The organism is Janthinobacterium fluminis, assembly GCF_028595325.1.
Lineage (GTDB): Bacteria > Pseudomonadota > Gammaproteobacteria > Burkholderiales > Burkholderiaceae_D > Janthinobacterium > Janthinobacterium fluminis.
The window spans coordinates 57,672-114,131 of the sequence record NZ_JAQQXR010000008.1 but is presented as its reverse complement, the minus strand read 5'-3'; the positions used below and the strand labels follow the sequence as shown (position 1 = coordinate 114,131).

50 protein-coding genes and 1 riboswitch (2 of these 51 running past the window's edge) are annotated in these 56,460 nt (G+C 66.6%); of the genes, 20 read left to right on the top strand and 30 right to left on the bottom strand.

Annotation, left to right across the window (positions count from 1 at the left end):
- Together OIK44_RS19495 and ubiA are read left to right on the top strand one after the other, a co-directional pair.
- Positions 1-650: the 3' portion of a hydrogen peroxide-inducible genes activator gene (locus OIK44_RS19495; protein ID WP_273673297.1), read on the top strand. 289 nt of this gene lie to the left of the window's left edge; the window shows 650 of its 939 coding nt (coding positions 290-939); its start codon lies beyond the left edge, outside the window; it ends in the stop codon at positions 648-650.
- A 64-nt stretch (positions 651-714) separates the two neighbouring features.
- A complete protein-coding gene (gene ubiA / locus OIK44_RS19490) occupies positions 715-1,572 on the top strand; it encodes a 4-hydroxybenzoate octaprenyltransferase (RefSeq protein ID WP_273673146.1) in 858 nt (285 codons plus the stop codon).
- A gap of 85 nt (positions 1,573-1,657) precedes the next feature.
- Here ubiA and OIK44_RS19485 read toward each other — a convergent pair whose 3' ends face one another.
- Complete coding sequence (locus OIK44_RS19485; protein WP_273673144.1) at positions 1,658-1,834, bottom strand: hypothetical protein; 177 nt, start codon at positions 1,832-1,834, stop codon at positions 1,658-1,660.
- Between the two features lie 369 nt (positions 1,835-2,203).
- Between OIK44_RS19485 and OIK44_RS19480 the strand changes: the two genes are divergently transcribed.
- Positions 2,204-2,566 (top strand): ElaB/YgaM/YqjD family protein, encoded by a 363-nt coding sequence (locus tag OIK44_RS19480; RefSeq protein ID WP_273673142.1) that lies wholly within the window; start codon positions 2,204-2,206, stop codon positions 2,564-2,566.
- Positions 2,567-2,581: 15 nt separating this feature from the next.
- On the opposite strand, the gene proC is transcribed toward OIK44_RS19480, so the two are convergent.
- The gene (gene proC / locus OIK44_RS19475; protein ID WP_273673140.1) at positions 2,582-3,427 is read right to left on the bottom strand and encodes a pyrroline-5-carboxylate reductase; all 846 of its coding nucleotides are present in this window, start codon (positions 3,425-3,427) and stop codon (positions 2,582-2,584) included.
- Positions 3,428-3,446: 19 nt separating this feature from the next.
- A complete protein-coding gene (locus OIK44_RS19470) occupies positions 3,447-4,148 on the bottom strand; it encodes a YggS family pyridoxal phosphate-dependent enzyme (RefSeq protein ID WP_273673139.1) in 702 nt (233 codons plus the stop codon).
- 84 nt (positions 4,149-4,232) lie between these two features.
- Between OIK44_RS19470 and OIK44_RS19465 the strand changes: the two genes are divergently transcribed.
- From OIK44_RS19465 to OIK44_RS19450, 4 genes are all read left to right on the top strand, one after another.
- Positions 4,233-5,276: a type IV pilus twitching motility protein PilT gene (locus OIK44_RS19465; RefSeq protein ID WP_273673137.1), complete on the top strand. Its 1,044-nt coding sequence runs from the start codon at positions 4,233-4,235 to the stop codon at positions 5,274-5,276.
- A 37-nt stretch (positions 5,277-5,313) separates the two neighbouring features.
- A complete protein-coding gene (locus OIK44_RS19460) occupies positions 5,314-6,450 on the top strand; it encodes a PilT/PilU family type 4a pilus ATPase (protein WP_273673136.1) in 1,137 nt (378 codons plus the stop codon).
- 1 nt (position 6,451) lies between these two features.
- Positions 6,452-6,946 (top strand): glutathione peroxidase, encoded by a 495-nt coding sequence (locus OIK44_RS19455; protein ID WP_273673134.1) that lies wholly within the window; start codon positions 6,452-6,454, stop codon positions 6,944-6,946.
- 183 nt (positions 6,947-7,129) lie between these two features.
- A complete protein-coding gene (locus tag OIK44_RS19450; RefSeq protein ID WP_273673131.1) occupies positions 7,130-9,196 on the top strand; it encodes a putative bifunctional diguanylate cyclase/phosphodiesterase in 2,067 nt (688 codons plus the stop codon).
- Here the strand turns inward: OIK44_RS19450 and glcF are convergent.
- From glcF to OIK44_RS19430, 4 genes are all read right to left on the bottom strand, one after another.
- Positions 9,193-10,440, bottom strand: coding sequence for a glycolate oxidase subunit GlcF (glcF, locus tag OIK44_RS19445; RefSeq protein WP_273673129.1), 1,248 nt, complete (start codon positions 10,438-10,440; stop codon positions 9,193-9,195). The genes OIK44_RS19450 and glcF overlap by 4 nt on opposite strands.
- Before the next feature lie 7 nt (positions 10,441-10,447).
- Positions 10,448-11,521: a glycolate oxidase subunit GlcE gene (glcE, locus tag OIK44_RS19440; RefSeq protein ID WP_273673127.1), complete on the bottom strand. Its 1,074-nt coding sequence runs from the start codon at positions 11,519-11,521 to the stop codon at positions 10,448-10,450.
- Positions 11,522-11,533: 12 nt separating this feature from the next.
- On the bottom strand, positions 11,534-13,024 hold the full coding sequence (locus OIK44_RS19435) for an FAD-linked oxidase C-terminal domain-containing protein (protein ID WP_273673126.1): 1,491 nt from the start codon (positions 13,022-13,024) through the stop codon (positions 11,534-11,536).
- Between the two features lie 161 nt (positions 13,025-13,185).
- Entirely contained in the window at positions 13,186-13,362 is a 177-nt protein-coding gene (locus tag OIK44_RS19430) for a hypothetical protein (RefSeq protein ID WP_273673125.1), read from the bottom strand.
- 259 nt (positions 13,363-13,621) lie between these two features.
- On the opposite strand from OIK44_RS19430, the gene OIK44_RS19425 reads away from it, so the two are divergent.
- Genes OIK44_RS19425 through OIK44_RS19415 form a run of 3 tightly spaced genes read left to right on the top strand, consistent with a single transcriptional unit; the run spans position 13,622 to position 16,336 of the window.
- Positions 13,622-14,176, top strand: coding sequence for a cob(I)yrinic acid a,c-diamide adenosyltransferase (locus OIK44_RS19425; protein WP_273673123.1), 555 nt, complete (start codon positions 13,622-13,624; stop codon positions 14,174-14,176).
- 3 nt (positions 14,177-14,179) lie between these two features.
- On the top strand, positions 14,180-14,743 hold the full coding sequence (gene mepK / locus OIK44_RS19420; protein ID WP_273673121.1) for a peptidoglycan L,D-endopeptidase MepK: 564 nt from the start codon (positions 14,180-14,182) through the stop codon (positions 14,741-14,743).
- Between the two features lie 42 nt (positions 14,744-14,785).
- The gene (locus OIK44_RS19415; RefSeq protein WP_273673119.1) at positions 14,786-16,336 is read left to right on the top strand and encodes a L,D-transpeptidase family protein; all 1,551 of its coding nucleotides are present in this window, start codon (positions 14,786-14,788) and stop codon (positions 16,334-16,336) included.
- A gap of 9 nt (positions 16,337-16,345) precedes the next feature.
- Here OIK44_RS19415 and OIK44_RS19410 read toward each other — a convergent pair whose 3' ends face one another.
- The 5 genes from OIK44_RS19410 to OIK44_RS19390 form a co-directional block, all read right to left on the bottom strand.
- A complete protein-coding gene (locus OIK44_RS19410; protein ID WP_273673117.1) occupies positions 16,346-16,732 on the bottom strand; it encodes a glutaredoxin family protein in 387 nt (128 codons plus the stop codon).
- A 219-nt stretch (positions 16,733-16,951) separates the two neighbouring features.
- On the bottom strand, positions 16,952-17,179 hold the full coding sequence (locus OIK44_RS19405) for an MbtH family protein (RefSeq protein ID WP_273673116.1): 228 nt from the start codon (positions 17,177-17,179) through the stop codon (positions 16,952-16,954).
- A 334-nt stretch (positions 17,180-17,513) separates the two neighbouring features.
- Positions 17,514-19,382, bottom strand: a complete 1,869-nt coding sequence (gene dxs / locus OIK44_RS19400; RefSeq protein WP_273673114.1) for a 1-deoxy-D-xylulose-5-phosphate synthase — start codon at positions 19,380-19,382, stop codon at positions 17,514-17,516.
- Positions 19,383-20,279, bottom strand: coding sequence for a polyprenyl synthetase family protein (locus OIK44_RS19395; RefSeq protein WP_273673112.1), 897 nt, complete (start codon positions 20,277-20,279; stop codon positions 19,383-19,385). It lies immediately after the preceding gene.
- The gene (locus OIK44_RS19390) at positions 20,276-20,533 is read right to left on the bottom strand and encodes an exodeoxyribonuclease VII small subunit (protein ID WP_273673110.1); all 258 of its coding nucleotides are present in this window, start codon (positions 20,531-20,533) and stop codon (positions 20,276-20,278) included. Before OIK44_RS19390 ends, OIK44_RS19395 begins: the two co-directional genes overlap by 4 nt.
- Before the next feature lie 356 nt (positions 20,534-20,889).
- On the opposite strand from OIK44_RS19390, the gene OIK44_RS19385 reads away from it, so the two are divergent.
- The 3 genes from OIK44_RS19385 (at position 20,890) to OIK44_RS19375 (ending at position 23,846) form a co-directional block, all read left to right on the top strand.
- Positions 20,890-21,990 carry an aromatic ring-hydroxylating oxygenase subunit alpha gene (locus OIK44_RS19385; RefSeq protein ID WP_273673109.1) on the top strand — a complete coding sequence of 367 codons (1,101 nt, stop codon included), beginning with the start codon at positions 20,890-20,892 and terminating at the stop codon, positions 21,988-21,990.
- Positions 21,991-22,060: 70 nt separating this feature from the next.
- On the top strand, positions 22,061-22,984 hold the full coding sequence (locus tag OIK44_RS19380) for a DMT family transporter (protein WP_273673108.1): 924 nt from the start codon (positions 22,061-22,063) through the stop codon (positions 22,982-22,984).
- Between the two features lie 10 nt (positions 22,985-22,994).
- Complete coding sequence (locus tag OIK44_RS19375) at positions 22,995-23,846, top strand: sulfurtransferase (protein ID WP_273673107.1); 852 nt, start codon at positions 22,995-22,997, stop codon at positions 23,844-23,846.
- Positions 23,847-23,894: 48 nt separating this feature from the next.
- On the opposite strand, the gene OIK44_RS19370 is transcribed toward OIK44_RS19375, so the two are convergent.
- From OIK44_RS19370 to OIK44_RS19355, 4 genes are all read right to left on the bottom strand, one after another.
- Entirely contained in the window at positions 23,895-25,640 is a 1,746-nt protein-coding gene (locus tag OIK44_RS19370; RefSeq protein ID WP_273673106.1) for an ABC-F family ATP-binding cassette domain-containing protein, read from the bottom strand.
- A gap of 350 nt (positions 25,641-25,990) precedes the next feature.
- Positions 25,991-27,451 (bottom strand): efflux transporter outer membrane subunit, encoded by a 1,461-nt coding sequence (locus OIK44_RS19365; RefSeq protein ID WP_273673105.1) that lies wholly within the window; start codon positions 27,449-27,451, stop codon positions 25,991-25,993.
- On the bottom strand, positions 27,451-30,630 hold the full coding sequence (locus OIK44_RS19360; protein ID WP_273673104.1) for an efflux RND transporter permease subunit: 3,180 nt from the start codon (positions 30,628-30,630) through the stop codon (positions 27,451-27,453). Before OIK44_RS19360 ends, OIK44_RS19365 begins: the two co-directional genes overlap by 1 nt.
- A 3-nt stretch (positions 30,631-30,633) precedes the next feature.
- Positions 30,634-31,845: an efflux RND transporter periplasmic adaptor subunit gene (locus OIK44_RS19355; protein WP_273673102.1), complete on the bottom strand. Its 1,212-nt coding sequence runs from the start codon at positions 31,843-31,845 to the stop codon at positions 30,634-30,636.
- 100 nt (positions 31,846-31,945) lie between these two features.
- Here OIK44_RS19355 and OIK44_RS19350 point away from each other — a divergent pair, with 100 nt between their 5' ends.
- Complete coding sequence (locus tag OIK44_RS19350; RefSeq protein WP_273673101.1) at positions 31,946-32,632, top strand: helix-turn-helix transcriptional regulator; 687 nt, start codon at positions 31,946-31,948, stop codon at positions 32,630-32,632.
- 24 nt (positions 32,633-32,656) lie between these two features.
- Here OIK44_RS19350 and OIK44_RS19345 read toward each other — a convergent pair whose 3' ends face one another.
- Both OIK44_RS19345 and polA read right to left on the bottom strand, forming a co-directional pair.
- A complete protein-coding gene (locus OIK44_RS19345; RefSeq protein ID WP_420213870.1) occupies positions 32,657-33,388 on the bottom strand; it encodes a ZIP family metal transporter in 732 nt (243 codons plus the stop codon).
- A gap of 266 nt (positions 33,389-33,654) precedes the next feature.
- Positions 33,655-36,393 carry a DNA polymerase I gene (gene polA, locus OIK44_RS19340; protein ID WP_273673100.1) on the bottom strand — a complete coding sequence of 913 codons (2,739 nt, stop codon included), beginning with the start codon at positions 36,391-36,393 and terminating at the stop codon, positions 33,655-33,657.
- 288 nt (positions 36,394-36,681) lie between these two features.
- Between polA and OIK44_RS19335 the strand changes: the two genes are divergently transcribed.
- The 3 genes from OIK44_RS19335 (at position 36,682) to OIK44_RS19325 (ending at position 38,885) form a co-directional block, all read left to right on the top strand.
- Positions 36,682-37,089, top strand: a complete 408-nt coding sequence (locus tag OIK44_RS19335; RefSeq protein ID WP_273673099.1) for a hypothetical protein — start codon at positions 36,682-36,684, stop codon at positions 37,087-37,089.
- A gap of 66 nt (positions 37,090-37,155) precedes the next feature.
- Positions 37,156-38,112 carry a homoserine kinase gene (locus OIK44_RS19330; RefSeq protein WP_273673098.1) on the top strand — a complete coding sequence of 319 codons (957 nt, stop codon included), beginning with the start codon at positions 37,156-37,158 and terminating at the stop codon, positions 38,110-38,112.
- The gene (locus tag OIK44_RS19325) at positions 38,112-38,885 is read left to right on the top strand and encodes a BPSS1780 family membrane protein (RefSeq protein WP_273673096.1); all 774 of its coding nucleotides are present in this window, start codon (positions 38,112-38,114) and stop codon (positions 38,883-38,885) included. Before OIK44_RS19330 ends, OIK44_RS19325 begins: the two co-directional genes overlap by 1 nt.
- 9 nt (positions 38,886-38,894) lie before the next feature.
- On the opposite strand, the gene OIK44_RS19320 is transcribed toward OIK44_RS19325, so the two are convergent.
- The 10 genes from OIK44_RS19320 to thiC all read right to left on the bottom strand — a co-directional run bounded on the left by OIK44_RS19320 (position 38,895) and on the right by thiC (position 49,114).
- Positions 38,895-41,198 (bottom strand): UvrD-helicase domain-containing protein, encoded by a 2,304-nt coding sequence (locus OIK44_RS19320; RefSeq protein ID WP_273673094.1) that lies wholly within the window; start codon positions 41,196-41,198, stop codon positions 38,895-38,897.
- 97 nt (positions 41,199-41,295) lie between these two features.
- Positions 41,296-41,994 carry a choice-of-anchor E domain-containing protein gene (locus OIK44_RS19315; RefSeq protein ID WP_273673093.1) on the bottom strand — a complete coding sequence of 233 codons (699 nt, stop codon included), beginning with the start codon at positions 41,992-41,994 and terminating at the stop codon, positions 41,296-41,298.
- Between the two features lie 245 nt (positions 41,995-42,239).
- Entirely contained in the window at positions 42,240-43,346 is a 1,107-nt protein-coding gene (locus OIK44_RS19310) for an S-(hydroxymethyl)glutathione dehydrogenase/class III alcohol dehydrogenase (protein WP_273673091.1), read from the bottom strand.
- Between the two features lie 61 nt (positions 43,347-43,407).
- Positions 43,408-43,827, bottom strand: coding sequence for a DNA-binding transcriptional response regulator (locus tag OIK44_RS19305; RefSeq protein WP_273673089.1), 420 nt, complete (start codon positions 43,825-43,827; stop codon positions 43,408-43,410).
- 256 nt (positions 43,828-44,083) lie between these two features.
- A complete protein-coding gene (locus tag OIK44_RS19300; RefSeq protein ID WP_273673087.1) occupies positions 44,084-44,716 on the bottom strand; it encodes an ANTAR domain-containing response regulator in 633 nt (210 codons plus the stop codon).
- A 62-nt stretch (positions 44,717-44,778) separates the two neighbouring features.
- Entirely contained in the window at positions 44,779-45,402 is a 624-nt protein-coding gene (thiE, locus tag OIK44_RS19295) for a thiamine phosphate synthase (RefSeq protein WP_273673293.1), read from the bottom strand.
- Between the two features lie 11 nt (positions 45,403-45,413).
- Positions 45,414-46,190, bottom strand: a complete 777-nt coding sequence (gene thiD / locus OIK44_RS19290; RefSeq protein WP_273673085.1) for a bifunctional hydroxymethylpyrimidine kinase/phosphomethylpyrimidine kinase — start codon at positions 46,188-46,190, stop codon at positions 45,414-45,416.
- Positions 46,187-46,975 (bottom strand): thiazole synthase, encoded by a 789-nt coding sequence (locus OIK44_RS19285; protein WP_273673084.1) that lies wholly within the window; start codon positions 46,973-46,975, stop codon positions 46,187-46,189. The genes thiD and OIK44_RS19285 overlap by 4 nt, the downstream gene beginning before the upstream one ends.
- 16 nt (positions 46,976-46,991) lie before the next feature.
- Positions 46,992-47,195 (bottom strand): sulfur carrier protein ThiS, encoded by a 204-nt coding sequence (gene thiS, locus OIK44_RS19280; RefSeq protein ID WP_273673082.1) that lies wholly within the window; start codon positions 47,193-47,195, stop codon positions 46,992-46,994.
- Positions 47,196-47,200: 5 nt separating this feature from the next.
- Complete coding sequence (thiC, locus tag OIK44_RS19275) at positions 47,201-49,114, bottom strand: phosphomethylpyrimidine synthase ThiC (RefSeq protein ID WP_273673081.1); 1,914 nt, start codon at positions 49,112-49,114, stop codon at positions 47,201-47,203.
- Between the two features lie 66 nt (positions 49,115-49,180).
- A riboswitch (TPP riboswitch) is annotated at positions 49,181-49,286 on the bottom strand.
- 251 nt (positions 49,287-49,537) lie between these two features.
- Here thiC and OIK44_RS19270 point away from each other — a divergent pair.
- Positions 49,538-50,938, top strand: coding sequence for an MFS transporter (locus OIK44_RS19270; RefSeq protein ID WP_273673080.1), 1,401 nt, complete (start codon positions 49,538-49,540; stop codon positions 50,936-50,938).
- Between the two features lie 239 nt (positions 50,939-51,177).
- Positions 51,178-52,116, top strand: coding sequence for a LysR family transcriptional regulator (locus tag OIK44_RS19265; protein WP_273673078.1), 939 nt, complete (start codon positions 51,178-51,180; stop codon positions 52,114-52,116).
- 4 nt (positions 52,117-52,120) lie between these two features.
- On the opposite strand, the gene OIK44_RS19260 is transcribed toward OIK44_RS19265, so the two are convergent.
- The gene (locus OIK44_RS19260; protein ID WP_273673076.1) at positions 52,121-53,149 is read right to left on the bottom strand and encodes an aldo/keto reductase; all 1,029 of its coding nucleotides are present in this window, start codon (positions 53,147-53,149) and stop codon (positions 52,121-52,123) included.
- A gap of 77 nt (positions 53,150-53,226) precedes the next feature.
- On the bottom strand, positions 53,227-54,444 hold the full coding sequence (locus OIK44_RS19255; protein WP_273673075.1) for an MFS transporter: 1,218 nt from the start codon (positions 54,442-54,444) through the stop codon (positions 53,227-53,229).
- A 262-nt stretch (positions 54,445-54,706) separates the two neighbouring features.
- Here OIK44_RS19255 and OIK44_RS19250 point away from each other — a divergent pair, with 262 nt between their 5' ends.
- Positions 54,707-56,460, top strand: the 5' portion of a protein-coding gene (locus OIK44_RS19250; protein WP_273673074.1) for a valine--tRNA ligase. The gene runs 1,054 nt beyond the window's last position; only the first 1,754 of its 2,808 coding nucleotides appear in the window; its start codon is at positions 54,707-54,709; the stop codon falls past the right edge of the window.

Here is a 56,460-nt window from a genome sequence, read left to right as displayed (position 1 = left end):
TGATCTACACCATCGGCCCCTACCTGCTGCCGCCGCTGGTCACGGCGATGATAGACAAAGTGCCGCAAATGCCGCTGGTCTTGCAGGAAAACTTCACCGTGCGGCTCCTGGAACTGCTGCGCCAAGGCGAACTGGACGTGGCCATCATGGCCCTGCCGCTGCCCGAGCACGGCATGTCCATGCAAGCGCTGTACGACGAGCCCTTCGTCGTGGCGATGCCGAAAAACCACCCGTGGACGGCGCGCAAGACCATCCCGGCCGACGACTTGAAATCGGAAAACATGCTCTTGCTGGGCAACGGCCACTGCTTCCGCGACCAGGTGCTGGAAGTGTGCCCCGAAATGGCCCGCTTCGCCGCGCCCGGCAACGGCATGCAGCGCACCTTCGAAGGTTCCTCGCTGGAAACCATCCGCCACATGGTCGCCAGCGGCATCGGCCTGACCGTGCTGCCGCGCGCCTCGGTGCCGGACATGCAGGTGCGCGAGGGCTTGCTGCAATTTCGCCCCTTCGACCAGCCGGCGCCGTCGCGCCGCGTCGTCATCGTCTGGCGCAAGAGCTTCACACGCAAGGCCGCCATCGACGCCCTCTGCGAAGCCGTCGCCGCCTGCCCCCTGCCGGGCGTCAACCACCTGCACGCCGCGGATAAATAGCCCCCACGGGCAGCCTGGCGAGAATTTGCGATAATCCCCGTTTGCCTTCCGACGCGATAGACCCATGACGAATAAACTGGCGCTGTATTTCCGCCTGATCCGGCTCGACAAGCCGATCGGCACCGTGCTGCTGCTGTGGCCCACCCTGTGCGCGCTGTGGCTGGCGGGGCAAGGCGCGCCGGACTGGCGCCTGCTGCTGATCTTCAGCATCGGCACCTTCCTGACGCGCTCGGCCGGCTGCGCCGTCAACGACTACGCCGACCGCGACATCGACAAACACGTCAAGCGCACGGCCGAGCGCCCCGTCACCAGCGGACGCATCAGCGGCAAGGAGGCGCTGGCCGTGGCCGCCGTGCTGATGCTGCTGGCCTTCGCCCTGATCCAGCCCTTGAACAGCTTGACCAAGCAACTGTCGGTGGTGGCCGTCGCCATCGCCGCCAGCTACCCCTACTTCAAGCGCTTCTTCGCCATCCCCCAAGCCTACCTCGGCGTCGCCTACGGCTTCGGCATTCCGATGGCCTTCGCCGCCGTGCAGGGCACGGTGCCGCCGCTGGCCTGGCTGCTGTTACTGGGCAACGTGTTCTGGGCCGTGGCCTACGACACCGAGTATGCGATGGTCGACCGCGACGACGACTTGAAGATCGGCATCAAGACCTCGGCCATCACCTTCGGCCGCCACGACGTCGCCGCCGTGATGGCTTGCTACCTCGCCGCCGGACTGATCTGGCTGGTCTGCGGCTGGCAACTGGGCTTGCGCGGCTGGTATCTCGCCGGCCTGGCGGTGGCGGCCGGCTGCGCGCTCTACCACTACACCCTGATCCGTGGCCGCGAGCGGATGCCCTGCTTCGCCGCCTTCCGCCACAATAACTGGCTGGGCGCGGCCGTGTTCGCCGGCGTCGCCCTCGACTACGGGCTGCGCTAGCGAAAAGCGGCGCCGGGCATGGCCACGGCGTTTACTCTGCGCCCGGCACGCGGGCGCTTGGAAGCAAGGGCAAGCGCCGCTGTCCTCAGCGGCGGCAGACCTGGTTCCAGCGCTGGCAGGCGTACTGGTTGCCGTCGAGGCAATCGCTGATCAGCTCGCTGCAATAGGCGTCATCCGGCCGCGCCACCGCCGTAGTGCTGAAGGCGCCGGAGAAGCCAAGGGCGGCAAAAAACACGAACATTGCTTTTTTTACGGTCATCATTATGTGTCCTTTTATGGCGGTGAATGAAATGACAAAGCTGCGGCCCGGTCCGCTCCGCCATGTCCGCGGACGGGATGGAAAAGTCTAGCACCGCCCATCCTGGAAAAGAGCAAAATAGTAATAAAGATATAATATTAAAAGGCGGCGCCGGCTCGGCGCAGAAAATTCAGCACGAACGGCCGCGGCCCGGTTTTCCACGGAATTGAAACAATCGACGTATTTCCTGGACGGCGGGGCTGGACGGCGGGGCCGAACGGCGGGGCCGGACGCGCGGCGGGGGCGCACGCCGGTTGAGGTGCCGCAAGCCACCGGAGCGGCCGCTGCCTACACTGAAACTTCCCGGTGTTTTATTCCACAATGAGGAACTACATGAATTCGACCCACCCCAGCGGCAACGGCGGCGACAGCGGCGCCGAACTGAACGCGCACAGCGGCAGCGACGCCCGCGAGAAACTCATGAACGACATGAAGCACATCATCCATGAGGCGGAAGACTGGCTCAGCAGCGGCGCCGCGCACAGCGGCGAGGAACTGCAAGCCGTCAAGGAGCGCTTCGAGGACACGCTGCGCACCGCGAAAACCGACTTGCTGCGCGTCGAGGCGAACATGCTGGCCAAGACCAAGCTGGCGGCCCAGGCCACCGACACCTACGTCAAGGACAATCCGTGGAAATCGGTTGGCCTGGGCGCCGCCGTCGGCATCGTCTTCGGCCTGCTGATTTCGCGCCGCTGAGTCCAGGCTGCGCCCTCAGGCGGCGGCGCCCAGTTCGTCGCCCATTTCCTTGCCGCGCCGCGCGGCCGCCTTCACGGCCGCCTTGATCGCGTCCTTGACGCCGCTGCTTTCCATGCTGCTCAGGGCCGCGTAGGTGGTGCCGCCCTTCGACGTAACGCGCTCGCGCAGCAGCGCCACCGGCTCGTCCGACTGCGCCGCCAATTGCGCGGCGCCGACGAAGGTCGCCAGCGCCAGCTGCTTGCCCTGCGCCGGTGTCAAGCCCAACTCGGCCGCCGCCTCCTGCAGCGCCTCGATGAAGTAAAACACATAGGCCGGGCCGCTGCCGGACACGGCCGTCACGGGGTCGATCAAGGTTTCCTCGTCCAGCCAGACGGTGGTGCCGACGGCCCGCATGATGGCGTCGGCAGCGTCCTTTTGCGCGGCCGCCACGCCGGCGCTGGCGACCATGCCGGTGATGCCCAGGCCGATCAGGGCCGGCGTGTTCGGCATGCAGCGCACCACGGCGCCATAGCCGCCCAGCCAGCGCGACAGGTCGGCGCCGCGGATGCCGGCGGCGATAGACAGCACCAGCGGCCGCGCCGCGCCGCCCAGGAACGGCAGCAGTTGCGCCGCCACGTCGCGCATGCTCTGCGGCTTGACCGCCAGCACCACGACGTCGCAGGCGGCCAGCGCCGCGTCGGCCGCCGGCGCCGTGGTGACGCCGAATTGCGCCGCCAGCCTGGCCAGCGCGTCGGCGTTCGGGTCGACGACGTGGATGTTGGCGCCGGCCGTCAACTTGCCGGTCAGGCCGGCGATCAGCGCCGCCGCCATATTGCCGCCGCCGACGAAGGCGATCTTCAATTCCTTGTTGCTTGCGTTCATAGTCCGTCTCCGCTGTGCTTTATGAGTAATTCCGTGAACCAAAAATGGCGCTGCCGACGCGCACGATGGTGGCGCCCTCGACGACGGCCGCGCGCATGTCGGCCGACATGCCCATCGACAAGGTATCCAGGGCCAGCCCGTCGCCGCGCAATTGCTCGTACAGTGCGCGCAACTGGGCGAAGGCGGCGCGCTGCCGCTCGAACTCGACGGCCGGCTCGGGGATCGCCATCAAGCCGCGCAGGCGCAGATGCGGCAGCGCCGCGACCTGCAGCGCCAGCGCGCGCAATTGCTGCGGCGCCACGCCGCTCTTGCTGGTCTCGCCGCTGATGTTGACCTGCAGGCAAATATTCAGCGGCGCCAGCCCGGCCGGGCGCTGCTCCGACAGGCGCTGGGCGATCTTTTCGCGCTCGACCGTGTGCACCCAGTCGAAATGCTCGGCGATCGGGCGCGTCTTGTTGCTCTGGATGGGGCCGATAAAATGCCATTCGAGGCCGGCCCGGGGCAGCAGCGCCGCGACGGCGGCGATCTTGTCCAGCGCTTCCTGCAGATAATTTTCGCCGAAGGCCCGCTGGCCCGCCTGGGCGGCGGCCAGCACGGCGTCCGCGCCGAAGGTCTTCGACACGGCCAGCAGCGCGACGTCGCCTGCCGGGCGGCCCGCCTCTTGAATGGCGGCAACGATACCTTGATGGACTGCTTGCAAGTTCTGCTCGATTGTGGACATAATCATTTTGCGGGGTAATGTAAAGCAATTCCGGTGTACAGGCCCGGGCCTTGCGCCCCTTTATTGCAGGCACAGGGATTATAAATGGACATCTCCGAACTACTCGCATTCTCCGTCAAGAACAAGGCTTCCGATTTGCATCTGTCGGCCGGCCTGCCGCCGATGATACGGGTGCACGGCGACGTGCGCCGCATCAACCTGCCGCCGCTGGAGCACAAGGACGTCCACGGCATGATCTATGACATCATGAACGACGGCCAGCGCAAGGCTTACGAGGAAATGCTCGAATGCGATTTTTCCTTCGCCATTCCCGGCCTGGCGCGCTTCCGCGTCAACGCCTACAACCAGGAACGGGGCGCCTCGGCCGTGCTGCGCACGATTCCATCGAAGATCATGAGCCTGGAGGAACTGAACTGCCCGCGCATCTTCGCCGAGCTGGCGCTCAAGCCGCGCGGCCTGGTGCTGGTGACGGGGCCGACCGGCTCGGGCAAGTCGACGACGCTGGCGGCGATGGTGAACCACGTCAACGAATCCGAGTACGGCCACATCCTGACCATCGAAGACCCGATCGAATTCGTCCATGAATCGAAGAAATGCCTGATCAACCAGCGCGAGGTGGGGCCGCACACGCTGTCGTTCAACAACGCGCTGCGCTCGGCGCTGCGGGAAGACCCGGACGTGATCCTGGTGGGCGAGTTGCGCGACCTGGAAACGATACGCCTGGCCCTGTCGGCGGCCGAAACGGGCCACCTCGTGTTCGGCACCCTGCACACCTCGTCCGCCGCCAAGACCATCGACCGCATCGTCGACGTCTTCCCGGCCGATGAAAAGGAAATGGTGCGGGCCATGCTGTCGGAGTCGCTGCAAGCCGTCATCTCGCAGACGCTGCTGAAAACCAAGGACGGCACGGGCCGCGTGGCCGCCCACGAAATCATGATCGCCACGCCGGCCATCCGCAACCTGATCCGCGAGGCGAAGATCGCCCAGATGTACTCGGCCATCCAGACCGGCAGCAACGTCGGCATGCAGACCCTGGACCAGACGCTGACGGACCTGGTGCGGCGCAACGTCATCTCGGCCGCGGCCGCCCGCTCGGCGGCGAAAACGCCGGACAACTTCCCCGGCTAAGCCCGGTTGACAGGCCGGCTCTACAAGGACCCGCACCATGGAACGCGACCAGGCTTCAAAATTCATGTTCGACCTGCTGCGCCTGATGGTCGGCAAGCACGGCTCGGACCTGTTCATCACGGCCGGCTTCCCGCCCGCCATCAAGATCGACGGCAAGCTCACGCCCGTCTCGACCCAGGTGCTGACGGCGGCCCACACCAGCGACCTGGCGCGCGCCATCATGAACGACAAGCAAACCGCCTCCTTCGAGCTGAGCAAGGAGGCCAACTTCGCCATCAGCCCCGGCGACCTGGGGCGCTTCCGCGTCTCCGCCTTCGTGCAGATGAGCTGCGTGGGGATGGTCTTGCGCACCATCACGACGGCGATCCCCAAGTTGGAGGAACTCGGCCTGCCGCCCGTGCTGCAGGAAGTCGTCATGAGCAAGCGCGGCCTCGTCATCATGGTCGGCGCCACCGGCTCGGGCAAGTCGACGACGCTGGCGGCGATGGTCGGCTACCGCAACGAGAACAGCTACGGCCACATCATCACCATCGAAGACCCGGTCGAATACGTCCACCCGCACAAGAATTGCATCGTGACCCAGCGCGAGGTCGGCGTCGACACCAACGACTGGGAAACGGCGCTGAAAAACACCCTGCGCCAGGCGCCGGACGTGATACAGATCGGCGAAATCCGCGACCGCGAAACCATGGACCACGCCATCGCCTTCGCCGAGACGGGCCACCTGTGCCTGGCCACGCTGCACGCCAACAGCGCCAACCAGGCGCTCGACCGCATCATCAACTTCTTCCCAGAGGAAAGGCGCCAGCAATTGCTGATGGATTTGTCGCTGAACCTGAAGGGCATGATTTCGCAGCGCCTGATCCCGCTCAAGGAAAGCAAGGGCCGCTGCGTGGCCATCGAAATCCTCCTCAACTCGCCGCTGATCTCGGACCTGATCTTCAAGGGCCAGGTGCACGAGATCAAGGAGTTGATGAAAAAATCGCGCGAGCTGGGCATGCAAACCTTCGACCAGTCGCTGTTCGACCTGTTCGAGGACGACAAGATCACCTATGAAGACGCCTTGCGCAACGCCGACTCCGTCAACGACTTGCGCCTATCCATCAAACTGCAGGGCAAGGCCGCGAAAACCCGCGACCTGTCCGCCGGCACCGAACACCTGGGGATCATCTGATATGACTGCTGCCAACACCATTTACGATTTCAGCGCCGACAGCCTGGCCGGCCCCCCCGTCGACCTGGCCGCATACCGGGGCAAGGTTGTGCTGATCGTCAACACCGCCAGCCAATGCGGCTTCACCCCCCAGTACCAGGGGCTGGAGCAAGTCTACCAACAGTTCAAGGACCGCGGCGCCGTCGTGCTGGGTTTCCCCTGCAACCAGTTCGGCGCCCAGGAACCGGGCACGGCCGAGGAAATCGCCAGCTTTTGCGAAAAAAAATTCGGCGTCACCTTCCCCCTGTTCGCCAAGATCGACGTCAACGGCGGCGCCACCCATCCCCTGTTCGCCAGCCTGAAAAAGCAGGCGCGCGGCGTGCTCGGCACCGAGGCCATCAAATGGAACTTCACGAAGTTTCTTGTGCGCAAGGACGGCACCGTCTACCAGCGCTACGCGCCGACGACGGCGCCGGCCGAGCTCGTGGCCGACATCGAGGCGCTGCTGGCCGAATAGGCCGGCGGCGGCGCCGCATCGCGCCGCCAGGCTTTTTTGACGGCGTTTTCGTTTCCACGCTCCCGCTTGCCAGCCTTTTCGGTGATAATGCTTGCAGATTTATTATGCCGATTTGGGTCAGAAACGATGCAAGTGTTGAGGAAAATCATAGCGTCATGGATGAGTATGGGGATGTATTCCCGCTTGTTTACACCTATCTTCTTCCTCATCCTCGCCGTTTCCGGCATCCGCTACAAACTGCTGATCGACGCCGAAACGGCCAACGCCAGCGCGCGCTACCATGCCGAGGCCCAGGAACTGGGCAAATACCTGGCCTCGACGCTGCTGCCTATCGCCGGTGAGCGCGACCACGCGGCCGTCCAGGCCATCCTGTCGAGCGCGCTGCCGCTGAACCAGGACCTCGCCCTGATCCGCTGGGACTGCCCCAACAAGCACATGGAAATCGCCAACCCGGCCGCCGGCCGGCAGCGCTACCCGGACTGGTTCGGCGGCCTCACCGGCATAGGCGCGCTGCGCCAATCCTTTCCCGTGGCGCTGAAACCGGGCGGCAGCGGCATGCTGTCGCTGACCTTCGCGCCGACGCTGCCGACCAACCGCATCTGGGACGCCATGCTCAAGCAGGCCAGCATCAGCGGCGTCAGCATCCTGCTGATCTACCTGCTGCTGGGCCTGATCCTGAGCGCCAACCGGCAAATGCTGCGCCACCTGGCGCAGGCGACCGACCGCTTCCAGCACGGCGACTACGACGCGCGCATGCGCGTGCGCGGCACGCCCGAGTCGCGCGCGCTGGCGACCACCTTCAACAACATGGCCGGCGAGGTGCAGACCCTGCTGACGTCGCTGCGGGCCAGCGAGAAAAGCCTGGGCGACCAACTGGCGCAGACGGTGCAGATGCAAAGCGCGCTGCAGCAGATGTCGTGGCAGAACTACCACGACGTGCTGACCGGCCTGCCGAACCGCACGGCGCTGGCGGCCCGCTTCGAGCAAGACCTGTTCCTCGCGCGCGAGCGCCAGCGCATGCTGGCCGTCTGCCTGATCGACGTCGACCATTTTCAGGGCGTCAACGACCGCTTCGGCGCCGAATCCGGCGACGACATCCTCAAGCAGGTGGCGGCGCGGCTGCACGCCTTCGCCAACCAGACCCACTACTCGGCGCGCCTGGGCGGCGACGAATTCGTCATGCTGCTGTCCGGCCCCGGCGACACGGCCGCCATCGAGCGCATCGTCGCGCAACTGCTGGAGGAGCTGTCGCAAGCCTATCTGTGCGACGGGCAGAAGCTGGCGCTGTCGGTCAGCGTCGGCGTCGCCGTCTACGCCGGCAAGGAAACCAGCACCGAGACGCTGCTGCGCCACGCCGACCACGCCGTCTACCAGGCCAAACTGACCGGCCGCAACAAATACCACTTCTTCGACGCGGGCCTGGACGAGGAGGTGCGCACCCACCACAACCAGCGCACGGAAATCCGCCAGGCGCTGCTGGCCGGCGAGTTCCGCCTCTACTACCAGCCGAAGGTGAACATGCGCGCCGGCGACGTCGTCGGCATGGAGGCGCTGCTGCGCTGGCAGCACCCGCGCCGCGGCGTGCTGGGGCCGCTGCAATTTTTGCCGATGGTCGAGCAGACCGACCTGATCATCGACATCGGCGAATGGGTGCTGCGCCAGGCCCTGTGGCAGATGCAGCGCTGGACGGCGGCGGGACGCCACTGGATCGTCAGCGTCAACATCGCCGCGCGCCACTTCCAGCAAGCGGACTTCGTCTCGCGCCTGAAAGCCATCCTGGCCGAATTTCCCGGCGTGCGCGCCAGCATGCTGGAGCTGGAAATCCTGGAATCGTCGGCGCTGGACGACATCGAACACGTGCGCCGCGTGATGCGGGCTTGCCAGCAACTGGGCATCACCTTCGCGCTGGACGACTTCGGCACCGGCTACTCGTCGATGTCCTACCTGAAGCGGCTGCCGGCCAACATCCTGAAGATCGACCAAAGCTTCGTGCGCAATATGCTCAACGACCGCGACGACCTGCACCTGGTCGGCGCCGTCATCGGCCTGGCCAAATCGTTCAAGCTGACCGTCATCGCCGAGGGCGTCGAAACGGTGGCCCACGGCAGCCGCCTGATGCAGATGGGCTGCGACCTGGCCCAGGGCTACGGCATCGCCCGGCCGATGCCGGCCGACGCCGTGCTGAAGTGGGCCGCCGCATTCGCCCCGGCGCCCGAATGGCGCGCCGCCGCGACGCTCAGCGCCGCCTAGCCGGACGCGGGCGGCGCCGCCAGCGCGCTGTCGATCAGCTCGATCCAATGCCGCACCGGCGTCTCGGTGCCCGACTGCAGGTGCACCTGGCAGCCGACATTGGCCGACACGATCAGCGCCGCCTCCGTGTCGGCCAGGCTGGCCAGCTTGCGGTCGCGCAGCTGCAGCGCCAGCTCCGGCTGCAAGATCGAATACGTGCCGGCCGAGCCGCAGCACAAGTGGCTGTCGGCGCACAGGGCCACGTCGACCCCGGCCGCGCGCAGCAAGCCCTCGACCTTGCTGCGGATTTGCTGGCCGTGCTGCAGGGTGCAGGGCGGATGGTAGGCGACGCGCTCCTTGACCTTGCCGCGCAGCCTGGCCGCCAGCTCCGCCTCGAACTCCGGCAATATCTCGCTCAGGTCGCGCGTCAGCTCGGCGATGCGGCGCGCCTTGGCCGCATACGCGTCGTCGTGCGCCAGCAGATGGCCGTACTCCTTCACCGTGACGCCGCAGCCGGAGGCCGTCATCACAATCGCCTCGACGGCATCGTCGCCAACGACATGCGGCCACCACGCGTCGATATTGCGGCGCATATCGTCGAGCGCCGCCTCCTGCGCGTTCAAGTGGTGGCGCAGCGCGCCGCAACAGCCGGCCTTCGGCGCGACGATCAACTGCACGCCGACGGCGTCGAGCACGCGCGCGGCGGCGGCGTTGATGTTCGGCGCCAGCGCCGGCTGCGCGCAGCCCTGCAGCACCAGCATCTTGCGCGCGTGTCTGCGCGCCGGCCAGCGCCCCGCGCCGCCGATGCGCGGCAGCTTATCCTGCATCGGCAGCGACAGCAGCGGCCGCAGCAACTGCCCGGCCCGCAGCGCCGGCGTGAACAGCCAGCGGCGCGGCAGGCCCTGCCTGAGCACGAAGCGCAGCGCGCGCTCGCCCAGCGGCCGGCGCACGCGCTGCTCGACGACCTTACGGCCGATGTCGAGCAAACGCCCGTAGCGCACGCCGGACGGACAGGTGGTTTCGCAGTTGCGGCAGGTCAGGCAGCGGTCCAGGTGGGTCTGCGTCTTCGCCGTCACCGGCGCGCCCTCCAGCACCTGCTTGATCAGGTAGATGCGGCCGCGCGGGCCGTCCAGCTCATCGCCCAGCAACTGGTAGGTCGGGCAGGTCGCGGTGCAGAAACCGCAATGGACGCAGGCGCGCAAAATGGCCTCGGCCTCGTCGCCTTCGCGGCTGTGTTTGATGAAATCGGCGAGATTCGTTTGCATGGCGGGCTCAGTACATGCGGCCGGGATTGAACACCCCGGCCGGGTCGAAGGCCAGCTTCAGGCGCTGGTGGATGGCGGCGACGGCCGGCGCCAGCGGATGGAACACGCCGACGTCTTTGTCGCCGCCGCGGAACAGGCTGGCGTGGCCGCCGGCCGCCGCCACGCTGCGGCGTATGCCCTGCGCCGTGGCCGGGTCGGCGTCCGCCTTCAGCCAGCGCTGCGCGCCGCCCCACTCGATCAAGTGCTCGCCCTTGAGGATCAGCGCGCTGGCGGCCGGCGGCAGCGACAGCCGCCACAGCGGCCCCGCGCCGGCGAAAAAGCCGTGCGTCTGTTCGCGCAGGCTGGCCCAGAAGGCGTCGGCGCCGTCCAGCGCGGCGCCGCCCAGCGCGGCGCCGCCCAGCTCGCGCTGCGCCGCCGCCACGGCCGCGCGCGCGCCGGACAGGCGCACGCTGAGCGCGCCGTCGTGCCAGCAACTGGCGGAAATCGGCAGCGGCCGGCCGGCCCATTCATTGAGCATGCGCAGCGCGTCGATTTCGCTGGCGGCGAAGCGCAGGCTGGCCTCGCACACGGGCAGCGGCAGCACCTTCAGCGACACCTGCAAGATCAAGCCCAGCGTGCCGAGCGAACCGGCCAGCAGGCGCGAGACATCGTAGCCGGCGACGTTCTTCATCACCTGGCCGCCGAAGGTCAGGACGTCGCCCTTGCCGTCCATCAGCACCGCGCCCAGCACGAAGTCGCGCACGGCGCCGGCGCTGGCGCGGCGCGGCCCGGCCAAGGCGCAGGCGACGACGCCGCCTATGGTGGCGCCCGGCCCGAAATGGGGCGGCTCGAACGCCAGCATCTGCCGGCGCGCCGCCAGCGCCGCCTCGACCTCGGCCAGCGGCGTGCCGCAGCGCGCCGTGATCACCAGCTCGGTCGGCTCGTAGGCGACGATGCCGCTGTAGGCGCGCGTGTCGAGCGGCTCGCCGGCCGGCTGCTGGCCGTACCAGTCCTTGCTGCCGCCGCCGCGCAGACGCAGCGGCGTGCCGGCCGCCGCCGCGGCCAGGATGCGCGCCCGGAATTGTTCGACTATCTGTTCCACTTCGTTCCCACCCTAAAAACGCGGCAAATGCGCGAACTTCAACTGGCCGCCGGCCACATGCATCTTGCCGAATTCGGCGCAACGGTTCAGCGTCGGAATGGCCTTGTCCGGATTCAGCAGGCCGGCCGGGTCGAAGGCGCGCTTGAGCGCCATGAACGCGCCCAGCTCCTGGGCCGTGAACTGCAGGCACATCGAGTTGATCTTTTCCATGCCGACGCCATGCTCGCCCGTGATGGTGCCGCCGACCTCGACGCACAGCGCGAGAATCTCGGCGCCGAACGCCTCGGCCCGCTCGAATTCCTCCAGCTTGTTGGCGTCGAACAGGATCAGCGGATGCAGGTTGCCGTCGCCGGCGTGGAACACATTGGCGCAGCGCAAGCCATATTTGCCCTCCATCCGCGCGATGCCGCTCAGCACCTCGGCGAGGCGCTTGCGCGGAATCGTGCCGTCCATGCAATAGTAATCGGGCGAGATGCGGCCCGCCGCCGGAAACGCGTTCTTGCGCCCCGACCAGAACTTCAGGCGTTCGGCCTCCGAGCCCGACACGGCGATGGCGCCGGCGCCGGCCGCCTGCAGCACCGCCGTCATGCGCGCGACCTCCTCGTCGACCTCCTCGGCCGTGCCGTCGGCCTCGCACAGCAGGATGGCGGCGGCGTCCAGGTCGTAGCCGGCCTTGACGAAGGGCTCGACCATGCGCGACGAGGTTTGGTCCATCATCTCCAGCCCGGCCGGAATGATGCCGGCGGCGATCACCTCGGCCACCGCGTTGCCGCCGCTGACGATGTCGCCGAACGAGGCCATGATGACGCGCGCCGCCGCCGGCTTCGGTATCAGCCTGACGGTGACCTCGGTGACGATGCCGAGCATGCCTTCGGAGCCGATGAACACGGCCAGCAGGTCGAGGCCGGGGGCGTCCAGCGACTCGCCGCCCAGCTCGACGATGTCGCCGTCCAGGGTCGCCACGCGCACGCGCAGCACATTGTGCACGGTCAAGCCGTACTTGAGGCAGTGCACGCCGCCCGAGTTTTCCGCCACGTTGCCGCCTATCGTGCAGGCGATCTGCGAGGACGGGTCGGGCGCGTAATACAGGCCGTGCGGCGCGGCCGCGTCGGAAATGGCCAGGTTGCGCACGCCCGGCTGCACCACGGCCGTGCGCGCATACGCATCCAGCCGCACGATGCCGTTCAGGCGCGCCGTCGACAGCACGACGCCGTCGGCGATCGGCAGCGCGCCGCCGGACAGGCCGGTGCCGGCGCCGCGCGGCACGATGGGCACGGCCAGCTCGCGGCACACCTTGAGCACGGCCAGCACCTGCTCCTCCGTGTCGGGCAGCGCGACCACCATCGGCAGGCGCCGGTAGGCGGCCAGGCCGTCGCACTCATACGGACGGGTGTCCTCGGCGTCGGCCAGCACGCAGCGCGCCGGCAGCACCGCCAGCAAGGCGGCGACGACGGCCTGTTGGCGCGCGGCCGTAAACGCCGGCCCTGAGCTGGCGGTCAACATGAAATATGGGAGGCGGAACGTTTGGGCATACAGCGATTGTAAGCACAAACGCCACGCGCGGGAAAAATCTTCAAGCCGGGCGCGCGACGGCCCGCTAAACCGCCTGAGCCGGCTTACCGGCAGACTTGCGGCTTCAGACTTGCGGCGTCAGCCTTTCGGCATCAGCCTTGCGCGTCGCAGGCGTCTACGCATATTTGGTAATATTTCCAGCACGGGCCGGCATGGCAGGCCAGGTATTGCGCGTGGCATTGCTCGTAGCAGGCAGGCTCGGCGGCGGTAACAGCATAAGACGCGCTGCAAGCAAGGGCAAACAGGAAAACCGCTAATTTCTTAATCATTGACTTCGCTCCTACACTATTCCATGAAGACGGAAGAAAATACCCGCACGGCACGCCGTCTTGATCATGCCGCCACCAATATGATCATGTCGTCCCGTCCGGGACAAATAGTGGATAAGCTAAATTGCTTTTTAAGTTATACAAACGATAACTTGCCGAATAGGCCAAGTCAAGACAAATTGCTGCGCTCCGCATTTCACCACGCGCGCGGCAATTTGCCGTATCCTCGCTTCATTCTTCTCATCCAACAGGGCACAACATGGGCAACCGACTCTCTAAAATCGCCACCCGCACCGGCGACAACGGCAGCACCGGCCTGGGCGACGGCAGCCGCACCAGCAAGGACAGCGTGCGCGTGCACGCGATGGGCGACGTCGACGAATTGAACTCGCACATCGGCCTGCTGCTGTGCGAAGCGATGCCGGACGCCCTGCGCGAGGAACTCGTGTCGATCCAGCACGACCTGTTCGACCTGGGCGGCGAAATTTGCATTCCCGGCTATCAACTGATCACCGAAGTCCACGTGGGCCGCCTCGACGACTTGCTGGAGAAATACAACGCCGACCTGCCGGCGCTGACGGAATTCATCCTGCCGGCCGGCTCGCGGGCGGCCTCGATTGCCCACGTCTGCCGCACCATCTGCCGCCGCGCCGAGCGCAGCATCGTCACGCTGGGCAAGGCCGAAAGCATCCACGACCATCCGCGCCAATACGTGAACCGCCTGTCGGACCTGCTGTTCGTGCTGGCGCGCGTGCTGAACCGCTTCGCCGGCGGCGGCGACGTGCTGTGGCAACACGAGCGCAAGCGCGGCTAAGCCATGACCACGCCACCCCGCCACCAAGCCCCCGGCCGCCGCCGCTTCCTCAAGATGGCCGGCGCGGCGCTGGCCTCCGGCCTGGCGGGGCCGGCGCTGGCGACCCTGCCCGCCGGCGCCGACGGCGAGCGCATCCTGCGCCTCCACAACACCCACACCGGCGAGCAGTCGAACGTCACCTACTGGGCCGACGGCGCCTACCAGCAAGACGGCCTGGCGGAACTGGGCCGCTTGCTGCGCGACCACCGCTCCAACGAGGTCGGCGCCATGCACACCGGGCTGCTGGACCTGCTCTATCTGCTGTCGGCGTCGCTGGAAACGCAGGAACGCATCCAGGTCATCTCCGGCTACCGCTCGCCGGCGACGAATGCGATGCTGCACAAAACCAGCAGCGGCGTGGCGGCGCGCAGCCTGCACATGGATGGCCTGGCGATGGACATCCGCGTGCCCGGCCGCAAGCTGGCCGACGTGCGCCGCGCCGCCATCGCACTGGGCGGCGGCGGCGTCGGCTACTATCCCGCCTCCGATTTCGTGCATGTCGACATAGGCCGCGTGCGCACCTGGTGAGCCTGCATCCCCCTCCATTGACGTTTAAAGATTGATACGAGCATGAATTTACGCATTTCGCGCGGCCGCCGGCCCGGATGGCTGCTCTGCATCCTCTTGCTGGCTGCGGGCGGCAACGCCGGCGCCAACGAGGCCGCGAACTGGTTTGCCGACGGCCGCCCCAACGCGGCGGCGCGCCAGGCCGTGCAACTGCTCCAGGCGGCCGGCGGCGACGGACTCGATCCGGGCGACTACCGGGCGGACGCGCTGGCGCTGGCCCTTGGCAACGCCGCAAGCGGAGCGGCGCCGCTGCCGGAGGCCGCGCAAGCCGGCCTGTCCGCCGACCTGTCGCGGGCCATGGAGCACCTCGTTTCCGACCTGCACTTTGGCCGCGTCAACCCGCGCGACATCCACGCCGCCTTCGACATACCGAAAAAACAGCTGGACCCGGCCAGCTATATCCGGCTCGCCGTCGCCGGCAACACCTTGCCCGCGGCCGTGCGCGCGGCGGCGCCGCAATTGCCGCTGTATACCAGCTTGCGGCAAGCCCTGCGCCACTACCGCACCCTGCAACAGCACGCGGATTTGCAAACACCGCTGCCGCCGCCGACGGGCAAAGCCGTCGCCGCCGGCCAACCCTATGCCGACCTGGCGGGACTGGCGCGGCGCCTCGCCGCCCTCGGCGATCTGGACGCCGCCACGCCGCCCGGCGCCCAGTACGGCGGCGCCCTCATGGACGGCGTCAAAGCCTTCCAGCGCCGCCACGGCCTGACGCCGGACGGCGTCCTCGGCAAGGGCACGCTGGCGCAATTGAACACGCCCGTCGCGGCGCGCATACGGCAGATAGAATTGACGCTGGAGCGCCTGCGCTGGACACCCTTGCTGCTGGCCGATCGCATGATCGTCGTCAACATCCCCGAATTCGCCCTGCACGCCTACGAATTGAAGGAAGGCGGCGCGCACCTGAGCATGAACGTCATTGTCGGCAAGGCAGTCAATGCGCGCACACCGCTGTTCTTCGAGGACATGCGCCACATCGAGTTCAGCCCCTACTGGAACATTCCGCCGTCGATCGCCAAGGCGGAAACCGTGCCGCGCCTGCGCCGCGACCCCGGCCACTTCGATGCCCAGGGGCTGGAATTCGTCGGCGCCGACGGCGCCGCCATCACCACGCTGTCGGCCGCCAACCTGGACGCCGTGGCGCGCGGCCAGTTGCGCATCCGCCAGCGGCCGGGGCCGTTGAACGCGCTGGGCGACATCAAGTTCATCTTCCCCAACAGCGACAACATTTATTTGCACCACACGCCGGCCGTGACCCTGTTCCAGCGCGAGCGGCGCGACCTGAGCCACGGCTGCATCCGGGTGGAAGCCCCTGTCGCGCTGGCAAAATTCGTGTTACAGGAACAGCCGGAGTGGACGGAGGACAAAATCCGGGCGGCCATGGGCGACGGCAAGTCCAGCACCCTGCGCCTGAAGCATCCCTTGCCCGTGCTGATCGCCTACGGCACGGCGATGGTGAAAGACCAGCAGAAAGTGTATTTTTACGAAGACATCTACGGCAACGACAAATTGCTCGACCGCGCGCTGAGGGCGAAACAGCAAGCCGTCCGCTAAGGCGGCCGCCTATCTGGCGGCCGCCTCCAGCGCCGCATCGAGCGCGGCCGCATCGAAGCCCTGGATCCGCCGCTTGCCGATCAACACCGCCGGCACGCCGCCACCGCCCAGCTGCAGATGCTGCCGCTTCGCTTCCGGCGATTTTTCGATATCCAGGTCGATATAAGCAATATTGCGTTGCTTAAAATAAGCACGCGTCTTGGCACAATAAGCGCACCAGTCGGTGCCATAGAGGACGGCTTTGGTTTGCGTGTCGGGGAAATAGGCGGCGTAATTGCCTTCGGCGTAGGCCGGTTTGAGCATGCTTGGCAGTAAACTCAAGCCATAGCCGCAGCCCAGGCCCGCGAGGACAATCAGGGTATAACTGGCGAATGCCTTCACGCGCTGATCGATCATCGTCCCCTACCTCCGCAGTCAACAGGCGGCGCCTGTGCAATAGCGCCAGGATAACAGTGACAAAGATTAAAAATTGCTTTTTTCTTATCCAGAAGGTAATGCGAAGTCGACGCCAAGTCAAGAACAAACGCAAGGCGATGCGGTCCGGCTAACAAGCTGCCGCAGGCAAGCACACGCGGCCCGTCACCGGGTCGCGTGTGCCGGGTTGCCGGCGCGCCCTTAATGGACGGTGAGCGTTCCCATGCGCTGCTCCATGAAATGCAAGCCGCTGAGCGGGCACATATCGAGCCAGGCCATATCCACATGGTCGAGGCAAGCCTGCTTGCAGCCGAGCACCCCGATATCGGTCCAGCCGTCGGGAATGGCCTTGCGCTCGGGCCAGATGGCGTACTGCTTTTCTTGATCGATCAGAACGCGGAAAACGATTTCTTGATTGCTAAGAAACATATCTTGCTCTTCAGGTAAAGTAACATGATTCGAGTTCCAAAAACGACCTTCATGCCTCGGCCGAAACAGTGTTTTTAGAATTTATATAAGGCAATATCATATACGTTCTTCCCGGCTCAATATACGCCAATTACCACATTTTCCGCGCGCATGAGACACTCCTGCGCCACGCCCGGGGCGAGGCCGCGCCGGCGCCGCCTGGAATGTTTTAAAGCTTGCCACAACAGCGGTTTTTTGACATGATCGGCGGCATGAACACGCCGGCGGCGCACCCGCGCGGCAATAAAAAACGGCGCATCCGCGCCGTTTTTTATTGCAAATCACTACAGGCCGGTCAGCCGTTGCTGACCACCAGCCGCGGCTCGCCGCCGGCGAAGCGCTGCTTGATCGAGGCGCAGATGCCGGCGCCGTCCAGGCCCACGCTCTTCAGCAGCAGGGCCGTGTCGCCGTGGTCGATGAACTTGTCGGGCAAGCCCAGCATCAGCAAGGGCTTGACGATGCCCTCGACCGCCATCGCCTCGGCCACGGCGGCGCCGGCGCCGCCCATGATGCAGCCCTCCTCCACCGTCACCAGGTAGTCGTGCTCCTGCGCCAGCTTGCGCAGCAGTTCGACGTCGAGCGGCTTGACGAAGCGCATATTGGCCAGCGTCGCATCGAGCTGCTCGGCCGCCGCCAGGCCAGGCGCGACCATGGTGCCGAACGCGAGAATGGCGATCTTGGCGCCCTGGCGCTTGATTTCGCCCTTGCCCAGCGGGATGGTGGTCAATTCTTTTTCGATCGCGGCGCCGATACCGGCGCCGCGCGCGTAGCGGATCGCCGCCGGGCCTTGGTACTGGTAGCCGGTGGTGAGCATCTGGCGGCATTCGTTTTCGTCCGACGCGGCCATGATGACCATGTTCGGGATGCAGCGCAGATAGGCCATGTCGTAGTTGCCGGCGTGGGTGGCGCCGTCGGCGCCGACCAGGCCGGCGCGGTCGAGCGCGAAGGTGACGTCGAGGTTTTGCAGCGCCACGTCGTGGATCAACTGGTCGTAGGCGCGCTGCAGGAAGGTCGAATAGATCGCCACCACCGGCTTCATGCCTTCGCAGGCCAGCCCGGCGCCGAAGGTCACGGCGTGCTGCTCGGCGATGCCGACGTCGAAGTAGCGGTCGGGGAAGCGGCGCTCGAACTCCACCATGCCCGAGCCTTCGCGCATCGCCGGGGTGATGCCGACCAGGCGCTTGTCGTGGGCGGCCATGTCGCACAGCCAGTTGCCGAACACTTCGGTATAGGTGATCTTGCCGGCGGCGGCCGGCTTGATGCCTTCGGCCGGGTTGAACTTGCCGGTGCCGTGGTACAGCACCGGCTCGGCCTCGGCCAGCTTGTAGCCCTGGCCCTTTTTCGTGACGACGTGGAGGAATTGCGGCCCCTTCAGCTGCTTCAGGTTCTGCAGCGTCGGAATCAGCGAGTCCAGGTCGTGGCCGTCGATCGGGCCGATGTAGTTGAAGCCGAATTCCTCGAACATCGTCGCCGGCACGACCATGCCCTTGGCGTGCTCCTCGAAGCGCTTGGCCAGCTCCAGCACGGGGCCGGGCAGCACGGACTTGCCGACGTTTTTCGCGGCCGCGTAGAACTGCCCCGACATCAGCCGCGCCAGGTAGCGGTTCAGCGCGCCCACCGGCGGCGAGATCGACATGTCGTTGTCGTTCAAAATGACCAGCAGCTTGATGTCGTCCTGCACGCCGGCGTTGTTCAGGGCCTCGAAGGCCATGCCGGCCGTCATCGAGCCGTCGCCGATGACGGCGATCGAGTGGCGCGGGTCGCCCTTGATCTTGGCCGCCTGCGCCATGCCCAGCGCGGCCGAGATCGACGTCGACGAGTGCGCCGTGCCGAAGGTGTCGTATTCGCTTTCGTCGCGGCGCGGGAAGCCGGAGATGCCGTTCAACTGGCGCAGCGTGCCCATCTGCTCGCGCCGCCCCGTGAGGATCTTGTGCGAATAGGTCTGGTGGCCGACGTCCCAGACGATGCGGTCGTTCGGCGTGTTGAACACGTAGTGCAGCGCGATCGTCAGTTCGACCGTGCCCAGGTTGGACGACAGGTGGCCGCCCGTCTTCGACACGGAGTCGAGCAGGTATTGGCGCAGTTCGTTGGCCAGCGGCTTGAGCTGGGTGCGCGCCAGCTTGCGCACGGTGGCCGGATCATTGATGGTCTCTAACAGTTTCATTTATGCTTTCCGCTGCACGATCAAATCGGCCAGCTCGCGCAAGCGCAGGGCCCGGTCGCCGAACGGCGCCAGTGCCGCGTGGGCGTCGTGCCGTAATTGTTCTGCCAGCAGCCGCGATGGCTCCAGGCCCAAAATGGATACATAGGTCGGTTTGTTGGCCGCCGCGTCCTTACCCGCCGTCTTGCCCAGCGTGGCCGAGTCGGCCGTCGCGTCGAGCACGTCGTCGACGACCTGGAAAGCCAGGCCGATGGCCCGCGCGTAGGCGTTCAGCGCGGCCATCTCGCCGTCCGTCAAGTCCTTGCCGCACAGCGCGCCCAGCACGACGGCGGCGCGCAGCAGCGCGCCCGTCTTCAACTGGTGCATCTGTTCCAGCTGCGCCAGCGTCAGGCTCAGGCCGACGCTGTCGAGGTCGATCGCCTGGCCGCCGCACATGCCGGCCGTGCCCGAAGCCTGCGCCAGCAGCGCCAGCATTTGCATCTGCCGCGCCGGCGGCACGCCCGCGCCCTCGGCCAGCACGGTGAACGCCTGCGATTGCAGGGCGTCGCCGACCAGCAGGGCCGTCGCCTCGTCGTAGGCGACGTGCACGGTCGGCTTGCCGCGCCGCAGCGCGTCGTCGTCCATGCAGGGCATGTCGTCGTGCACCAGCGAGTACACGTGGATCATTTCGACGGCCGCCGCCGCCCGCGCCAGCGCCGCCGCGTCGGCGCCGAACAGCGCGCCGGCCGCGTACACCAGCAGCGGACGCACGCGCTTGCCGCCGCCCAGCAGCGCATAGCGCATCGCCGCGTGCAGCTTGTGCGGCACCGTCACGTCCGCGGGCAGGAAGTCGCCCAACTGCCGCTCGACGCCGGCCTGCACGGTTTTCATCCAGTCGTCGAAAGCCGCGCCCGCCGTCATTGCGCGGCCTCGTCGATCTTGCTATCCGAGAAAGGTTTGAGCATATCGCCTTCCAGCACCTTGACCTGGGCGTCGACCTTGTCGAGTTGCGCGGCGCAATACTTGACCAGCTCCGAACCGCGTTGATAGGCGGCCACCGACGCTTCCAGCGGCAACTGGCCCGCCTCCATTTGCGTCACCAGCTGCGCCAGTTCGGCCATCGCTTCTTCAAACGAGGCCGGCGGCACGGTCACGGGTATTAATTTCTTTGACATAAGCACTCAGATAATTTCTCGGCACGGGGGACGACAGGAATAGAACCGGCCAGTGTAGATCGTTATTTTAGAACAAACCACACTAATTAGTCGAAACTTCACGCTCTTGCGCGGGGGACAGCCCCCGCCCGGCGCCCAAACAAGGCTGGATTTTAGCCTACCCGGCCTCCACCTATGCGCCGGTTGCCGTGCATCGTAGCGCCAACACGGCACCTTCGTGGCCTGTTTGGCAAAGAAAGCGCCGATACACGGTATAATCGCCGGTTCTGTCCGAAATACCGTTTCAAAAAAAATTGAATTCAGGTCTTTGCGGATTCTTTCTCTCTCTGGCTATTGCACATATGAAGGGGGTTGGGATGTCCGATCTGGCTACTCATGCCAAGCTGGCGCGGTCAAACGCGCAACTTCCGGTCCACGTCTATTTTGACGAAGCGCTACTGCGGCGCGAAACGCAGCAACTGTTCCAGGCCGGCCCGCGCTACATCGGGCACGAGCTGATGGTGCCGAACGTCGGCGACTTTGCCACCCTCGCTTCCGAGAACGAGGGGCGTATGCTGGTGCGCAACGCCAACGGCATCGAAGTCTTGTCCAATGTGTGCCGCCACCGCCAGGCGCTGATGTTCAATGGCCGCGGCAACGCCAACAACATCGTCTGTCCGCTGCACCGCTGGACCTACGACTTGAAGGGGGAGCTGATCGGCGCGCCGCATTTCGCCGAAACGCCCTGCCTGAACCTGTCGAAAACCCCGCTGCAACACTGGAACGGCCTGCTGTTCGAGCAGAACGGCTACAACGTCATGGACAAGCTCAAGGAGCTGTCGGTGGCCAAGGACCTCGATTTCACCGGCTATATGCTGGATCACGTCGAAGTGCACGAGTGTAACTACAACTGGAAAACCTTCATCGAAGTGTATCTGGAAGATTACCACGTCGAGCCCTTCCACCCCGGCCTGGGCAGCTTCGTCAGCTGCGACGACCTGCGCTGGGAGTTCGGCCACGACTACAGCGTGCAGACGGTGGGCGTGCACAAGGGCTTGCTCAAGGCCGGCTCGCCGGTCTACCAGCGCTGGCAGGAGCAGGTGCTCAAGTTCCGCGGCGGCACGCCGCCGCCGTTCGGCGCCATCTGGCTGACCCTGTACCCGAACATCATGGTCGAGTGGTATCCGCACGTGCTGATCGTCTCGACGCTGTGGCCGGACGGCCCGCAGAAAACCCGCAACGTCGTCGAGTTTTACTACCCCGAGGAAATCGTGCTGTTCGAGCGCGAGTTCATCGAGGCGGAGCGTGCCGCCTATATGGAAACCTGCATCGAGGACGACGAAATCGGCCAGCGCATGGATGCGGGGCGCAAGATCCTGATGCAGCGCGGCGTCAACGAAGTCGGCCCCTACCAGTCGCCGATGGAAGACGGCATGCAGCACTTCCACGAGTGGTATCGCAGCAACATCGAGGTGTAAAGCGCCGCGCCGATACGCCAGACCAGACCCCGCCGCCCCGCGCGCGGGGCGCCCCCCCTTAAAGGACCACATGCAATCCCTTTGGATGTTGTTTGCCAGTTTCATGTTTGCCATCATGGGGGTGTGCGTCAAGCTGGCCTCCGACCTGTATTCAACCTCCGAAATTGTCATGTACCGCGGCGCGGTCGGCATGATCAGCCTGTTTCTCGTCATCCGCCACCAGGGCGGCAGCTTCAAAACGCCGCTGGCGGGCGCCCATCTGTGGCGCGGCGTCGTCGGCGTCGTCGCGCTGTGGCTGTGGTTCTACTCGATCAACATCCTGCCGCTGGCCACGGCAATGACGCTCAACTACATGGCGCCGATCTGGATCGCGCTGATTTTGCTGTGCGCCGGCTGGTGGCAGGCGAAGAACCACGTCGAATGGCCGCTGCTGCTGGCCATCGGCATGAGCTTTGTCGGCGTCACTCTGCTGCTGCAACCGGCCTTCCACTCGAACCAGCTGTCCGGCGCGCTGATGGCCCTCGTCTCGGGCATGCTGTCGGCGCTGGCCTACCTGCAGGTGCGCAAGCTGGGCCAGCTGGGCGAGCCGGAATACCGCGTCGTCTTCTATTTCTCCGTCGTCAACTTTCTCGCTGGCGTGCTGGGCAATGTCGCCGGCAGCGGCCTCGGCAAAGTGAGCTGGCACGCCCACACCAGCGCCTACGGCGTCGCCCTGCTGCTGGCCATCGGCCTGTGCGCGACGCTGGCGCAGATGGCGATGACCCGTTCCTACCGCCTCGGCAAGACCTTGGTCGTGGCCAACCTGCAATACACCGGCATCGTCTTTTCCAGCGTCTGGGGCGTGCTGATCTTCGGCGACGTGTTCGGCTGGCACGGCTGGGCCGGCATTAGCGTAATCCTGGTGTCCGGCATCGCCGCGACCTATTACAATACCCGCAACAATGCACGCGGCGCCGCCATTGCCCGCACCGATCCCATCGCAAGCGAAGTTTAAGGAGTTTGCCATGCACACGACCCTGATTAGCGCTGTTGAACTGGCCCAGCACCTGACCGACCCGGACTGGGTCGTGCTCGACTGCCGCCATGACCTGATGAACCCGGACGCGGGGCGCGACGCCTTCGCCGCCGGACATATCCAGAACGCCCAGTTCGCCCACCTCGACAGCGCGCTGTCGGGCGCCAAGCGCGGCGCCGACGGCGTGTTCCGTGGCCGCCATCCGCTGCCCGAGCGCAGCGCGCTGATCGAAACGCTGCGCGGCTGGGGCGTCAACGACACGACGCAAGTGCTCGCCTACGACGCGCACGGCGGCATGTTCGCCGCGCGCCTGTGGTGGTTGCTGCGCTGGATAGGCCATCCGGCCGTTGCCGTGCTCGACGGCGGCCTGGCCGCGTGGCAGGCCCAGGGCTTGCCGCTGGTGACGCCTGTGGCGCCTCGCGCCCCGGGCAACATCACCGAACAGCACACGCTGACGCGCACCGTCAACGTCGCCGACCTGCTGGCCAACCTGGACAGCGGCGAGCATAGCGTCGTCGACGCCCGCGCGCCGGACCGTTATCGCGGCGAAAACGAAACCATCGACCCCGTCGGCGGCCATATCCCCGGCGCGAAAAACCGTTTTTTCAAGGACAATCTGCGGGCGGATGGCCGCTTCAAGGATGGCGCCGAGCTGAAACGCGAATTCGCGCCATTGTTTGATGCGCCGCAAACGGCCATCATGCAGTGCGGCTCCGGCGTGACGGCCTGCCACAATCTGCTGGCGCTGGAAGTGGCCGGCCTGCACGGCGCGGCCCTGTATCCGGGCTCGTGGAGCGAATGGTGCGCCGACCCGGCGCGGCCGGTGGCCAGCGGCGCCTGAGCCGGCACGGGCCGGCCGTTCGGGCCGACCCCGGCCGTATGCCCGGCGCTAGTCGTACATGCCCAGCAGCACATTCAGGCGCGCCATCTCCTCGCGCCATTGCAACTGGCTGGCCGGCTTCTGGTGCTTCGGCTTGCGCCGGCTATCCTCGTCCAGCAACTGCTCCAGCTCGCACAGGCGCGCCAACTGGCGCTCCGCATCCGACGCGGCCGGCTCCACCCTCGTGGGCGCCGGCGCCGCCGGCACGGCAGGCGCGTCGGCCTCCCCCACCGCCAGCAAACGCCGATAGGCGCTGTCCGCATCCAGCCACTGCTCAAGACGGCCCTCATGCACGACCCAAAAACGGTTGCAGGATTGCTCGATCAAATCGCGGTCGTGCGACACCAGCAGGCAGGCGCCGTCGAAGTCGCGCAGCGCCTGCGCCAGTTCGCGCTTGCCCTGCAAGTCCAGATGGTTGGTCGGCTCGTCGAGCAACAGCAAATGGTAGCTGGCCAGCGACAGCCCCAGGAACAGCAGGCGGGCACGTTCGCCGCCGCTCAGGGTCGCCACCTTTTGCCCGTGCCGGCTATACGGAAAACCGGCCGCGATCAGCGCCTGCCGCCGCGCCACCTCGCTGCGTGCCGCCTCGGACAGCGAAGCGAACGGATACAGCGCGTCGGGCAAATCGGCATCGTCGGCCAGTTGCCGCAGCGACTGGTCGTAATAACCGATGTTGGCGCCAGCGTGGTAACGCCAGCCCGGGCCGGCCGTCTGGGCGACGATATCGGCCCAGCAGGCGCGCAGCAGCGACGATTTGCCGCTGCCGTTGGCGCCCAGCAGGGCAACCTTGTCGCCCGGCTTCAGCCACAGCTGCTCCGCGCGGAACAACACCGGCGCGGACGGCGCGGGCCGCACCGCCAAGTCCTCCAGCACCAGCAGGCGGTCGGCCGCCAGCGCCTTGCCGCGCAGCGACAGGCGCCACGGCGCGCCGCGGCTGACGAACGATTGCTCGTCCTTCAGCTTGTCGACGCGCTTCTGCATGGTCTTGGCCTTGCGCGCCAAATCCTCGTTGTCGTAGGTGCGCCCCCAGATCGCCAGGCGCTGGCTGCTGGCGGCGAGCCGGTCGATCTCCTTTTGCTCGGCGGCGCGGCGCGCCTGCGCCACCGCGTCCGCCTCCGCCAGCGCCAGCAAGGCCGGGCCGCAGGCGAGGTCGAAGGCGTACAGGCGCTGGTCGCGCAAGATCCAGCTTTTGCGCGCCACATTGTCGAGCAGGCGCTGGTCGTGCGACACGAGGATGAAGGCGCCGCGCCACGTCGACAGGAATTGCTCCAGCCACAGCAGCGATGGCAGATCGAGGTGATTGCTCGGCTCGTCGAGCAGCAGCAGGTTCGGCTCCTGCAGCAACGCCCGGCCCAGCAGCAGGCGCGTGTGCTGGCCGCCGGACAGCGACTTGACCGGCACTTGCGCGGTCGCGGCGTCGATGCCCAGCTCGTCGAGCAGGCTGTCTACGCGCCAATGCAATTCCGGCTGGTCCAGCACCGGGGCCAGCAGCGCCTGGTACAGCGTCAGCTCGGCCAGCGCGGCCGGCAAGTGCTGCTCGACATGCTGCAAGCGGCAGGCGCGCGCATATTGGATGGTGCCGGCGCTGGCTTCGCGCGTGCCGCCAAGCAAACCGAGCAAGGTGCTCTTGCCGCTGCCGTTGTGGCCGATCAGACCGATGCGGTCGCCGAGTTTGAGAGTGAAGCTGAGGTCTTGGAACAGCAAACCGTCGTTCGCTTCCAGGTGTAAAGCTTGGGTAGAGATAAGGGTAGTCATGGCTCTTGTCTTTGTTCGGGATGCAGGCATCCGCGTTAACAGGAGCGCTAACGAAAACTGACGAGCCGAGAAAGGACTCTGGAGGGAGGTGTACTTGCTCTGGCCCAGTTATCGCAGCGCGATGAAACTAGGGCAAGAGCCGCCGAATGTACTAAAAGAACGCGCATGCCACATGGTGCGCTTCGGATCTATCATATTTTCCTCCTTTCTTTTCAAGTTAATTAATTCTCAATTGTAAGAACAGCGGCGGCACAAGGCAAGCGCAATCTGCGCGGCCCCATACGGTTCAGCTCAGCCCGCCGTGCCGGCGCCGCGCTGCCGGGAAACGGCTGACGGCAGCGCGACGTGCCTCACGGTCCGTTGGAAGACCAGCCGCCGCCCAGCGAGCGGATCAGCGCCACCGTCGTCACGGCCCGCTCGCCGCGCAGTTGCACGGCGCTGCGTTCGACGCTGGCCAGGTTGCGCTGGGCGTCGAGCAGGTCGAGGTAGCCGGAGCGCCCCGCCGCGTAGAGTTTCTGCGCCAGCTCGGCCGAGCGCCGCGCCGACACGACGGCGGCGTCGATCTGCGCGCCCTGCCCGGCGAGGATGCGCAGGCCGGCCAGGTTGTCCTCGACCTCGGCGAAGGCCGCCAGCACGCTTTGACGGTAGACCCCGACCGACTCGTCCAGCGCCGCTTCGCTGCGGGCGATGGCCGCCTTGTTGCGGCCGCCGTCGATGACGGGCATAGACAGCAGCGCGCCCAGCAGCCAGGAGCGGCTGCTCCACTTGAAGACGTCGGCGAAGCTGTCGGACTGGCCGCCGCCGGAGGCGTTCAGCGCCAACGCCGGGAACATCGCCGCCCGCGCCACGCCGGTGCGGGCGTTGGCCGCCATCATCGTGCGCTGCGCCGAGGCGATGTCGGGACGGCGCTCCAGCAGCGCCGACGGCAGGCCGGCCGGCACCACCGGCATCAAGGCGCTGTCGAGCAGCGGGCTGACGCCGGCCGTGAAGTTGGCCGCCGGCTTGCCCAGCAGGACGGCCAGCGCGTGCTCGTTGCCGACGCGCTGGCGCTGCAGGCCGATCGCCTCGGCGCGCGCCGTCGCCAGCTCCGTCCTGGCGCGGGCCAGGTCGAATTCGCCGATGTCGCCCAGGTCGTAGCGGCGCTGGTTGACGTGCACGCTTTCCTCGCGCAGGCGCACGGTGTGTTCCAGCGTCGCCAGTTCCGCGTCCGTCGCGCGCAGACGGAAGTAGGTTTGCGCCACGTCCGCCTGCAGCGCCAGCAGCACCGAGCGGAACGTCGCCTCGACGGCGGCGGCGTCGGCGCGGGCGGCGCTGACGTTCGACGCCACGCGGCCGAACAGGTCGACTTCGTAGCTGGCCGTCAGGTTCGCCTGGTAGCTCGTCGCCGCCGCGACCTGCGCGCCTTCCGGCAGGCCCAGCGACTGCGCCGAGGCGCGGCTGCGCCGGGCGCCGACGTTGACGCCCACCTGCGGCATGCGCTCGGCCTCGGCGATGCCGGCGATGGCGCGCGCCTGGCGCACCCGCGCCGCCGCCACGGCCAGGTTGGCGTTGGCCTTGCCGGCTTCGGCCACCAGTTCGTTCAGGGCCGGGTCGTTAAACGCCAGCCACCATTCGCCGCGCGCCTGCTGCTCGGCGGGCTGGCCCTGCTTCCAGCGGCTGCCGTCGGCGGCCGTTTGCACGGGCTGCCGCGCTTCCTTGAACGCGACCGGCAGCTCCATCTGCGGCTGCTTGAATTCCGGCGCCGCGCAGGCAACCAGCAGCAGCGCCGCCAGCAGGGGCGCGACGCGTTTGGCGAGGTGTTGCGTACTCATTAAACAGTCCCTTCGATTGTAGGCGCGGCCACGGCCGGCGCGGATTTTTTCCCCATGCGCAGGGCCAGCGTGCGCAGCAGGACGTAGAACACCGGCGTCAGGAACAGGCCGAAGAAGGTCACGCCCAGCATGCCGGCGAACACGGCCACGCCCATCGCGTGGCGCATTTCGGCGCCGGCGCCGTGCGAGAACACCAGCGGCACCACGCCCATGATGAAGGCGATCGAGGTCATCAGGATCGGACGCAGACGCAGGCGGCACGCCTCCAGCGCCGCTTCGACGACGCTGCGGCCGTGGTCTTCCAGCTCGCGGGCGAATTCGACGATCAGAATCGCGTTCTTCGACGCCAGCCCGACCAGCACGAACAGCGCGATCTGGGTGAAGACATTGTTGTCGCCGTGGGTCAGCTTGACGCCGATCAGCGCGCACAGGATCGACATCGGCACGATCAGGATCACGGCCAGCGGCAGCGTCCAGCTTTCGTACTGGGCGGCCAGCACCAGGAACACCAGCAGCACGCACAGCGGGAACACGTAGATCATCGTGTTACCGGACAGGATGTCCTGGTAGGTCAGCTCGGTCCACTCGAAGGCGATCCCCTTCGGCAGCACTTCGCGGGCGATCTTTTCCAGTTCGGCCTGCGCCTCGCCGGACGACACGCCGGGGGCCGGGCCGCCGTTCAGGTCGGCCGCGACATAGGCGTTGTAGCGCTGCACGCGGTCCGGGCCGTAGCTGTCGGTCACCCGCATCAGCGACGACAGCGGGATCATGTCGCCCTTCTCGTTGCGCACCTTGAGTTGCGCGATGGCTTCGGCGTGCGAGCGGAACGGCGCGTCGGCCTGGACGCGCACCTGGTAGGTGCGGCCGAACTGGTTGAAGTCGTTCACGTACATCGAACCGAGGTTGATCTGCAGCGTCTGGTAAATGGTCGCCAGCGGCACGCCCAATTGCTTGGCCTTGGCGCGGTCGACGTCGGCGAACAGCTGCGGCACGTTGATCTGGAAGCTGGAGAACACCCCGGCCAGCTTGGGATTTTGCCACGCCTTCATCTGCATCGCCTGCACGGCCTTGTACAACTCGTCGTAGCCGAGGTTGTTGCGGTCCTCGATCATCATCTTGAAGCCGCCCACGGTGCCCAGGCCGCTGACTGGCGGCGCCGGGAACACCATGATGAAGGCATCCTGGATGGCGCCCATGCGCTTGTTCACCTCGGCGGCGATGGCGTCGCCGCTTTGCTCCGGCCCGCTGCGCTGCTCGAACGGTTTCAGCATGATGTAGACGATGCCGGCGTTCGGCGCGTTGGTGAAGTCGTTGATCGACATGCCGGGGAAGGCAACCGTGCCTTCAACGCCGGGCGTGCTTTTTGCGACGTCGGCCAAACGGCGGACCACCGATTCGGTGCGCTCCAGCGAGGCGGCGTCGGGCAGTTGCGCGAAACCGACCAGGTACTGCTTGTCCTGGGCCGGCACGAAACCGGCCGGCACCGCCTTGAACATGAAAATACCGGCGGCGGCGAGCAGCGCATACACGCCGACGGCTGCCGTTTTCCGGCGCAGCACGCCCTTGACGCCGACCTCGTATTTTTCCGAGGCGCGGCCGAAGAAGCGGTTGAACCAGGCGAAGAAGCGGCCGAACAGCTTGTCCATCAGGCGGGTCAGCGCGTCCTTCGGCGCGTCGTGCGGTTTCAGCAGGGCGGCGGCCAGGGCCGGCGCCAGCGTCAGCGAGCTGAAGGCGGAAATCACGGTCGAGATGGCGATCGTCAGCGCGAACTGGCGGTAGAACTGGCCCGACAGGCCGGACACGAAGGCGATCGGCACGAACACGGCGCACAGCACCAGGGCGATGGCGATGATCGGGCCGCTGACCTCTTTCATGGCCTGGATGGTGGCGTCGCGCGGGCTCTTGCCCATCGAGATGTTGCGCTCGACGTTTTCGACGACGACGATGGCGTCATCGACGACGATGCCGATGGCCAGCACGAGGCCGAACAGCGACAGCGTGTTGATCGAGAAGCCGAAGCCGAGCATCACCGCAAAGGTGCCGATGACCGACACCGGCACCGCCAGCAGCGGAATGATGGAGGCGCGCCAGGTTTGCAGGAAGACGATCACCACCAGCACCACCAGGGCGACGGCTTCGAGCAGCGTGTGGATGACGGCGCGGATCGATTCGCTGACGAAATGCGTCGGATCATAGGCGATTTCAAATTCCACGCCCGGCGGAAAATCCTTCTGCAAGGCCGCCATCTTGGCGCGCACGTCGCTGGACAACTGCAGGGCATTGGCATTGGGCGCCTCGAAAATACCGATGCCGATCGCGGACTTATTGTCCAGCAGCGAACGCACCGCATAGGAGCTCGATCCCAGCTCCACCCGCGCCACGTCCTTCAGCCGCGTCAGCGCGCCGTCGGCGTTGGTGCGGACGATGATGTCGCCGAATTCCTCGACCGATTGCAGGCGCCCCTGGGTGTTGACGGTCAGCTGGAACTGGCTGTCCTTGGCCGGCGATTCGCCGATCACGCCGGCGGCGACCTGCACGTTCTGCTCGCGGATGGCGTTGACGACGTCGCCGGCCGTCATGCCACGCGCCGCCACCTTCTGCGGATCGAGCCAGACGCGCATCGCATAGTCGCCGGAGCCGAACAGCTCCGTCTGCCCCATGCCGGGAATGCGGGCCAGCTGGTCTTTCACGTTCAGCACCGCGTAATTGCGCAGGTACAGGTCGTCGTAGCGGCCGTCCGGCGAGGTCAGATGCACCACCATCGTCAGGTTCGGCGAACTTTTGACGGTCGTCACGCCGATCTGGCGCACCTCTTCGGGCAGGCGCGGCAGGGCGCGCTGGACGCGGTTTTGCACCTGCGTTTCAGCCTGCTCGACGTTGCTGCCGACCTTGAAGGTGACGGTCAGCGACAGCGAACCATCCGAGGTGTTTTGCGAGGACATGTAAAGCATGTTCTCGACGCCGTTGATCTGCTCTTCGAGCGGCGCGGCCACCGTTTCGGCGATCACTTTCGGGTTCGCGCCCGGATACTGGGCGCGCACCACCACCGACGGCGGCACCACGTCCGGATATTCCGACACGGGCAGCTTGAAGATCGAGAGCAGGCCGGCGACGAATATGACGATCGACAAAACCGCCGCGAAGATCGGCTTGTCGATAAAAAATCGTGAAAAATTCATGCCTTACTCCTTTGCCGTCGAAACGGCCTTGGCCGCTACGTTGACTGCCGGCTTCGGCGCCGGCGCGGGGGCGGCGGGGTCGAAGTCCATCGCCACCGTCTGCGGCGTCACCGGGGCGCCGGGGCGCACGCGCTGCAGGCCGTGCACGACGATCTTCTCGCCCGCCTTCAAGCCTTCGCGCACCACGCGCAAACCGTCCACCGTCGGGCCCAGCTTGACCGGGCGGTACTCGGCCTTGCTGTCGGCGCCGACGACGAAGACGAACTTGCGGTTCTGGTCGGTGCCGACGGCGCGGTCGTTGATCAGCAGCGCGCGGGTCCGCTCCTTGCCGCCGTTGCCGGCGTTCAGCTGGACGCGGGCGAACAGGCCGGGCACCAGCACATTGTCGGCGTTGGCGAAGGTGGCGCGCATGCGCACGCTGCCGGTGCGCGGGTCGAGCTGGTTGTCGACGAATTCCAGCTTGCCCTCGTGCGGGAAGCCGGTTTCGTTGGCCAGGCCGACCTTGACGGTGACGGCCGCGCCCTTGTGCGCCAGCGCACCGACGCGCAGATAGGTGTCTTCGTCGCCGTCGAAGCTGGCGTAGATGCGCTCGGTCGACACCACCGAGGTGAGGATAGCCGCGCCGTCGATCAGGTTGCCGACGGTGATTTCAGCCTTGCCGACGCGGCCGTCGATGGGCGCATGCACCTGGGTGTAGCTGAGGTTCAGGCGGGCCGCCTCGAACGAAGCCTGGGCGGCGCGGGCGTTGGCGTCCAGCTCCTTCAAGCCGGCCGCCTTTTCATCGAGCTCGCGCTGCGGAATGGCTTTTTCGGCCAGCAGCTTTTCGGCGCGGGCCAGTTCCAGGCGAGCCAGGTCGGCCTTGGCGCGGGCCGAGGCGGCGGCGCCCTCGGCGCGGCTCACCTCAGCCTGGAAGGGGCGCGGGTCGATGACGAACAGGACCTGGCCTTTCTTGACTTCGCTGCCCGGCTTGAAGTTGACGGCCGTGATGAAGCCGCCCACGCGCGAGCGGATGTCGACGCGCTCGACCGCTTCCAGGCGGCCCGAGAATTCCTGGGTTTCCGTGATCGGTTTTTCCAGCACGGCGGCGGCCGAGATCGGCGGAGCGCCGGCGGCCGGCGCTTCCTGCGTCTTGCTGTTGGCCGAATCGCAGCCCGCCAGTCCCAGCGCGGCCAGACCCGCCAATGCCAGCATCGTCCATTGTTCCGTGTGCTTCATGTTCGCTCCTTGAATTCTGCCGGGGTCCACCGAGAAACCTCGACATCCATGTGGTTAAGTTTTAATATGCAAGCATTCGATTGGATATTAAGGCTTTCCCATGAAATACACAAGTAAACACTTGGATAATGACGCGAGCCAGTCTACGGCCGAGCGCATCCTGTTCCACCTGAAGACGAAGGGGCCGGCCGCCACGGCCGCGCTGGCGCAGGAATTCCAGATGACGCCGGAGGCGGCGCGGCTGCAGGTGCAGAAGCTGGTCGGCGGCGGCCTGATCGAGGGACAGCAGGAGGCGCAGGCGTCGGCCGGGCGGCCGAAGCAGAACTGGGCGCTGACGGCGGCGGGCCACGCGCGCTTCCCGGATTCGCACGCGCAACTGACCATCCAACTGATCGGATCGATCAAGGCCCTGTTCGGCGAGCAGGGGCTGGAGCGCCTGATCGGCCAGCGCGAAAGCGAGATGCGCACCGACTACGCGGCGGCATGCCAGGGGCTGGAGGAACTGGGGCAGCGTTTGGAAAAACTGGCGGAAATACGCGCGGCGGAAGGCTATATGGCGCGCCTGGAACAGGATGAGCAGGGCTGGTTGCTGATCGAAGACCATTGCCCGATTTGTGCGGCGGCGCGCAACTGCCAGGGATTTTGCCGCTCGGAGCTGCAACTATTCCAGGAAGTGGCCGGCGCCACCGGCGAGGTCACGCGCGACGAGCATCTGCTCGCGGGCGGGCGCCGTTGCGTCTACCGCATCCGCCCGCGCAGCGGCGCCGCAAACGCGGCAACGGCTTGAGGATAGGCGCGCAGCCGCTCAGGCTCAGCCGTGGCTGTGGCCCGTCAGGAACAGCACGATGACCACGCCCAGCCCGATCAGCAGGATCTGCGGAATGGTTTCGCGCAGCGTGGCGCGGCGCTGCATCTGCGGCATCAGGTCGCTGACGGCGATGTAGATGAAGCCCGACGAGGCGAACACCAGCACATACGGGATCAGGTTGCTGGCGCGGTCCAGCGTGAAGTAGCCGAGCAGGCCGCCCGCCACCGCCATCAGGCTGCACAGCAAGTTGAAGACGTAGGCGCGCGTGCGCGAGAAACCGGCGTTCAGCAGCACGATGAAGTCGCCGATTTCCTGCGGAATTTCATGGGCGATGATGGCCAGGCCCGTGACCAGGCCCAGCTTCGGATCGGCCAGGAAGGCGGCGGCGATCAAGATGCCGTCGGTGAAGTTGTGCATGCCGTCGCCGACGAGGATCATCCAGCCGGCCTTGCCCGCCTCGTGCTTGTCGTGGCCGTGGGCGTGGTGGTGGCCATCGCCCTCGTGGTGGTGCGAGTGGCGCAGGATGGCGAATTTTTCCAGCATGAAGAAGGCCAGCAGGCCGCCCAGCAGCGTGGCGAACAGGCTGCGCGGGTCGGCCTGCGACTCGAACGCTTCCGGCAGCGCGTGCAGCAGCGAGGTCGACAGCATGATGCCGACGGACAGGCTGACCATGCGTTCGACCATCTTCGACAGCAGCGCGAACGAGAAGATCGCCGCCGCCGTGATGCTGAACACTCCCGCGATCGTCGTCGCGAGCAGAATGGAGATGAGTATTGGATCGATTTTGCTTACCTTTTATACCGGGGCCCACTTGCGTGGGGTGACACCGGCCTGTCCTGGGCGCGCCGGCACGGCGACGCAAACCGGGCATTTTACAGCCCGGCCGCACTTCGCGCTAAATCAGACGAGTCCGTCTGCCTGAAACCGCGCCGGGCAGCGGCCGAAACCGTCCCTGGCGGCGGCCTCGACGTCGCTGAGGCCGCGGTCGGCGCGGCCGGCCGTCAATGCGCCTCGTCCCAGTTCTTGCCGATGCCGACTTCGGCCGTCAGCGGCACCTTCAACTGCGCCACGCCGGCCATCAGCGCCGGCAGTCTTTCGCGCACCAGCGCCAGCTCCGCCTCGGGCACTTCCAGCACCAGCTCGTCGTGCACCTGCATGATCATCTTCGTTTGCAGGCCGTCCGCTTCCAGCCAGCCCTGCACGGCGATCATCGCCAGCTTGATCAGGTCGGCGGCCGTGCCCTGCATCGGGGCGTTGATCGCGGCCCGCTCGGCGCCTTGGCGGCGCGGGCCGTTCGGCGAGTTGATCTCGGGCAGCCACAGGCGCCGGCCGAACACCGTCTCGACGTAGCCGCGCGCCTTCGCCTGCATGCGCGTGTCGTCCATATACTGCTTGACGCCGGAGAAGCGGGCGAAATAGCGGTCGATATAGCTTTGCGCGGCCGCGCGGTCCACGCCAAGATTACCGGCCAGGCCGAATGCGCTCATGCCATAGATCAAACCGAAGTTGATCACCTTGGCGTAGCGGCGCTGCTCGCTCTGCACCTCTTCGGGCGGCACGCCGAAAATCTCGGCGGCGGTGGCGCGGTGGATGTCGATGCCCTCGGCGAACGCCCGCAGCATCGCCGCGTCGCCGGAGATGTGCGCCATGATGCGCAGCTCGATCTGCGAATAGTCGGCCGAGACGATCACGCTGCCCGGCGGCGCGATGAAGGCTTCGCGGATGCGCCGCCCCTCCTTCGTGCGGATCGGGATGTTTTGCAGGTTCGGGTCGTTCGACGCCAGCCGGCCCGTCACGGCCACGGCCTGCGCGTAATTGGTGTGGACGCGGCCGGTGTCGGCGTTGATCATCTTCGGCAGCTTGTCCGTGTAGGTCGACTTCAGCTTGGCCATGCCGCGGTACTCCAGCAGGATCTTCGGCAGCGGATAGTCCTCGGCCAGCTTTTGCAGCACCTCTTCGTCGGTCGAGGGCGCGCCGGTCGGCGTCTTTTTGACCACCGGCAGCTTGAGCTTTTCAAAGAAAATCTCGCCGATCTGCTTCGGCGAGCCGAGGTTGAACGGCTGCTCGGCCAGTTCGTAAGCCTTCTGCTCCAGTTCGAGGATGCGCTTGCCCAGCTCGTTCGACTGCACGCCCAGCAGCGCGGCGTCGATCAGCACGCCGTTGCGCTCGATTTTTTGCAGCACGACGGCTGTCGGCATCTCGATGTCGCGGTAGATGCGCGTCAGGCTGGCGTCGCCGTCGACGTGGCCCCACATCGCCTGGTGCAGGCACAGGGTGACGTCGGCGTCCTCGGCGGCGTAGTTGGTGGCCGCCTCGATCTCGACCTGGTCGAAGCAGATCTGGCTGGCGCCCTTGCCGCAGACGTCGGCGAAGGCGATGGTCTGGCGGTTCAGGTGGCGCAGCGCCAGGCTGTCCATGTCGTGGGTCTTGTGCGACTCGAACACATACGACTGCAGCAGCGTGTCGTGGTGGATGCCGCGCAGCGCCACGCCGTGGTTGGCGAAGATGTGGCTGTCGTACTTCAGGTTCTGCCCCACCTTCAGCTTGGCGGCGTCTTCCAGCCACGGCTTCAGCTTGGCCAGCACGTGCTCGCGCGCGAGCTGCTGCGGCGCGCCGGCGTAGCGGTGCGCCAGCGGAATGTAGGCGGCCACGCCCGGCTCGCAGCACAGCGAAATGCCGACCATCTGCGCCGTCATCGGCTCCAGCGACGTGGTTTCCGTGTCCACCGAGGTCAGCGCCGCCGCGTCGATGCGCGCCAGCCAGGCGTCGAGCTGGGCCTCGGTCAGCACCGTCTCGTACTGGGCCGGGACGGCCTCGGCGGCGCTGCCGAACAGGTCGCCGATGGGCGAATTCAGTTGCGCGCTGCCGGCCGCCGGCATGGCGGAGGCGATCTCGCGCAGCAGCGTCTTGAAGCCGTAGCGCTCGTAGAACGCCAGCAGCGTCGCCTGGTCCTCGTCGAGCGCCTTCAGCGACTCGCCGATCGACAGCATGTGGCCGGACAGGTCGCAGTCGGTCTTGACGGTGATCAGCGCGCGCGCCTGCGGCAGCCAGTCGAGCACCTTGCGCAGGTTCTCGCCGACGGCGCCGCCGATGCTGGCCGCGTTGGCGATCACGCCCTCCAGGCTGTCGTACTGCGCCAGCCACTTCAGCGCCGTCTTCGGCCCGCACTTCGACACGCCCGGCACATTGTCGACCGTGTCGCCGATCAGCGACAGGTAGTCGATGATGCGGTTCGGCGGCACGCCGAACTTGGCCAGCACGGCCGCCTCGTCGAGCGTCTCGTTGCTCATCGTGTTGATCAGCGTGACCTGGGCGTTGACCAGCTGGGCCAGGTCCTTGTCGCCGGTCGACACCACCACGCTCATGCCGGCGGCGGCGGCCTGCACGGCCAGCGTGCCGATCACGTCGTCGGCCTCGACGCCCTCGACCATCAGGATAGGCCAACCCATCGCCTTGACGGCCTCGTGGATAGGGGCGATCTGCAGCGCCAGGTCGGGCGGCATCGACGGCCGCTGCGCCTTGTATTCCGCGTACATATCGTCGCGGAAGGTCTTGCCCTTGGCGTCGAACACGCAGGCGATGAAGGCGGCCGGATAATCGACGCGCAGACGGCGCAACATATTGATCATGCCGTGCATCGCTCCCGTCGGCACGCCGCCGGGGCCGCGCAAATCGGGCAGCGCGTGGAAAGCGCGATACAGGTAACTGGAACCGTCAACTAACAGCAGGGTTTTTTGCATAATGCCAAATGAAAAGAGTGGAGTGCCGCGGAACTGGCGGGCAGACGTCGAAGGACGTACAGGAATGACACAATTATCGCAGATTTGCGCGCGCCGCCCGCGGCCCCGCCGGCGAGCGCCGTGGCGGGCGCGGTTTACGGGCGAAAAACCGCCATGTCTAGACCTGACCCCATTATTGCTTTGCTACTTTTTCGCATATTCAAGGCTTTTAAACATGCGGCGTGTCGGTTTGTTACAATGACTGGCACGATACCTTTCTTTGCGGTCCAACTGAAGCGATACCACATCATGATGCGCACATTGTATATACGGCACTTCCTGGCCCTGTCCCTGTTGGCCTTGTCGGCCGCGGCCGGCGCGCAGACGCCCAGCTCGGCCCCGCCCAAGCTGGAAAAAATCGACGAGTCCGGCGACGCGCCGATTACCGTCACCGCCAAGCCCGGCGGCGAGAAGTCGATCTCCGAGAAGCGCGAGCAGGGCAAGGTCACCGAGGCGAAGGTCAAGACCGGCAAGAGCACCTATTATGTGAAGCCGAATTCCCCCGCCGGCAGCGCCCAGCCGGGCGATCTGGCCGGCAGCGCCAACCGCGGCCCGCAGTGGAAGGTGATGGAGTTTGACTTGGGCAAGAAGAAAAAATCCCCGAAGGAGCAGGAGGCCGCCGAGAACGCGCCGCCGCCTGCGCCGCCTGCCAAGTAAGCTCGCGACAGCGCCGCGGCCCGGCAAGGGCCGCGTTTTTCTACCGTCTCACTTTCTTAGTTTCCTATGGCAGTTTTTACCCCGGTCAGTCTGGACGATATTCGCCAGTGGATCACGCAATTTCCCCTCGGTCAGCCGCTGGCGCTCAAGGGCATCCCCTCCGGCATCGAAAACAGTAATTTTTTCATCACGACGGAGCGCGGCGAGTATGTGCTGACGGTGTTTGAAAAGCTGACCTTCGAGCAATTGCCCTTCTACCTGAATTTGATGCGCCACCTGGCCGAGCGCGGCGTGCTGGTGCCGGCGCCCATCGCCAACGCCGACGGCGCGCTGATCGTCGCCCTGCACGGCAAGCCGGCGTCCATCGTCAGCAAGCTCGAAGGGAGCTCGCAGATGGCGCCGCAGCCGGCCCATTGCGCCGCCGTCGGCGCGATGCTGGCGCGCATGCACCTGGCCGCGCGCGACTTCCCGCTGCAGCAGGACAATTTGCGCGGCCTGGCCTGGTGGAACGCCACCACGCCCGAGGTGCTGCCCTTCCTGTCCGACAGCAACGCCCACCTGTTGCGCGCGGAAATGCATTTCCAGGACGCGTTCGCCGGCTGCGCCACCTACAAGACGATGCCCCGCGGCCCCGTGCACGCCGACCTGTTCCGCAACAATGTGATGTTTTCCGGCGAGCGCCTGACCGGCTTCTTCGACTTTTATTTCGCCGGCTGCGACAGCTGGTTGTTCGACGTCGCCGTCACCGTCAACGACTGGTGCATCGACGTCGCCAGCGGCGTGCTCGACGCGGCCCGCGTGCGCGCCCTGCTCGACGCCTACCATGCCGTGCGCCCGTTCGGCGCCGGCGAACAGACGGCCTGGCAGCCGATGCTGCGCGCCGCCGCGCTGCGCTTCTGGCTGTCGCGCCTGTACGATTTCCACCTGCCGCGCGAGGCGGAAATGCTGACGCCGCACGACCCCGTCCATTTCGAGCGCATCTTGCGCGAACGCATCGCCACGCCGGCACCGGAGTTATTTTGATGGAAAAACTACCTGCCAGCACGGGCTGGCTCTGGGTCAAGCAAGGTTTCGGCCTGTTCCGCCAGCAACCGGGCGGCCTGTCGACGCTGTTCCTCGGCTATATGTTTTGCATGCTCGCCGTCAGCATCGTGCCGCTCCTGGGGCAGATTCTGCCGGTGATCCTCGTGCCCGTGTTTTCCGTCGCCTTCCTGCAAGCCTGCAATCACATCGAGCAGGGCAAGCGGGTCTTCCCCAACCTGCTGCTGAGCGGCTTCCGCAAACCGGCCTTCCCCATGCTGTTCGCGCTGGGCCTGCTGTACATCAGCATGGCCGTGCTGGCCATCGGCGCCTCGTCGCTGGTCGACGGCGGCGCCTTCTGGCAATTGATGACGGGGCAGATCGACGGCCAGTCGGAACTGCTGAAGGAGGCCGACGTCGGCGCCGCCATCCTGCTGACGATCGCCCTGTACGTGCCGGCGGCGATGGGCTTCTGTTTCGCCGCGCCGCTGATCTACTGGCAGAAGATGAGCGTGGGCAAGGCCGTGTTTTTCAGCTTTTTCGCCGTGCTGCGCTCGCTCAAGGCGTTCGCCGTGTTCGCCTTGACCTGGTTCGCCATCACCGTCGTGGCCAGCCAGATCCTGTTCATGGTCTTCGGCCGCAGCCAGCTGGCGATGCAATTCATGGTGCCGCTGTCGGTGATCCTGACCGTCATCATGCACTGCTCGTTCTACGCCAGTTACCGGCAGCTCTTCGGCGCGCCCCAGGGCGTGTCGCTGGACAAGCCCGCGCCCTAGGGCAAAAGCTTAGCGCCCCAGGCGCTCCAGCTTGGCGATGCTCAGGTCCAGCACCTTCATGCCGTACTGGCCGAAGTTGATCTGCGCCCGCGCATTGCCGCCGCCCCCCTCGATGTTGACGATGACGCCTTCGCCGAACTTGCCGTGCGAAACGGACTCGCCGATGCGCCAGCCCGGCCCGCTGGCGTGCGCGATCTTTTGCGCGATGGCGTTGTCGGAGCCGGCGCTGCTCATCGGCGCCATGTCCCAGGCCGATTTCTTGTTGCCGAACCAGTTGGCCTGCACCTTCGGCGACAACCACTTCAGCGATTCCTCCGGCAATTCGTCGAAAAAGCGCGACTTCATGTTGTAGCGGGTCTGGCCGTGCAGCATGCGGGTTTGCGCAAAGCTCAGGTACAGGCGCTGGCGCGCGCGCGTGATCGCCACATACATCAGGCGCCGCTCTTCCTCGACGCCGCCGTCTTCCTTCGAGCTGCTCTCGTGCGGGAACAAACCCTCCTCCAGCCCGGTGATGAAGACATTGTCGAACTCCAGGCCCTTGGCCGAGTGCACCGTCATCATCTGCAGCGCCTCCTGGCCCGCCTGGGCCTGGTTGTCGCCCGCCTCCAGCGAGGCGTGCGACAGGAAGGCCGACAGCGGCGACATCACGGCCGCCAGCGGCGCGTCGGCGTCGAGCACCTCGACGCCGTCCCCCAGCGCGACGGCCGCGCCGGACTGCGCCTGGGCTTGCGGCCCCAGATAGGCCGGCGCGCCCTGGCCAAAGCCCTCTTCCGAGATGAACTGGGTGGCGGCGCTGACCATCTGCTCCAGATTCTCGATGCGGTCGGCGCCCTCTTTCTCGTTCTGGTAATGCTGCAGCAGGGTGCTGGCCTCCAGCACGACGCGGACCATTTCCGGCAGCGGCAGTTGCTGGGTTTCAAAGCGCACGCCCTCGACCAACTTGACGAAGCCGGCCAGCGAGGAACCGGCCTTGCCGGCCACATAGGGCACGGCCGCGTACAGCGAGATGCCGTATTGCTCGGCGGCGGCCTGCAACTGCTCGATCGAGCGCACGCCGATGCCGCGCGTGGGGAAGTTGACGACGCGCAGGAAGGCCGAGTCGTTGTGCGGGTTGTCCATCAATTGCAAATAGGCGATCAGGTGCTTGACCTCGGCGCGCTGGAAATAGCGCTGGCCGCCGTACACGTGGTAGGGGATGCCGGCCGAGAACAGCGCGTGCTCGATCACGCGCGACTGCGCGTTGGAGCGGTACAGCACGGCAATCTCGCTGCGCGAGGCGCCCTCGGCGATCAGGCTTTTCGACTCCTCGATGATCCACTGCGCCTCTTGCAGGTCGGAGCTGGCCTCGTAGACGCGCACCGGCTCGCCGTGGCCGGCGTCGGTGCGCAGGTTCTTGCCCAGGCGTTTGCTGTTGTTGGCGATGAGCATGTTGGCGCTGTCGAGGATGTGGCCGTGCGAGCGGTAGTTCTGTTCCAGCTTGATCAAATTCTTGACCTGGAACTCACGCTCGAAGGAACTCATGTTGCCGACGTTGGCGCCGCGGAAGGCGTAGATGCTCTGGTCGTCGTCGCCGACGGCGAACAGGGCGCCGCCGTCGCGGCTGCCGTGGCCGGCCAGCAGCTTGAGCCAGTTGTATTGCAGATTATTGGTGTCCTGAAACTCGTCGACGAGGATGTGGCGGAAGCGCGCCTGGTAGTGCTCGCGCAGCGGCTGGTTGCGGCTGAGCAGCTCGTAGGTGCGCAGCAGCAATTCGGCGAAATCGACGACGCCCTCGCGCTGGCACTGCTCGTCGTACATCTGGTACAGCTCGACCAGCTTGCGCTCGTTGGCGTCGTAGGCGTCGACCTTGTCGGCGCGCAAGCCTTGGTCTTTCGCGTTGTTGATGAAATACATCACCGTCTTCGGCGGGAACTTTTCATCGTCGATATTGTTTGCCTTCAACAAGCGCTTAATCACCGACAACTGGTCCTGGGAATCGAGGATCTGGAAAGTTTGCGGCAAGGCGGCGTCGCGGTGGTGGGTGCGCAGCAGCCGGTTGCACAGGCCATGGAAGGTGCCTATCCACATGCCGCGCGTATTGATCGGCAACATGGCCGACAAACGCGTCAGCATTTCCTTGGCGGCCTTGTTGGTGAAGGTCACGGCCAGGAGGCCGGCCGCCGACACCTGCTGGGTCTGGATCAACCAGGCGATGCGGGTGGTCAGCACGCGCGTCTTGCCGGAGCCCGCGCCCGCCAGGATCAGGGCATGCTGGGCTGGCAAGGTAACGGCGGCCAGTTGTTCGGGATTGAGGTTGTGAAGAAGTTTTTGCATCCCGTGATTATACCGGGACGGGGTGGCGCCTTGACGACCGCCTGCGGCGCGCGGCCGGGCCGGGCCGGCTTGCGGCCCGGCCCGGCACAAACCACGCTTACGCCTTCGCTTGCGCCGCTTTGCGGCGCGCCGCGGCGCCGACCAGCAACAGGCCGCCCAGCAGCATCGCATAGGTTTCCGGTTCGGGAACGGCCGCGATGTATTCATACGTCACGGCGACATTGCCGCCGGCCGAGGTTTGGAACATGCTCACCAGGTTGCCCGCGCCGGAAACGGTCGACGTGCCGGCCGCGTCCAGGCCCAGATTGATGATGCCGCCACCCAGCGCCGAGAACAGCGCGAAGTCGCTGGCCTGGCTGCTGGTGAAGGAATTGAAGCCGGTGGTCGAACGCAGGCCCGTGCTGCCGCCCGAGGTGCCGGCGAAATCGATGTTGCCGTCGAAGGCCGTGAAGGAAAATTGCTGCGTAAACAAGGGGTTGGTGATAACGAGCGCACTGGCGTCGGGACGGTACAAGGTCAAGGTCGCGGCCAGCTTCAAGGTCACATCCGTTGCGCTGGCGTCCAGGCTTTCCGACTTCCCTACGCCTTGCAGCAGGCCGCCCAGCGCGAATTTGATGGAGGTCAGCGTGCCCAGCGAGGTGTCGAACTTGCCCAGGCCCAGCACCGCGTTCCAGTTGGTCGCGCCGATGGCACGGTCGGCCGTGTACGTCACCGTCTTGACGGCCGCCTGGGCCTGTGAAACCGCGCCGACACTCAGCAGTGCCGTGATGGCCAGGGCAAAAAGAGATTTTTTCATTTATCCACTCCAATTAATTATAAGAAAGATCGCACACCTTCCAGGGCGGAGGCATACGCCCGCCTGTCGCTTCTATTGTAAATAAAAGAACAGATGGCAATATACACAATTAATTGCAAATATTAAAATATTTATTGTCGGTCTGACTACTTTTATGCTCCGCGCCTTGCCCGCCGCCTCGGCGCCGGACAAAAAAAAAGCGGCGCGGCGGGACTGGCCCGCTGCGCCGCAATGGATTTTTGTTATTAGTAGAGAACTACCGAGCGTATCGATTCGCCGCTCTTCATCAAATCAAAGCCTTCGTTGATGCGCTCCAGCGGCAGGCGGTGGGTGATCAGGTCGTCGATGTTGAGCTTGCCCTCCATATACCAGTCGACGATCTTCGGCACGTCGGTGCGGCCGCGCGCGCCGCCGAAGGCCGAGCCCTTCCAGACCCGCCCGGTGACCAGCTGGAACGGCCGCGTCGAGATTTCCTGGCCGGCCGCCGCCACGCCGATGATGATGGACTGGCCCCAGCCCTTGTGGCAGCACTCCAGCGCCTGGCGCATCGTCGTCGTGTTGCCGATGCACTCGAAGCTGTAGTCGGCGCCGCCGTCGGTCAGCTGGACGATGGCGTCGACGACGTTCTCGACTTCCTTCGGGTTGATGAAATGGGTCATGCCGAACTTGCGCGCCATCTCCTGGCGCGCCGGGTTGATGTCGACGCCGATGATCTTGTCGGCGCCGACCATTTTCGCCGCCTGGATCACGTTCAGGCCGATGCCGCCCAGGCCGAACACGACGACGTTCGCGCCCGCCTCGACCTTGGCCGTGAACAGCACGGCGCCGACGCCGGTGGTGACGCCGCAACCGATGTAGCAGACCTTGTCGAAGGGTGCGTCGGAGCGGATCTTCGCCAGCGCGATTTCCGGCACGACGATGTAGTTGGAAAAGGTCGAGGTGCCCATGTAGTGGTAGATGGGCTGGCCGTCGATGGAAAAGCGCGAGGTCGCGTCCGGCATCAGGCCGCGCCCCTGGGTCGAGCGGATCGACTGGCACAGATTGGTTTTCTGCGACAGGCAGAATTTGCACTGGCGGCATTCCGGCGTGTACAGCGGAATCACGTGGTCGTCCTTGCGCAGCGTTTTCACGCCGGGGCCGACGTCGACGACGACGCCGGCGCCCTCGTGGCCGAGGATGGCCGGGAAGATGCCTTCCGGATCGGCGCCGGACAGCGTGTAGTAATCGGTGTGGCAGATGCCGGTGGCCTTGATTTCGACCAGCACCTCGCCTTCGCGGGGACCGCCCAGCTCAACTTCTTCAATCGTCAGCGGCTGTCCCGCCTTCCAAGCAATCGCTGCTCTGGTTTTCATGTGTTTTGTCCTGTCAGATAGGGGTACCGGGGCCGCACTGGCGCCGGGCCCGCCCATCATATCAAGACGGCGCCGGCGTGGATACTGTTTGCGCCGCGCCGGCGTCGAGCAGATGCGCCAGCGTGTGCCACAACTGCCGCGCCGAGGTGGCCGGCTTGAGCAGCGCGGCGCTGGCGGCGCCGCGCCAGATGCTGTCGCGCGCCGCATACAGCAGCACGGGCGGCGGCGCCGCCGCGCACTGCAGCACGTCGAGCAGGGCGGCGCCGTCGCCGTCGGGCAGGTCGGGGTCGAGCACGACCAAATGGAAGCTGCCGTGGCGGATCGCCCGCGCGGCCGCCGCCAGGGTGGCCGCGTGGGTCACCCGCGCCTCCGGCATCAGCAGCGTGGCCAGCAGCAGCGCGGCACGGCCGTCGCCGTCGATGTGCAGCACGCTGCGCTGTTGCGGCGCCGCCGCGGCGGGCGCCGAAGTGATGGTGTTCATGTACAAACTCCCCCTGTCCGCGCGCCAGCCGGCGCGCAGAGTTCCATGTCGATATGCGGATCGGCGGAGTTGGGCCGAGGGATAGAGTGTGGCCGCAGGGGAAAGGCGGCCGGGGAACGGCGGGCCGGGGGGCCGGGCCGGGCTGGCTGACGCCGCCCGCCGCACCGTCCGCGACAAAATTTAGTCTACATCAATTTTTTCGCAAAGCAACCACAATCGCCGCCGCAGCGGACCGGCTGCGGCGCCGGCGCAACGCTTACTTCCCTTTGTGGCGCGCGCTGAAGGCGCCGTGCAGGCTGTTCAGGGTTTCCTCGGCGGCCAGCAACTGGTTGGCGATCTCGTTGATCTTGCGCCGGCTCGAACGGGCGTGGTCGCGCAGCACCTCGAAGGCGGTGTTGCGGTCCGTCTGGAATTTGCCCATCAACAGGCCGACGGCCAGGCTGGTTTCGCGCCCGGCGGCCAGCGCCGAGTTCAGGTTCAGCTCGGTGCGGCGCAATTGGCGGATTTCGTCGGCGCGCGCCAGGCCCGCCTCGAAGGCGGGCATCAGGCGCGCCTCGTCGACCGGCTTGACGACATAGCCGACGGCGCCGTAGGCGGCGGCCTGCTTGCCCGAATCGCTGTCGCCGCTGCCGGAGAGGAACATGAACGGCACCGCCGTGTCGGCGTGCAAACGCTTGGCCAGGTCCAGGCCGGACATGCCGGGCATGTGGATGTCGAGCAGGGCCAGGTCCGGCTCGCGCACGGCGATTTGCTTGAGCGCGTCCTCGGCCGAGCAGGCCAGCACCGTCTCGTGACCGGCGTGGCGCAGCACTTCGCCCAGGAATTCGAGCAACAGTTGGTCGTCGTCGACAATCAGGATCAGTCGTTTGGTGGTGCTAGTTGGGCTCATAGGGGGGTATAAAACAGTGTCGACGGGGGCATTATAAGCCGATCCCGCCGCCGCCGACACGCTCAGCCCGGATCTTTTGATGTAAAAAGAGCATTGAAATCGCCGACCGCTGCCGCCGGGTCCGGCGCCAGATAGACGCTGCTGATGGCGGCCACCATGTCGGCGCCGCGCGCGGCCAGCGGCGCCGCGTTGGCCGGCGTCATGCCGCCTATCACCACGCAAGGCAGGGCGATGGCGCGTTTCGCCGCGACGACGAGGTCCGGCGCCGTCGTCACCGGGTACTGCTTGACCAGCGAGGGGTAGAAGCCGCCGAAGGCGACGTAACTGGCGCCGGCCGCCTGCGCCGCGTGCGCCAGCGCCAGCTCGCCGTAGCAGGAGGCGCCGACGATCTTGCCGGCGCCCAGCGCGGCGCGCACCTGCGCCACGCCGGCGTCGCCGCCGCCGACGTGGACGCCGTCGGCGTCCAACTCCTGGCACAGGGCGACAAAATCGTTGATGACCAGCGGGCAGGCGTAGCGGCGGCACAGTTGCAGCAAGGCCCCGGCCTGCTCGCGCCGCAGCGCCGGGTCGGCGCTCTTGTGGCGGTATTGCAGCAGCGCGACGCCGGCGGCCAGCGCCCGCCCGGTGACGTCCAGCAGTTTGTCGGTGTCGTCCCAGTTCGGGGTGACGAGGTAAAGTCCGCGCATCATGTTTCCTTTCATGTCAGGCATAGGCGCTGCGGCATCCATTGGCCGGGCGCGATCGGGTAGGCGGCCGCCAGCGCCCGCTGGCAGTAGCCCTGCGCGTCGGCCAGCGCGGCGGCCATCGCCTGGCCCCGCGCCAGGCGGGCGGCGATGGCGCTGGCCAGCGTGCAGCCGCTGCCGTGGAAGGCGCCGTCCAGGCGCTCGAACTGCCAGTCGCGCCGGCCGTCCGGGCCGAACCAGCTGTTGTACACCAGCGCGCCGTCGGCGTGGCCGCCGGTGACGAGCACGTGGCGGCAGCCGCGCCCGCGCAGCACGGCGGCCTGCTCGGCGACGCCGGCGACGCCGCCGAGCAGGGCCGCCTCCGGCAGGTTCGGCACGATCAGCGTGGCCAGCGGGAGCAGCGGCGCCAGCGCCTTGACGGCGTCCTCGCGCGACAGGGCGTCGCCATTGCCGCTGGCCAGCACCGGGTCCAGCACCACCGGCAGCCCGGGCTGGCGCGCGCGCAGCAAGGCGATCACCTCGGCGATCGCCTGGGCGTTGGCGGCGTTGCCGGGAATGCCGATCTTGACGGCGCCGACGGCGATCTTGTCGATCAGCGCCAGCGCCTGGCGCCGCACCGTGCCGGCGTCCACCGGCAGCACGCCGAACACCCGGTCGTTGTCCTGCACCGTCAGCGCCGTGACCACCGGCATCGCGTGGCCGCCCTGGGCCGCGATGGCCAGGACGTCGGCGGCGATGCCGGCGCCGCCGGACGGGTCGACGCCGGCGAACACCAGCACCGGCGGCGTCATGCCAGGCGTCCCGCCATCGGCGAGGACGGCGAGGCGGCGAAGCGCTTCGGCATGCGCCCGGCCAGGAAGGCTTCGCGGCCGGCCTGCACGGCCAGGCGCATCGCCCGCGCCATGCGCACCGGCTCGCGGGCGCCGGCGATGGCGGTGTTCATCAGCACCCCGTCGCACCCCAGTTCCATGGCGATGGCGGCATCCGAGGCCGTGCCGACGCCGGCGTCGACCAGCACCGGCACGTTTGCCTGCTCGATGATCAGCGACAGGTTCCACGGATTCAGGATGCCCATGCCGGAGCCGATCAGCGAGGCCAGCGGCATCACCGCGACGCAGCCGATCTGCTCCAGCAGCTTGGCCTGGATCGGGTCGTCGCTGCAATACACCATCACGTCGAAGCCGTCCTTGACCAGGGCCTCGGCCGCGATCAGGGTTTCCGGCATGTGCGGGAACAGCGTCTTCTCGTCGCCCAGCACTTCCAGCTTGACCAGCTTGCGCCCGCCCAGCAGCTCGCGGGCCATCTGCAAGGTGTAGACGGCGTCCTTGGCCGTGTAGCAGCCGGCCGTGTTCGGCAAGATCGTGTATTCGGACGGCGGCAGCACGTCCAGCAGGTTGGGTGCCTTTGGATCCTGGCCGATGTTGACGCGGCGGATGGCCACGGTGATGATCTCGGCGCCGGCGGCGTCGGTGGCCTCGCGCGTCTGCGCCAGGTCGCGGTACTTGCCGCTGCCCACCAGCAGGCGCGAGGAATAGGTTTTGCCGGCGATGCTCAGCAAGTCTTGGGGTGTGTTCATGGTGTTCTCCTGTAAGTTAGCCGCCACCGATGGCGCGCACGATATCGACCTGGTCCTGTGCCTGCAACACTTGCTCCGCCCAGCGCCGGCGCGGCACGACGGCGCGGTTGACGGCCAGCGCCAGCGCCTGGCCGCCCAGTTCCAGCGCCTCGACCAGCTCGTCCAGCGTGTGCTGCGGCGGCACCTGGCGCGGCGCGCCGTTGAGAAAAATGGTGATCATCGCGCTCACACCTTGCGGTACAGCTCGGCGCCGTTCTTGACGAATTCGATGGCCTTGACCTGCATGCCCTGCTGCAGCGCGGCGGCCTCGGACACGCCCACCGTGGCGGCGTACTCGCGCACCTCCTGGGTGATCTTCATCGAACAGAAATGCGGGCCGCACATCGAGCAGAAATGCGCGACCTTGGCCGAATCCTTGGGCAGCGTCTCGTCGTGGAATTCGCGCGCCTTGTCCGGGTCCAGGCCGAGGTTGAACTGGTCTTCCCAGCGGAACTCGAAGCGCGCCTTCGACAGCGCGTTGTCGCGGATCTGCGCGCCCGGGTGGCCCTTGGCCAGGTCGGCCGCGTGCGCCGCGATCTTGTAGGTGATGATGCCGTCCTTGACGTCGGCCTTGTTCGGCAAGCCCAGATGCTCCTTCGGCGTCACATAGCACAGCATCGCCGTGCCGTACCAGCCGATGGTCGCCGCGCCGATGCCCGAGGTGATGTGGTCGTAGCCGGGCGCGATGTCCGTCGTCAGCGGCCCCAGGGTGTAGAACGGCGCCTCGCCGCACTGCTCCAGCTGCAAGTCCATGTTTTCCTTGATCAGGTGCAGCGGCACGTGGCCCGGGCCTTCGATCATCACCTGCACGTCGTGCTTCCACGCCAGCTGGGTCAGCTCGCCCAGCGTCTTCAGCTCGCCCAGCTGGGCCTCGTCGTTGGCGTCGTAGATCGAGCCGGGGCGCAGGCCGTCGCCGAGGCTGAACGACACGTCATACGCCTTCATGATGGCGCAGATGTCCTCGAAATGCGTGTACAGGAAGGATTCCTTGTGGTGCGCCAGGCACCACTTGGCCATGATCGAGCCGCCGCGCGAAACGATGCCGGTCAGGCGCTTGGCCGTCATCGGCACATAGCGCAGCAGCACGCCGGCGTGTATCGTGAAATAGTCGACGCCCTGCTCGGCCTGTTCGATCAGGGTGTCGCGGAAGATTTCCCAGCTCAGGTCCTCGGCCTTGCCGTTGACCTTTTCCAGCGCCTGGTAAATCGGCACCGTGCCGATCGGCACGGGGCTGTTGCGGACGATCCATTCGCGCGTCTCGTGGATGTGCTTGCCGGTGGACAGGTCCATGACATTGTCGCCGCCCCAGCGTATCGCCCAGGTCATTTTCTCCACCTCCTCGCCGATCGACGAGGTGACGGCGGAATTGCCGATGTTGGCGTTGATCTTGACGAGGAAATTGCGGCCGATGATCATCGGCTCGACTTCCGGGTGGTTGATATTGGCCGGGATGATGGCGCGGCCGCGGGCGATTTCCTCGCGCACGAACTCGGGCGTGATCTCGGCCGGAATGGCGGCGCCGAAAGACTGGCCGGGATGCTGGCGGCCCATCAGCTCGGCCAGCCGCACGCCCATCGGCCCGGACGCCTTCAACTCCTCCAGGTAGGCGCTGCGGCGCATGTTTTCGCGGATGGCGACGAACTCCATCTCCGGCGTGATGATGCCGCGGCGGGCGTAATGCATTTGCGTCACGTTGGCGCCGGCGACGGCGCGGCGCGGCTTGCGCAGCAGGTTGAAGCGCAGCTCGGCCAGCTTCGGGTCGGCCAGGCGGGCCATGCCGTAGTCGGAGCTGGGGCCGGGCAACTCCTCGGTGTCGCCCCGCTCGACGATCCACGGCAGGCGCGGCGTGGCCAGGCCGGAACGGATGTCGATCGTCGCGTCCGGGTCCGTGTACGGGCCGGAGGTGTCGTAGACGTAGATGGGAGGATTCTTTTCGCCGCCGAACGAAGCCTCCGTGTCGGACTGGCTGATGGCGCGCATCGGCACGCGGATATCCGGGCGGCTGCCCTCGACATAGATCTTGCGGGAATTCGGCAGCGGCGCGATGGCGGCTTGGTCGACCGTCGCCGTGGCGGACAGGAATTTCAGGTTGGCGTTCATTTGGCTCCTTGGCTTGGCATCAATACAGCCTGGAGCCAGCTAAGGAGGTTCGGCAACGCCGACGGACGGCGCTTCCTACAGCTTCCCTTCGCTGGCATTATCCAGATCAGGTTCGGAGGGTATTTCTCACCCGCGCGCCGCGTTGCGACTTGCAGGACCCCTAGCGTTGCCGCCTTTCGGCAGCGCAGCCATTATACGCCTACCGTGCGCGCGGCGGCAGCTTTCGCGATGCGCAAAACGCGGCCGCCGCGCTTGATCAGGCGCACACCCGGGCGTTCCAGTTGCCGCAGGCGCTAGCCCGCCACGGGCAGCGTATCCATGCATTACAAACCCATAGTTAGAAATCAAAGAAATTCCAGCCCATTTATCGCCTCGCCGCTTAGCCAGACAATGGGGACCGCATTTCTCCCTGAAAGATCACCCATGCACTCCCCTGCAAACCATACAAGCGGCCCCGGCATCGGCTGGACCCTGGCCGCCGCCAGCCTGGCCTTCGTCGTCATCCAGCTCGACGTCACCATCGTCAACCTGGCCCTGCCGCAGATCGGCCAGCAATGGCGCGCCGACCTGGCGGCGATGCAATGGATCGTTGACGCCTACACGCTGGCCCTGGCCGTCATGCTACTGACGGCCGGCGTGCTCAGCGACCGCCTCGGCAGCCGCAGGATTTTCCTGGCCGGCTTCGCCACGTTCGCGCTGGCCTCGCTGCTGTGCGGGCTGGCGCCGTCGGCCGGCGCCCTGATCGCGGCCCGCGTGCTGCAGGGCGTGGGCGGCGCGCTCGTGCTGCCGACTTCGCTAGCCTTGATAGCCCACGCCTGCCGCGGCGACGCGCGCGCCCGGGCGCGGGCCGTCGGCATCTGGTCCGCCTCGGGCGCCTTCGCCGTGGCGGCCGGGCCGATGCTGGGCGGCGCGCTGGTCGGCACGGCCGGCTGGCGCTGGATCTTCCTGATCAATCTGCCGCTGTGCCTGGCCGGCCTGCTGATCGCCGTGCGGCGCGTCGCCGACACGCCGAAAACCGGCCGGGGCGGCTTCGACCTGCCCGGCCAGTTGCTGGCCTGCGTCGCCTTGACGGCCCTCGTCGCCAGCTTGATCGCGGCCGGCGGCAAGGGCCGCGCCGACGCCGCCATCGGCGCCGGCCTGCTGCTGTGCGCCGCCAGCGGCGCCGCCTTCCTGGTCCGCCAGGCCCGGACAGCCCATCCGCTGGTGCCGCTCGACATGTTCCGCAACGCCCCCTTCAGTTCGGCGGTACTGTCGGCCACGGCGCTGTGCGCCACCTTCTACGGCCTGATGTTCGTGCTCAGCCTGTATTTCCAGGGTGTGTTGCGCTATACGCCGGCGCAGGCCGGGCTGGCGTTCCTGCCGCTGACGGCCGTCATCATGTTCGCCAACCTGGCCAGCGCCGGCCTGGTGCGCCGCCTCGGCTACCGCCTGGCCATAGGCGCCGGCCTGCTGGTGGCGGCGGCCGGCTACGGCTGGCTGGCCATGCTGCCGGCGGGTGCGGCGCTGCGGCAGATGGCGCCGGCGATGATGCTCGTCACGCTCGGCATGGGCGCGGCGATTCCCGCCACCACGGCGGTGGTGCTGGGCAGCGCGGCGGGCGAGCGGGCGGGAACGGCGGTGGCGATCCTGAACACGGCGCGGCAAATCGGCGGCGCCCTGGGCGTGGCCCTGTTCGGCGCGCTGGCCGGCGGCGATGCCCAGGCGCTGGCGGCGCGGGCCGGCACCGTATACGCGATCTGCGCCGCCCTGATGCTGGCGGCGCTGTGCCAGTCGCTCGCCTTCATGGGGCGGGCGGCGGGAGGCGCAAGCGCATGCGCCCGCTGACATCCACGCCGATGGCGCGGCTGCGCACGACGGCGCCGCCCCTTCTGCTATATTGTTGAATGCAAAACATAGCTTTGCCGGCTGCCGATTGACACTTGGCGGATGGGTGCGGATACCCTTTTGAACATTGCAGGCAGACGTGAAGAACCCATGCGAATTGATACGATGAAATGGCCAGGACGGGCGGGCGCCGCCCCGCAGTGGCGTAAAGGGCCGCCCGCGCGGCGCGGGGCGGACCGATGCTGACGCTGTCCAGGCACCTGCCCAGCACGCGCACGCTGCAGTGCTACCTCGCCGTCGCGCAGGAACTCAACTTCCGCAGCGCGGCCGAATTGCTGAACATGTCGCAACCGCCGCTGTCGCGCCAAATCCAGGGCTTGGAAGACCTGTTGAGGGTGCAACTGATCCAGCGCGACACGCGCCGGGTCAGCCTGACGCCCGCCGGCGAGGCGTTCAAAATCGAGGCCCACAAATTTCTCGTCGGGCTGGACCTCGCCGTCCAGGAAATGACACGCCAGTTCCACGACGAGCACGCGGCCGCCGACATCGTCCGCATGGGCTTAACGCGCGTCATCAACTACTCCATGATCCCGCGGCTGAGCGCGCTGCTCAACGATCCCGGCTTCGCCAAGGGGCGCCCGCTCGAACGGGCCATGTCTAGGCAGTTGGTCGAGCGCGTGCGCCGCGGCGAACTCGATATCGCCATCGTCGGCGACATCGTCGCGCCCGCCGAGGACTTGCGGGTCGAGTCGGCGGGCTGCGAACCGATGATCGCCATCCTGCCCGAGCGGCACCCCGCCGCCGCCAAGACGGTCGTCGGGCTCGACGACCTCGGGGAGATGCCCCTGTTCTGGTTCTCGCGCACCGACAACCCGGCCTTCTACGACAAGTGCGAGCGCACCTTCAAGCATTACGGCTACACGGCGCCGCGGCGCCTGGAACCGAAGGACTTCGCCATGCTGCTCGCCGGCGTGGCCGCCGGCGAAGGGGTGGCCCTGTGCCCGGAATCGATGCAGGCGACCTCGCACATCGGCGTGGCCTACCGCCCGCTGCCGGCGAAACTGGCGCAACAGTTGGCCATCGAGATGCAAATCGTCTCGCGCGCCAGGGAAACCCGGCCGGCGGTCCTCGACCAGGTCGAGGCGCTGCGCGCGGCCCTGGCCAACGCTGCGCCGTGAGGCATCAGCTGTTGATGCCCCGCATGCCCTCGGCGGCGTAGCGCGCGCCGCGCACCTGCGCCGGCGCCATGGCTTGGTCGAGCCGCAGCAAGTCCTCGGCGCCGAGCGCCAGGGTCAGCGCGCCGAGGTTTTCCTGCAGATAGGCCGAGCGGCGCGTGCCCGGGATAGGCACGATGTGGTCGCCCTTGGCCAGCAACCAGGCCAGCGCCACCTGCCCCGGCGCGGCCGCGTGGCGCGCGGCGACGGCGCGCACGGTGTCCAGCAGCCCCAGGTTGTGCGCCAGGTTGGCCGCCTCGAAGCGCGGATTGCCGCGCCTGAAGTCGCCCTCGGCAAGGCTGGCCGTATCCGTCAGGCGGCCGCTGAGGAAGCCGCGGCCCAGCGGCGAATAGGCGACGAAGCCGATGCCGAGCGCCGCCGTCGTGGGCAGGATGTCTTGCTCGACGTCGCGGCTCCACAGCGAATACTCGGTCTGCAGCGCCGCCACCGGATGCACCCGGTGGGCCCGCCTGAGCGTCGCGGCGGACGCCTCGCACAGGCCGACGTGGGCGATCTTGCCCTCCTTCACCAACTCGGCCAGGCAAGCCATCGTGTCCTCGACGGCCGCCGCCGGATCGAGCCGGTGCACATAGTACAGGTCGATGCGCTCGACGCCGAGCCGCGTCAGCGACGCCTCGCAGCAGCGGCGTATGTATTCCGGCGTGTTGTTGATGCGGCGCGGCGCGGCCGGATCGGCGGGCCGCTCGATGCCGCACTTCGTGGCGATCCGCACGCGCCCGGCCACGCCCTGCGAACGCAGCAGTTCGCCGAGCAGCAACTCGTTGTGGCCGCGGCCGTAGATGTCGGCCGTGTCGATCAAGGTGACGCCGCGCTCGACGACTTCGCGCAGCAAGGTCCGCGAGGCGGCGTCGTCCGACGGGCCGTAGAACTCGCTCATCCCCATGGCGCCGTAGGCGATGGCGGAGACCGCCAAATCCTGGCCCAGCATGCGCACCGGCAGCGCCGGCGGGGTCGTCGTGTGTGTGTCGTTTCTCATCTCTTCTCTCCTCGGGTGGGTGGAGGGGCACCGGCGGCGCCCCGGCAGGGTGTTCTTGCTCACGCTCTCGGCGGCGCTCAGCGCGCCAGCTCCGGCGCGGCCGGCAGCGGCCGGCCGATATTGGCCACCAGCAGAATCGACAGCACGCTGCCCAGGCCGGCCACCACCATCACGGCGGAGTAGCCGCTGCGGCTCAAGACCCAGGCGCCGAGCATGGCACCGGCGCCGATGGCGGCGTTGAAAATGGCCACGTAGACGGCCGACGCCGGCATGGCGGCCGCGCCGGCGGTGCGCAGTATCCACGTCTGGAAGCCGACGAAGATGGCCGAGATGGCGGCGCCCCACAGCGCCAGCATGACGCCGATGCCCGCCACGCCGAGGGTCGCGCCCCAGTAACCGAGGGCGATCAGCGCCAGACTCATCATCGACAAGGCCAGCATCAGGAAGGGGCGCAGATAACGGTCGATGAAAACGCCGGTCAGGAAGTTGGCGGCCAGGCCGGCGGCGCCGAAGCCGAACAGCAGCGCGATCACCAGCGAAGCCTGGATGCCGGGCACTTCGCGCAGGAAGGGCTCGATGAAGGTGAAGGCGGCGAAATGCCCGGTGACGGCGAAGGCCGTGGCCAGAAAGATGCCCCACAGGTCAGCCCGGCGCAGCACGCCGGCCAGCGCCGCGCCGGCGCCGCCGGTGTCCTCTTGGCGGATGCGGGGCAGCACCGGCGCCATCGCCAAGGCCATCACCAGGCTCAGGGCGCCGATGGCGCCGAAAGCCACGCGCCAATTGTTTTGCTGCCCGATGAAGGTGGCCAGCGGCACGCCGATCACGCTGGCGGCCGAGACGCCGCCGAAGACGATCGAAGTTGCCAGCCCGACGTGGCGGGCCGGCGCGATCTGCGCCGCCGAGGCCGCGATGACGGCCCAGAACAGGCCGTGCGCGACGGCGCCGCAGGCGCGCGCCGCCAGCAGCATGCCGAAGCTGTCGGCCAGCATGGCGCCCATGTTAGACAGGCCCAGGCCCAGCATGAGGCCGATCAACAAGGGCTTGCGCGGCAAATTACCCAGGGCGACGGCCGACAACAGGGCGCTGAAGGCGCCGACCCAGGCGTACAGCGTGACGGTGAGGCCGACGGCCGATTCGCTGCGGCCGATGTCGCGCGCGATGGCCGACAGCAGCCCGATCGGCGCCAGCTCGGTGGTGACGATGGCGAAGGCGCCGATGCCCAGGAAGGCGATGGCCAGCCACACCCGCCAGGCGGGGAGCGCGGGAGTGCCGTGTGATAGTGATGTGGTATGCATGGAGATCCTTTTGAAATGAAAAGCGCGCCATCCGCCCTCGCCGCGAAATCGGCCGGGCTGTCAGCGGCGCGCAGTTGCAGCTTTTTTATGCACGTTGCAGCATACAAACCCAACTCTAGAGACAAAACCCGTTTCCTTGAACTGCTTTAAATGCAATACCTTTTAGGTATGAGTGGAGCGGCGGCAAAAATACGCCGCTTCGCCGGCGCGGCCCCAGTCCGGTCATCTATAATGGTGTTTTCGCACATTTACACGCCAAATCATGGAATTAGCCAAGTCTTTCGAGCCCGCCGACATTGAACAATTCTGGCGCAAGGAGTGGGAGCAGCGCGGCTACTTCGCCGCCACACTCGACGCCGACAAACCGTCCTTCAGCACGCAACTGCCGCCGCCGAACGTGACGGGCACGCTGCACATGGGCCACGCCTTCAACCAGACCATCATGGACGGCCTGACGCGCTACTACCGCATGCGCGGCCACAACACGGCCTGGATTCCCGGCACCGACCACGCCGGCATCGCCACGCAGATCGTCGTCGAGCGCCAGCTGGACGCGCAAAAGATTTCGCGCCACGACCTGGGCCGCGAAAAATTCATTGAAAAAGTCTGGGAGTGGAAGGAAAAATCCGGCTCCACGATCACCGGCCAGATGCGCCGCATGGGCACCTCGCCCGACTGGCAGCGCGAATACTTCACGATGGACGCGCCGCGCACGAAAATCGTCACCGACGTCTTCGTGCGCCTGTACGAGCAGGGCCTGATCTACCGCGGCAAGCGCCTGGTGAACTGGGACCCGGTGCTGGGCACGGCCGTGTCCGACCTGGAAGTGGTGTCGGAAGAGGAAGACGGCTCGATGTGGTACATCCGCTACCCGCTGGCCGACGGCAGCGGCCACCTGACGGTGGCCACGACGCGCCCTGAAACCATGCTCGGCGACGTCGCCGTGGCCGTCGACCCGACCGACGAGCGCTACCTGCCGCTGCTGGGCAAGCTGCTCAAGCTGCCGCTGACGGAGCGGGAAATCCCCATCATCGCCGACGCCTACGTCGACAAGGAATTCGGCACGGGCTGCGTGAAGATCACGCCGGCGCACGACTTCAACGACTACGCCGTCGGCCAGCGCCACAATCTCGACAAGATTTGCATCCTGACGCTGGACGCGAAGATCAGCGACGACGCCCCGGCCGCCTACCGCGGCATGGACCGCTTCGCCGCGCGCAAGCAAATCGTCGCCGACCTCGACGCGCAGGGCCTGCTGGAAGCGGTCAAGCCGCACAAGCTGATGGTGCCGCGCGGCGACCGCACCGGCGTCGTCATCGAACCGATGCTGACGGACCAGTGGTTCGTCGCCATGAGCAAGCCGGCGCCGGAAGGCACCTTCTTCCCCGGCAAGTCGATCGCCGAAACGGCGCTGGAAAAAGTGGCCAGCGGCGAAATCAAGTTCGTCCCCGAAAACTGGAGCAACACCTACAACCAGTGGCTCAACAACATCCAGGACTGGTGCATCTCGCGCCAACTGTGGTGGGGCCACCAGATTCCCGCCTGGTACGACGAGGCCGGCAACATCTTCGTCGCGCCGACGCAAGCCGAGGCGCAGGCGAAAGCGGCGGCCGCCGGCAGCAGCGGCCCGCTGCGCCGCGACAACGACGTGCTCGACACCTGGTTCTCGTCGGCGCTGGTGCCGTTCTCGACCCTGGGCTGGCCCGAACAGACGCCGGACATGCAAGCCTTCCTGCCCTCGTCCGTGCTGGTGACGGGCTTCGACATCATCTTCTTCTGGGTCGCCCGGATGGTCATGATGACGGCCCACTTCACCGGCAAGGTGCCGTTCCACACCGTCTACGTGCACGGCCTGGTGCGCGACGCCAGCGGCCAGAAAATGTCCAAGTCGAAAGGCAACACGCTGGACCCGATCGACCTGATCGACGGCATCGGCATCGACGCGCTGGTGGCGAAACGCACCTCCGGCCTGATGAACCCGCGCGACGCGGAAAAGATCGCCAAGGCGACGCGCAA

What these genes read in the sequence shown, in the direction of transcription:
- OIK44_RS19380 (WP_273673108.1), top strand. Translation starts at nt 22,061, where the DNA reads ATGCAATCCCTTTGGATGTTGTTTGCCAGTTTCATGTTTGCCATCATG.
- OIK44_RS19360 (WP_273673104.1), bottom strand. Translation starts at nt 30,630, where the DNA reads ATGAATTTTTCACGATTTTTTATCGACAAGCCGATCTTCGCGGCGGTT.
- mepK (WP_273673121.1), top strand. Translation starts at nt 14,180, where the DNA reads ATGACCACGCCACCCCGCCACCAAGCCCCCGGCCGCCGCCGCTTCCTC.
- OIK44_RS19315 (WP_273673093.1), bottom strand. Translation starts at nt 41,994, where the DNA reads ATGAAAAAATCTCTTTTTGCCCTGGCCATCACGGCACTGCTGAGTGTC.
- OIK44_RS19370 (WP_273673106.1), bottom strand. Translation starts at nt 25,640, where the DNA reads ATGACTACCCTTATCTCTACCCAAGCTTTACACCTGGAAGCGAACGAC.
- OIK44_RS19460 (WP_273673136.1), top strand. Translation starts at nt 5,314, where the DNA reads ATGGAACGCGACCAGGCTTCAAAATTCATGTTCGACCTGCTGCGCCTG.
- proC (WP_273673140.1), bottom strand. Translation starts at nt 3,427, where the DNA reads ATGAACGCAAGCAACAAGGAATTGAAGATCGCCTTCGTCGGCGGCGGC.
- OIK44_RS19350 (WP_273673101.1), top strand. Translation starts at nt 31,946, where the DNA reads ATGAAATACACAAGTAAACACTTGGATAATGACGCGAGCCAGTCTACG.
- OIK44_RS19330 (WP_273673098.1), top strand. Translation starts at nt 37,156, where the DNA reads ATGGCAGTTTTTACCCCGGTCAGTCTGGACGATATTCGCCAGTGGATC.
- OIK44_RS19470 (WP_273673139.1), bottom strand. Translation starts at nt 4,148, where the DNA reads ATGTCCACAATCGAGCAGAACTTGCAAGCAGTCCATCAAGGTATCGTT.
- OIK44_RS19395 (WP_273673112.1), bottom strand. Translation starts at nt 20,279, where the DNA reads ATGACGGCGGGCGCGGCTTTCGACGACTGGATGAAAACCGTGCAGGCC.
- glcF (WP_273673129.1), bottom strand. Translation starts at nt 10,440, where the DNA reads ATGCAAACGAATCTCGCCGATTTCATCAAACACAGCCGCGAAGGCGAC.
- OIK44_RS19325 (WP_273673096.1), top strand. Translation starts at nt 38,112, where the DNA reads ATGGAAAAACTACCTGCCAGCACGGGCTGGCTCTGGGTCAAGCAAGGT.
- OIK44_RS19300 (WP_273673087.1), bottom strand. Translation starts at nt 44,716, where the DNA reads ATGAGCCCAACTAGCACCACCAAACGACTGATCCTGATTGTCGACGAC.
- OIK44_RS19305 (WP_273673089.1), bottom strand. Translation starts at nt 43,827, where the DNA reads ATGAACACCATCACTTCGGCGCCCGCCGCGGCGGCGCCGCAACAGCGC.
- OIK44_RS19430 (WP_273673125.1), bottom strand. Translation starts at nt 13,362, where the DNA reads ATGATTAAGAAATTAGCGGTTTTCCTGTTTGCCCTTGCTTGCAGCGCG.
- OIK44_RS19425 (WP_273673123.1), top strand. Translation starts at nt 13,622, where the DNA reads ATGGGCAACCGACTCTCTAAAATCGCCACCCGCACCGGCGACAACGGC.
- OIK44_RS19355 (WP_273673102.1), bottom strand. Translation starts at nt 31,845, where the DNA reads ATGAAGCACACGGAACAATGGACGATGCTGGCATTGGCGGGTCTGGCC.
- OIK44_RS19455 (WP_273673134.1), top strand. Translation starts at nt 6,452, where the DNA reads ATGACTGCTGCCAACACCATTTACGATTTCAGCGCCGACAGCCTGGCC.
- OIK44_RS19310 (WP_273673091.1), bottom strand. Translation starts at nt 43,346, where the DNA reads ATGAAAACCAGAGCAGCGATTGCTTGGAAGGCGGGACAGCCGCTGACG.
- OIK44_RS19285 (WP_273673084.1), bottom strand. Translation starts at nt 46,975, where the DNA reads ATGAACACACCCCAAGACTTGCTGAGCATCGCCGGCAAAACCTATTCC.
- OIK44_RS19365 (WP_273673105.1), bottom strand. Translation starts at nt 27,451, where the DNA reads ATGAGTACGCAACACCTCGCCAAACGCGTCGCGCCCCTGCTGGCGGCG.
- OIK44_RS19480 (WP_273673142.1), top strand. Translation starts at nt 2,204, where the DNA reads ATGAATTCGACCCACCCCAGCGGCAACGGCGGCGACAGCGGCGCCGAA.
- OIK44_RS19435 (WP_273673126.1), bottom strand. Translation starts at nt 13,024, where the DNA reads ATGTTGACCGCCAGCTCAGGGCCGGCGTTTACGGCCGCGCGCCAACAG.
- OIK44_RS19255 (WP_273673075.1), bottom strand. Translation starts at nt 54,444, where the DNA reads ATGCATACCACATCACTATCACACGGCACTCCCGCGCTCCCCGCCTGG.
- OIK44_RS19390 (WP_273673110.1), bottom strand. Translation starts at nt 20,533, where the DNA reads ATGTCAAAGAAATTAATACCCGTGACCGTGCCGCCGGCCTCGTTTGAA.
- thiC (WP_273673081.1), bottom strand. Translation starts at nt 49,114, where the DNA reads ATGAACGCCAACCTGAAATTCCTGTCCGCCACGGCGACGGTCGACCAA.
- thiS (WP_273673082.1), bottom strand. Translation starts at nt 47,195, where the DNA reads ATGATCACCATTTTTCTCAACGGCGCGCCGCGCCAGGTGCCGCCGCAG.
- OIK44_RS19260 (WP_273673076.1), bottom strand. Translation starts at nt 53,149, where the DNA reads ATGAGAAACGACACACACACGACGACCCCGCCGGCGCTGCCGGTGCGC.
- thiE (WP_273673293.1), bottom strand. Translation starts at nt 45,402, where the DNA reads ATGCGCGGACTTTACCTCGTCACCCCGAACTGGGACGACACCGACAAA.
- thiD (WP_273673085.1), bottom strand. Translation starts at nt 46,190, where the DNA reads ATGACGCCGCCGGTGCTGGTGTTCGCCGGCGTCGACCCGTCCGGCGGC.
- dxs (WP_273673114.1), bottom strand. Translation starts at nt 19,382, where the DNA reads ATGAAACTGTTAGAGACCATCAATGATCCGGCCACCGTGCGCAAGCTG.
- OIK44_RS19410 (WP_273673117.1), bottom strand. Translation starts at nt 16,732, where the DNA reads ATGATCGATCAGCGCGTGAAGGCATTCGCCAGTTATACCCTGATTGTC.
- OIK44_RS19415 (WP_273673119.1), top strand. Translation starts at nt 14,786, where the DNA reads ATGAATTTACGCATTTCGCGCGGCCGCCGGCCCGGATGGCTGCTCTGC.
- OIK44_RS19320 (WP_273673094.1), bottom strand. Translation starts at nt 41,198, where the DNA reads ATGCAAAAACTTCTTCACAACCTCAATCCCGAACAACTGGCCGCCGTT.
- OIK44_RS19375 (WP_273673107.1), top strand. Translation starts at nt 22,995, where the DNA reads ATGCACACGACCCTGATTAGCGCTGTTGAACTGGCCCAGCACCTGACC.
- OIK44_RS19270 (WP_273673080.1), top strand. Translation starts at nt 49,538, where the DNA reads ATGCACTCCCCTGCAAACCATACAAGCGGCCCCGGCATCGGCTGGACC.
- OIK44_RS19385 (WP_273673109.1), top strand. Translation starts at nt 20,890, where the DNA reads ATGTCCGATCTGGCTACTCATGCCAAGCTGGCGCGGTCAAACGCGCAA.
- OIK44_RS19405 (WP_273673116.1), bottom strand. Translation starts at nt 17,179, where the DNA reads ATGTTTCTTAGCAATCAAGAAATCGTTTTCCGCGTTCTGATCGATCAA.
- polA (WP_273673100.1), bottom strand. Translation starts at nt 36,393, where the DNA reads ATGCAAAAAACCCTGCTGTTAGTTGACGGTTCCAGTTACCTGTATCGC.
- OIK44_RS19485 (WP_273673144.1), bottom strand. Translation starts at nt 1,834, where the DNA reads ATGATGACCGTAAAAAAAGCAATGTTCGTGTTTTTTGCCGCCCTTGGC.
- OIK44_RS19265 (WP_273673078.1), top strand. Translation starts at nt 51,178, where the DNA reads ATGCTGACGCTGTCCAGGCACCTGCCCAGCACGCGCACGCTGCAGTGC.
- ubiA (WP_273673146.1), top strand. Translation starts at nt 715, where the DNA reads ATGACGAATAAACTGGCGCTGTATTTCCGCCTGATCCGGCTCGACAAG.
- OIK44_RS19465 (WP_273673137.1), top strand. Translation starts at nt 4,233, where the DNA reads ATGGACATCTCCGAACTACTCGCATTCTCCGTCAAGAACAAGGCTTCC.
- OIK44_RS19335 (WP_273673099.1), top strand. Translation starts at nt 36,682, where the DNA reads ATGATGCGCACATTGTATATACGGCACTTCCTGGCCCTGTCCCTGTTG.